The sequence below is a fragment of the Streptomyces sp. NPDC050164 genome (genome assembly GCF_044459945.1).
GTDB lineage: Bacteria > Actinomycetota > Actinomycetes > Streptomycetales > Streptomycetaceae > Streptomyces > Streptomyces coeruleorubidus_A.
Genome location: NZ_JBITJK010000020.1, coordinates 57,672 through 115,149, shown reverse-complemented (window position 1 = coordinate 115,149; position 57,478 = coordinate 57,672). Strand labels below are relative to the sequence as shown.

At 72.3% G+C, this 57,478-nt stretch carries 44 protein-coding genes and 1 pseudogene (2 of these 45 only partly in view); 15 read left to right on the top strand and 30 right to left on the bottom strand.

The genetic code is table 11. From position 1 onward, the window contains the following. The 4 genes from ACIBNA_RS25260 to ACIBNA_RS25245 all read right to left on the bottom strand — a co-directional run. Nucleotides 1-239 carry the start of an LLM class flavin-dependent oxidoreductase gene (locus ACIBNA_RS25260; RefSeq protein WP_399167394.1) on the bottom strand. 931 nt of this gene lie to the left of the window's left edge, so 239 of the gene's 1,170 nt are visible here — the first part of the coding sequence; the start codon lies at nt 237-239; its stop codon lies off the left edge, out of view. 51 nt (nt 240-290) lie between these two features. After that, nucleotides 291-845 carry an NADPH-dependent FMN reductase gene (ssuE, locus tag ACIBNA_RS25255; RefSeq protein WP_399167393.1) on the bottom strand — a complete coding sequence of 185 codons (555 nt, stop codon included), beginning with the start codon at nt 843-845 and terminating at the stop codon, nt 291-293. A 187-nt stretch (nt 846-1,032) separates the two neighbouring features. Next, nucleotides 1,033-1,110, bottom strand: coding sequence for a putative leader peptide (locus ACIBNA_RS25250; RefSeq protein WP_351405193.1), 78 nt, complete (start codon nt 1,108-1,110; stop codon nt 1,033-1,035). Between the two features lie 145 nt (nt 1,111-1,255). Further along, a complete protein-coding gene (locus tag ACIBNA_RS25245) occupies nt 1,256-1,432 on the bottom strand; it encodes a hypothetical protein (RefSeq protein ID WP_167537249.1) in 177 nt (58 codons plus the stop codon). Nucleotides 1,433-1,657: 225 nt separating this feature from the next. Here ACIBNA_RS25245 and ACIBNA_RS25240 point away from each other — a divergent pair, with 225 nt between their 5' ends. After that, the gene (locus ACIBNA_RS25240; RefSeq protein ID WP_274813781.1) at nt 1,658-2,098 is read left to right on the top strand and encodes an SPW repeat protein; all 441 of its coding nucleotides are present in this window, start codon (nt 1,658-1,660) and stop codon (nt 2,096-2,098) included. A 125-nt stretch (nt 2,099-2,223) separates the two neighbouring features. Beyond that, the gene (locus ACIBNA_RS25235; RefSeq protein ID WP_399167392.1) at nt 2,224-2,487 is read left to right on the top strand and encodes a GlsB/YeaQ/YmgE family stress response membrane protein; all 264 of its coding nucleotides are present in this window, start codon (nt 2,224-2,226) and stop codon (nt 2,485-2,487) included. Nucleotides 2,488-2,624: 137 nt separating this feature from the next. On the opposite strand, the gene ACIBNA_RS25230 is transcribed toward ACIBNA_RS25235, so the two are convergent. Continuing rightward, nucleotides 2,625-3,548, bottom strand: coding sequence for an NAD-dependent epimerase/dehydratase family protein (locus ACIBNA_RS25230; RefSeq protein WP_399167436.1), 924 nt, complete (start codon nt 3,546-3,548; stop codon nt 2,625-2,627). 82 nt (nt 3,549-3,630) lie between these two features. Further along, nucleotides 3,631-4,407, bottom strand: coding sequence for a GNAT family N-acetyltransferase (locus tag ACIBNA_RS25225; RefSeq protein ID WP_399167435.1), 777 nt, complete (start codon nt 4,405-4,407; stop codon nt 3,631-3,633). A 123-nt stretch (nt 4,408-4,530) separates the two neighbouring features. Between ACIBNA_RS25225 and ACIBNA_RS25220 the strand changes: the two genes are divergently transcribed. The 3 genes from ACIBNA_RS25220 to ACIBNA_RS25210 all read left to right on the top strand — a co-directional run bounded on the left by ACIBNA_RS25220 (nt 4,531) and on the right by ACIBNA_RS25210 (nt 10,212). Next, nucleotides 4,531-5,016, top strand: a complete 486-nt coding sequence (locus ACIBNA_RS25220; RefSeq protein WP_399167391.1) for a nucleoside deaminase — start codon at nt 4,531-4,533, stop codon at nt 5,014-5,016. A gap of 177 nt (nt 5,017-5,193) precedes the next feature. Continuing rightward, entirely contained in the window at nt 5,194-9,471 is a 4,278-nt protein-coding gene (locus ACIBNA_RS25215; RefSeq protein WP_399167434.1) for an aminotransferase class I/II-fold pyridoxal phosphate-dependent enzyme, read from the top strand. A gap of 6 nt (nt 9,472-9,477) precedes the next feature. Then, nucleotides 9,478-10,212 (top strand): class I SAM-dependent methyltransferase, encoded by a 735-nt coding sequence (locus tag ACIBNA_RS25210; protein ID WP_399167390.1) that lies wholly within the window; start codon nt 9,478-9,480, stop codon nt 10,210-10,212. Between the two features lie 661 nt (nt 10,213-10,873). Here the strand turns inward: ACIBNA_RS25210 and ACIBNA_RS25205 are convergent. Next, entirely contained in the window at nt 10,874-11,530 is a 657-nt protein-coding gene (locus ACIBNA_RS25205) for a chaplin (RefSeq protein WP_399167389.1), read from the bottom strand. 271 nt (nt 11,531-11,801) lie between these two features. Here ACIBNA_RS25205 and ACIBNA_RS25200 point away from each other — a divergent pair, with 271 nt between their 5' ends. Further along, on the top strand, nt 11,802-13,373 hold the full coding sequence (locus ACIBNA_RS25200) for an alpha/beta hydrolase (protein WP_399167388.1): 1,572 nt from the start codon (nt 11,802-11,804) through the stop codon (nt 13,371-13,373). A gap of 25 nt (nt 13,374-13,398) precedes the next feature. Here the strand turns inward: ACIBNA_RS25200 and ACIBNA_RS25195 are convergent. Continuing rightward, nucleotides 13,399-13,710, bottom strand: a pseudogene (locus tag ACIBNA_RS25195) (asparagine synthase-related protein); the annotation flags it as partial. A gap of 71 nt (nt 13,711-13,781) precedes the next feature. Further along, nucleotides 13,782-14,138, bottom strand: coding sequence for a hypothetical protein (locus ACIBNA_RS25190; RefSeq protein ID WP_399167387.1), 357 nt, complete (start codon nt 14,136-14,138; stop codon nt 13,782-13,784). A 121-nt stretch (nt 14,139-14,259) separates the two neighbouring features. Between ACIBNA_RS25190 and ACIBNA_RS25185 the strand changes: the two genes are divergently transcribed. Both ACIBNA_RS25185 and ACIBNA_RS25180 read left to right on the top strand, forming a co-directional pair. Beyond that, on the top strand, nt 14,260-15,354 hold the full coding sequence (locus ACIBNA_RS25185; protein ID WP_399167386.1) for a chemotaxis protein: 1,095 nt from the start codon (nt 14,260-14,262) through the stop codon (nt 15,352-15,354). Between the two features lie 273 nt (nt 15,355-15,627). Further along, complete coding sequence (locus tag ACIBNA_RS25180; RefSeq protein ID WP_399167385.1) at nt 15,628-17,034, top strand: PP2C family protein-serine/threonine phosphatase; 1,407 nt, start codon at nt 15,628-15,630, stop codon at nt 17,032-17,034. Between the two features lie 5 nt (nt 17,035-17,039). Here the strand turns inward: ACIBNA_RS25180 and ACIBNA_RS25175 are convergent, their stop codons facing one another. Next, a complete protein-coding gene (locus tag ACIBNA_RS25175; protein ID WP_399167384.1) occupies nt 17,040-18,533 on the bottom strand; it encodes a hypothetical protein in 1,494 nt (497 codons plus the stop codon). A gap of 234 nt (nt 18,534-18,767) precedes the next feature. On the opposite strand from ACIBNA_RS25175, the gene ACIBNA_RS25170 reads away from it, so the two are divergent. Next, complete coding sequence (locus ACIBNA_RS25170) at nt 18,768-19,907, top strand: aminoglycoside phosphotransferase family protein (RefSeq protein WP_399167383.1); 1,140 nt, start codon at nt 18,768-18,770, stop codon at nt 19,905-19,907. Between the two features lie 129 nt (nt 19,908-20,036). On the opposite strand, the gene ACIBNA_RS25165 is transcribed toward ACIBNA_RS25170, so the two are convergent. The 8 genes from ACIBNA_RS25165 to ACIBNA_RS25130 form a co-directional block, all read right to left on the bottom strand. After that, nucleotides 20,037-20,534 (bottom strand): hypothetical protein, encoded by a 498-nt coding sequence (locus tag ACIBNA_RS25165; protein ID WP_010033043.1) that lies wholly within the window; start codon nt 20,532-20,534, stop codon nt 20,037-20,039. A gap of 59 nt (nt 20,535-20,593) precedes the next feature. Continuing rightward, a complete protein-coding gene (locus tag ACIBNA_RS25160; RefSeq protein ID WP_399167382.1) occupies nt 20,594-21,193 on the bottom strand; it encodes a CGNR zinc finger domain-containing protein in 600 nt (199 codons plus the stop codon). Between the two features lie 40 nt (nt 21,194-21,233). Further along, nucleotides 21,234-22,136 (bottom strand): universal stress protein, encoded by a 903-nt coding sequence (locus tag ACIBNA_RS25155; protein WP_399167381.1) that lies wholly within the window; start codon nt 22,134-22,136, stop codon nt 21,234-21,236. 187 nt (nt 22,137-22,323) lie between these two features. Continuing rightward, on the bottom strand, nt 22,324-22,566 hold the full coding sequence (locus tag ACIBNA_RS25150) for a DUF397 domain-containing protein (protein ID WP_010033039.1): 243 nt from the start codon (nt 22,564-22,566) through the stop codon (nt 22,324-22,326). 82 nt (nt 22,567-22,648) lie between these two features. Then, nucleotides 22,649-23,815 carry a thiolase domain-containing protein gene (locus tag ACIBNA_RS25145; protein ID WP_399167380.1) on the bottom strand — a complete coding sequence of 389 codons (1,167 nt, stop codon included), beginning with the start codon at nt 23,813-23,815 and terminating at the stop codon, nt 22,649-22,651. Further along, nucleotides 23,812-24,876: a thiolase domain-containing protein gene (locus ACIBNA_RS25140; RefSeq protein WP_399167379.1), complete on the bottom strand. Its 1,065-nt coding sequence runs from the start codon at nt 24,874-24,876 to the stop codon at nt 23,812-23,814. Before ACIBNA_RS25140 ends, ACIBNA_RS25145 begins: the two co-directional genes overlap by 4 nt. Then, complete coding sequence (locus ACIBNA_RS25135) at nt 24,873-25,814, bottom strand: Zn-ribbon domain-containing OB-fold protein (RefSeq protein ID WP_399167378.1); 942 nt, start codon at nt 25,812-25,814, stop codon at nt 24,873-24,875. The genes ACIBNA_RS25140 and ACIBNA_RS25135 overlap by 4 nt, the downstream gene beginning before the upstream one ends. A 19-nt stretch (nt 25,815-25,833) precedes the next feature. After that, nucleotides 25,834-26,634 (bottom strand): crotonase/enoyl-CoA hydratase family protein, encoded by an 801-nt coding sequence (locus ACIBNA_RS25130; RefSeq protein WP_399167377.1) that lies wholly within the window; start codon nt 26,632-26,634, stop codon nt 25,834-25,836. A 176-nt stretch (nt 26,635-26,810) separates the two neighbouring features. Here ACIBNA_RS25130 and ACIBNA_RS25125 point away from each other — a divergent pair, with 176 nt between their 5' ends. Then, nucleotides 26,811-28,430 carry an acyl-CoA synthetase gene (locus tag ACIBNA_RS25125; protein ID WP_399167376.1) on the top strand — a complete coding sequence of 540 codons (1,620 nt, stop codon included), beginning with the start codon at nt 26,811-26,813 and terminating at the stop codon, nt 28,428-28,430. Nucleotides 28,431-29,045: 615 nt separating this feature from the next. Continuing rightward, a complete protein-coding gene (locus ACIBNA_RS25120) occupies nt 29,046-30,944 on the top strand; it encodes a sulfatase (protein WP_399167433.1) in 1,899 nt (632 codons plus the stop codon). Here ACIBNA_RS25120 and ACIBNA_RS25115 read toward each other — a convergent pair. The 5 genes from ACIBNA_RS25115 to ACIBNA_RS25095 all read right to left on the bottom strand — a co-directional run bounded on the left by ACIBNA_RS25115 (nt 30,916) and on the right by ACIBNA_RS25095 (nt 39,746). After that, complete coding sequence (locus ACIBNA_RS25115; protein WP_399167375.1) at nt 30,916-31,629, bottom strand: alpha/beta fold hydrolase; 714 nt, start codon at nt 31,627-31,629, stop codon at nt 30,916-30,918. The genes ACIBNA_RS25120 and ACIBNA_RS25115 overlap by 29 nt on opposite strands. A 65-nt stretch (nt 31,630-31,694) precedes the next feature. Beyond that, on the bottom strand, nt 31,695-32,537 hold the full coding sequence (locus ACIBNA_RS25110; RefSeq protein WP_399167374.1) for an alpha/beta fold hydrolase: 843 nt from the start codon (nt 32,535-32,537) through the stop codon (nt 31,695-31,697). Between the two features lie 75 nt (nt 32,538-32,612). Further along, nucleotides 32,613-37,880: an aKG-HExxH-type peptide beta-hydroxylase gene (locus ACIBNA_RS25105; RefSeq protein WP_399167373.1), complete on the bottom strand. Its 5,268-nt coding sequence runs from the start codon at nt 37,878-37,880 to the stop codon at nt 32,613-32,615. 10 nt (nt 37,881-37,890) lie between these two features. Beyond that, entirely contained in the window at nt 37,891-38,202 is a 312-nt protein-coding gene (locus tag ACIBNA_RS25100) for a trypco2 family protein (protein ID WP_399167372.1), read from the bottom strand. Between the two features lie 20 nt (nt 38,203-38,222). Beyond that, a complete protein-coding gene (locus tag ACIBNA_RS25095) occupies nt 38,223-39,746 on the bottom strand; it encodes an acyl-CoA synthetase (RefSeq protein ID WP_399167371.1) in 1,524 nt (507 codons plus the stop codon). Between the two features lie 155 nt (nt 39,747-39,901). Between ACIBNA_RS25095 and ACIBNA_RS25090 the strand changes: the two genes are divergently transcribed. Continuing rightward, nucleotides 39,902-42,340 (top strand): penicillin acylase family protein, encoded by a 2,439-nt coding sequence (locus tag ACIBNA_RS25090; protein ID WP_399167370.1) that lies wholly within the window; start codon nt 39,902-39,904, stop codon nt 42,338-42,340. Nucleotides 42,341-42,390: 50 nt separating this feature from the next. Here ACIBNA_RS25090 and ACIBNA_RS25085 read toward each other — a convergent pair whose 3' ends face one another. From ACIBNA_RS25085 to ACIBNA_RS25075, 3 genes are all read right to left on the bottom strand, one after another. Next, entirely contained in the window at nt 42,391-43,656 is a 1,266-nt protein-coding gene (locus ACIBNA_RS25085) for a DUF418 domain-containing protein (protein ID WP_399167369.1), read from the bottom strand. Between the two features lie 112 nt (nt 43,657-43,768). Then, nucleotides 43,769-45,322, bottom strand: a complete 1,554-nt coding sequence (locus ACIBNA_RS25080) for an acyl-CoA synthetase (protein WP_399167368.1) — start codon at nt 45,320-45,322, stop codon at nt 43,769-43,771. After that, nucleotides 45,319-46,428 carry an NAD(P)H-dependent flavin oxidoreductase gene (locus tag ACIBNA_RS25075; RefSeq protein ID WP_399167367.1) on the bottom strand — a complete coding sequence of 370 codons (1,110 nt, stop codon included), beginning with the start codon at nt 46,426-46,428 and terminating at the stop codon, nt 45,319-45,321. The genes ACIBNA_RS25080 and ACIBNA_RS25075 overlap by 4 nt, the downstream gene beginning before the upstream one ends. A 150-nt stretch (nt 46,429-46,578) precedes the next feature. Between ACIBNA_RS25075 and ACIBNA_RS25070 the strand changes: the two genes are divergently transcribed. Further along, a complete protein-coding gene (locus ACIBNA_RS25070) occupies nt 46,579-48,360 on the top strand; it encodes a serine hydrolase (RefSeq protein ID WP_399167366.1) in 1,782 nt (593 codons plus the stop codon). Between the two features lie 75 nt (nt 48,361-48,435). On the opposite strand, the gene ACIBNA_RS25065 is transcribed toward ACIBNA_RS25070, so the two are convergent. The 3 genes from ACIBNA_RS25065 to ACIBNA_RS25055 all read right to left on the bottom strand — a co-directional run bounded on the left by ACIBNA_RS25065 (nt 48,436) and on the right by ACIBNA_RS25055 (nt 53,284). After that, nucleotides 48,436-50,013: a phytoene desaturase family protein gene (locus ACIBNA_RS25065; RefSeq protein WP_399167365.1), complete on the bottom strand. Its 1,578-nt coding sequence runs from the start codon at nt 50,011-50,013 to the stop codon at nt 48,436-48,438. Nucleotides 50,014-50,141: 128 nt separating this feature from the next. Further along, entirely contained in the window at nt 50,142-52,370 is a 2,229-nt protein-coding gene (locus ACIBNA_RS25060; RefSeq protein WP_399167364.1) for a tetratricopeptide repeat protein, read from the bottom strand. Next, nucleotides 52,352-53,284, bottom strand: coding sequence for an oxygenase MpaB family protein (locus ACIBNA_RS25055; RefSeq protein WP_399167363.1), 933 nt, complete (start codon nt 53,282-53,284; stop codon nt 52,352-52,354). Before ACIBNA_RS25055 ends, ACIBNA_RS25060 begins: the two co-directional genes overlap by 19 nt. Before the next feature lie 222 nt (nt 53,285-53,506). Here ACIBNA_RS25055 and ACIBNA_RS25050 point away from each other — a divergent pair, with 222 nt between their 5' ends. Both ACIBNA_RS25050 and ACIBNA_RS25045 read left to right on the top strand, forming a co-directional pair. Further along, entirely contained in the window at nt 53,507-55,030 is a 1,524-nt protein-coding gene (locus tag ACIBNA_RS25050) for an ABC transporter substrate-binding protein (protein ID WP_399167362.1), read from the top strand. Between the two features lie 3 nt (nt 55,031-55,033). Then, nucleotides 55,034-56,788, top strand: coding sequence for an ABC transporter permease subunit (locus ACIBNA_RS25045; RefSeq protein WP_399167361.1), 1,755 nt, complete (start codon nt 55,034-55,036; stop codon nt 56,786-56,788). A 65-nt stretch (nt 56,789-56,853) separates the two neighbouring features. Here ACIBNA_RS25045 and ACIBNA_RS25040 read toward each other — a convergent pair whose 3' ends face one another. Next, nucleotides 56,854-57,478, bottom strand: partial view of a D-2-hydroxyacid dehydrogenase gene (locus ACIBNA_RS25040; protein WP_399167360.1) — the 3' portion only. It continues 359 nt past the right edge of the window; 625 of the gene's 984 nt are visible here — the last part of the coding sequence; the start codon falls outside the window, past its right edge — the gene reads right to left on this strand; the stop codon is at nt 56,854-56,856.

Here is a 57,478-nt window from a genome sequence, read left to right as displayed (position 1 = left end):
CGTTCGGTGTGCCGGCTGACCATCGCGGTGGTGAGCCACGCGTCCTCGCACCAGGCGCCGGTGGGCGTGAGGGCACCGGCGAAGCCCACCTCCTCGGCGGCGCGGGCGATCTGGCTCAGGTAGGCGACCGTCGGTGGCCGGTCCCGGCCGGATGCGGTGGCCGGGGTGCCGTGGCCGCCGCCGACGACATGGCGGCTGTCACCGTTGGTGGGCAGGAACCAGTGGAAGGTGAGGGACACGGGGATCTCCGATCGATGTGGAACGTTCGTCGGCGCGGCGGTTGACGGGTGTCAGCCCGCCACGGCCAGCAGCGGGGTGCGGCCGAGCGCCGCGGAGAACTGGTCGACGCCCTGGGTGAGCGCCTCGGTGGCGGCCGGCGTGACGGTCAGGGACCCGTCGTCGTGCACGGTGATGTCCTTGTCGAGGGTGAACCAGCCCTGCACTATGTGGGCCGCGCCCATGGAGGTGAGCACCGGGCGCAGGGCGTAGTCGATGGCCAGGACATGGGCGATGCTGCCGCCGGTGGCGAGCGGCAGCACGGTCTTGCCGGTGAGTGCGTACTGCGGGAGCAGGTCCAGCAGTGCTTTGAGGACACCGGAGTAGGACGCCTTGTAGACGGGGGTGCCGACGACGATCCCGTCGGCACGTGCGAACAGGTCGGTGGCCTCGACGATCGCGGGGTGCCGGAAGTCCGCGCCGAGCAGCGCCTCGGCGGGGATGGTGCGGACGTCGAGCGGGATCACGTCATGGCCCTGTGCGGCCAGCCGCTCGTCCAGGTGGCGCAGCAGTCGGCTGGTGCGGGAGGAGGCGAAGGGGCTGCCGGAGACGGACAGGACGGTGGCCATGGGGTCTCTTTCCGGGAGAGGGCGCGACTGCGCGTGGCAGCGCCGAATTCGGGGACGCCGCCTTCAACGGGCGTGACTGAGCGCCGAATTCAGGCGTGAGGGAAATGCACCGCGCATGACGTCCCGTCGGCGCGATGTTCGGCCGACGGCGAATACGGAGGTGGCAAGAAGCGGCGAGCCGGGAGACTCAGGCTGCGGCGCGACAGGAGGCGCTGGAGACGCGTGCGAGGTCGACGTGGCGTCGCCGCGTGAGGTCCAGTCGCATGATCATGCCATGGATCGTGGCAGTGGGAGACGACGGCCGTCAAGGAGATCGCGGCTCATCTCGCATCGCAGACCGGCGGAATTCGGGACCATGGATTTCCAGGCCGCGCATTTCGGGACCCTGGATTTCGGTCGTCGATGGCATTTCAGTCGTCGTCCGACGGAACCACCACGAGGAAGGCGTCCGACTCCAGGTCCATCACGACGGTGGCAGGCTCCCCCTCGGCACGACGGCGTGCCGCGTACTCCTCCGCCGGCCATGATCCGCGCGGAGCTCCCGCCGGGAACCGCTCCAACACCTTCGCGCCGATGGCCGCAGACACGTCCGCTGCCCTCCCCTGTCCCACGCCGCCTCCCGGCGACGCCGATCCGTCACTGTCGTACCCATCCGGTTGCCCCCGATCCCCCCGGACATGCGCGGCCCGGTAGGAGTTCACACGCCTACCACCTCTACACATAAAGGAGAAATAAGAGCAGAATGAACTTACGCGGCGCTTACCGCATATCCCACCAGACGCGGTCGCCCTGCAAGACGAAGGAGACGAATCATGGCCAACGTCTCACCCACCAGAGGTGACATAACCAGCCACCCTGATGCCTCCGAGATGCGGGATCGGTACGCCCGTGTGCTCGGTGATCGCGATGTGGCGCTCGTGGACGGACCGGTGTTCCTGCTCGGTCTGTACTGCGCGGCCTCCCCGTGGATACTCCACTACACGACCAGCCAGCCGCCGCTCGTGACACACAACCTGATCATGGGCATCGCGATCGGTCTGCTGGCGCTCGGGTTCACTCGCGCTCCGGAGCGTATGTACGGCCTGAGCTGGGCCATGTGCGCACTCGGGGTGTGGATGATCGTCTCGCCGTGGGTCGTCGGCGAAAGCCCGGACACCGGCGTCGTGTGGAACAACATCATCATCGGTGCACTGGCCGTGATTCTGGGTCTGGTGTGCGCCGGCACGGCGGCGAAAGCCTCCAAGAGGCCCTAGACCCACCGGAAGGAAACCGAAGGCCGGTCCGCGCCCCGGACCGGCCCCTTCATGTGCGCACCGGCGTGTCCCGGCCGTCAGGGGGCACACGCACTACAGCGGGGGTCCTGAAAGAAGGGGCGGAGATGGAGATCGACGGCATCATCAGTGCCATCGTGATCGGCATCGTCATCGGCGTCCTGGGCCGGCTCGTGGTCCCGGGCCGTCAGCGGATCGGAATCCTGTGGACGATCCTCGTCGGCATCATCGCCGCGTTGGTCGGCTCCGCGATCGCCACCGCGTTCGACGTCGCCGACACCAAGGGCGTCGACTGGGTGGAGTGGCTCATCCAGATCGGCCTCGCAGCGCTCGGCGTCGCCGCGCTGGACCGCTCGAAAGCACGCCGCTGACGGCGTAGGACGGCTGCAGCTTCACGACGGCGACAGCACGGCGTGGCAACAGCACGTGTGCGGTACAAGGAGACACCTGGCACCCGGCGCGCCGTGGCCCGGCGGCCCGGCACGCCGGAGCCGGACGTCTCCCGGCATCAGCGGCCCGCCGACCGCATGGCGGCGAGGCCCTCACGGCTGGACGGGTACAGCGGCGTCCAGCCCAGCTCTCCTTCCGCCTTGGCGCAGGACACCACCAGCCGTGACGACATCACCGTGTGCGCGTACGACATGGGCTTCATCAGCCACAGCGGTACGGTCATCGGCTTCGGCAGTGCGAACGCCCCGGCCACGCTCTCGACGTGGGCGCGGAAGCCGAGCGGGGTGCGGTCGGCGATGTTGTACGCCTGGCCGGGCCGGCCGCGTTCCACGGCGGCGACCACCGCGCGGGCCGCGTCGGTGAGCTCCACCCACGGCAGCACCCGGCCGCGGTCGGCGGGCATGGGCAGTTGCCGTCTGCGCAGCAGGGGCAGCAGGGCGTCGGTGCCGCCGGGGCCGTAGAACAGGCCGAAGCGGAGCGCGATGCCCTCCAGCGCCTCGGTCTCGAAGGCGAGCCGTTCCTTGGTCCGCATGGCCGCGATGTGCCGCTCCAGCTGCGGGGTCCTGCCGCGCGGGCCGAAGGGGTCGTCCTCGGTGAGCGGGCGGTCGCCGTGGTCCCCGTAGCCGTAGCCGAAGACCATCGACTCCACGACGAAGCGGCGGGCACCGGTGACGCGGGCGGCTTCGGCGAGGTGGGCCGTGCCCTCGGTGCGCAGCGCGTCGGTGGCGAACATGTCGCGGTCGCGCATGGGGGGCCTGCGCAGGGCGGTCGCGGCGTGGATCACGGTGTCGAAGTGGTGTCCGTCGACGGCGCGCAGCAGCGCGTCACGGTCCATGAGGTCCGCGCGGATGCCGTTGTCCGCGCTCCGGCCGAGTCCGGTGACCTTGTGGCCCGCCTCGGTCAGGGCGCGGGTGACGTGCCGGCCGAGGACGCCGCTCGCGCCGGCGAGGAGGATGCTCTGGTTCTTGCGGATCGTCGTCATGACCATGCGACGGATGGAACGGGCGTGGATGTGACATGCGGGCGGCCCTGGATGTGGCGTCCGGGCGGGGACGGCCGGCCGGCTAGGGCGTGTACACGTACGGCGTCGTCGTGGTCAGCGGGGTGAAGCCCAGGCGCTCCAGGATGGGGCGGCTCTGGCTGGAGGCGTCGACCTGGAGGTAGCGGCAGCCGCGTGCCGCGGCAGCGTGGGCGCGGTGGGCCACCAGGGCGCGGTAGATGCCGCGGCCGCGCCAGCCCTCGACGGTGCCTCCGCCCCACAGTCCGGCGAACTGCGTACCGGGCACGAATTCCATGCGGGCCGCGCTCACCGGCTCGCGGCCTGCCATCGCCACGACGGCGACTACCGAGTCCGGGTCGGCCGAGAGGCGGGCGAGGAGCTGGTCGCGCAGCCGGGAGCTGTCCGCGCCGAACGCCTTCTCGTGGACGTCGGCCACGAGATCCACGCCCGTCGGGTCGGTGACCGGCTCCACGCGGACGCCCTCCGGCAGTTCGGCGTCGAGAGCAAGCTCGCCGGCCTCGCCGATCATCAGCGTCTCCGCGGGCTCGGGCGTGAACCCGGCCGCGCGCAGCCGCTGCCCGAGGTCCGCCGGCCGGTCGTGTTCGTACAGCTTCCACTCGAAGTCCAGGCCGAGCCCGGTGTAGTGGGCGATCTGCTCGGCGATCGCCGCGTCCGCCGCCGTCTCGTCGAGGGCGGACCACAGGACGCCGTTCCAGCCCGGCGCGGCGGCGACCTGGCGCACCACCTCACCGGTCCGCTCGACGCGGGCGCCGGGACCGTCCGGCGGCGCCCCCTGGCGCAGCTCACGGTCGTACAAGGCGAGCAGCGCGGTGTGATCCACATGAGTCATGGGCACACTTCAGCACGCGCCGGGTGGCCGGGCAACGCGTTTCCGGTGCGGCCGTGCGCCCCGGCGGCCGTACAGTCCCGTCGATCACGTCGTCACCAGGAAGGGCCCGCCACCATGGTCGTGAAGGACACGGAATTGCCGTACCTGCGCCGCTGCGTGGAGCTCGCGGCCGAGGCGCTCGGGGCCGGGGACGAGCCGTTCGGTTCGGTCCTGGTCGGCGGGGACGGCACGGTCCTCGGCGAGGACCACAACCGGGTGGCCTCGGGCGATCGCACCCGGCACCCCGAGTTCGAGCTGGCGCGCTGGTCGACGGGCCGTCTCACGCCCGGGGAGCGGGCGGCGGCCACGGTCTACACCTCCGGCGAGCACTGCCCGATGTGTGCGGCCGCACACGCCTGGGTCGGTCTGGGACGCATCGTCTACGTCGCCTCGTCCGAACAACTCGCATCATGGCTGAGCGAGTTGGGGGTCCCCGCGCCACCGGTGCGGACACTCCCCGTCCACGAGGTCGCACCGGGTGTGGTTGTGGACGGTCCGGTGCCCGAACTGACGGAACGGGTGAGGGAGTTGCACGTGCGGTTCCATCGGGGACGCGACTGAGACACCCGGGCGGCCCCGGCCCGTCAGGCAGACCCTGTTCGCCCGGGCTCGCAGGGCCGGCCGCCCGAGATGCAGGGCCGCGCCGGCGAACCTACGATCGAATTCAACGAACCAGGCTCACGCCTCGGTCTCCCTGACGGGGGGAGGCGCATGTCCTTGCTGTCAGCACGTCGGCTGATGGCCGCCCACATCGCCCTCGTCACGGTCGCCACAATCGTGTACATGACGGCCCCGGCCGCGGCTCCCGCCCTGTGGGCCGCCATCGGGCTCGCCGGCGTCGTCGCCGTGGTGACCGGCATCCGTGTCCACCGGCCCGCCCATCAGTGGCCCTGGTGGTTCCTGGCCGGCGGACTGCTCACCTTCATCACGGGCGACACGTACTACAACGTGATGGAGGAGTACTTCGACGCCTCCAACCCGTTCCCCTCCCCCGCCGACGCCTGCTATCTCGCCACCTACCCGCTCTTCGCGATCGGACTGTCGGGGCTCGTCCGGCACCGGTGGGCCGACCGCGACCTGCCGAGCCTGCTCGACGCGCTGATCATCACCGCGGGCCTCGCGCTGCCCGTGTGGGTGTACCTGGTGCAGCCGCTGACGGTGGTGGAAGGACTGACCTGGCAGCAGCGCGCCATCAGCATCGCCTATCCCCTCGGCGACGTCCTCGTGCTGGCCCTGCTGGCCCGGCTGCTGACCCCGAGTCCCGTCGACGGGCCCAACCGTGCCGTGCGGCTGCTGGTCGTCGGCACGGTGACACTGCTCGGCTTCGACATCGCGTACGGGCTCCTGCAACTGAACGACCTGTGGCAGACGGGCACCCTGCTGGACCTCGGTTGGATCGCCTTCTACACCGCCTGGGGCCTGGCCGCTCTGCACCCCTCGATGCTCGCGCTGACCGCGTCCGTGCCGCAGCGCGAGTCCCTGCTGCCGCCGCCGCGCCGGCTGGTCGTGCTCGCCGTGGCCACGCTCATCGCGCCGGGGATCCTGCTGTACGAGGGGCTGAGCAACCAGACGCGGGACGCCGCCGTGATCGCGGCCTTCTCGAGCGTGCTGTTCCTGCTGGTGATCCTGCGGCTGGCGGGGATGGTCGTGGCCCACCGCCACGCGGTGACGCGGGAGCTCGCGCTGCGCGGGGCCGCCGCCTCGCTGGTCTCGGCCTTCCACCAGAAGGAGATCGACCAGTCCTGCCGTACGGCGGTCGACCGGCTGATGGGGCCGGACGTACCGCACGGGACCATGCTGCTGCCGAGGGAGGGCGCGGCGGACCTCGGCGCGCAGGGCACCCACCTGGTGAGCCCGGACGCCCTCGATCCGGCCGTCGCCGCCGAACTGGACGGCCTGCCCTCCGTCCTGGTCTGCCCCATGACCCAGCCCGACCGTCCGGCCGGGACCGTCCCGGGTGTCCTGCTGGTCGCCGCCCCCGAGCGGCAGCTCACCGAGACCTGGGGCTCGCTGGAGATCCTGGCGTCGCACGCGGGCCTGGCCATGGAACGGGTCACGCTGCGCCAGGAGGTCTTCCGGCGGGAGAGCGAGGAGTACTTCCGCACCCTCGTCCGCAACGCCTCGGACGTCATCCTGATCCTGGAGGACGACGACACGATCCGGTACGCCAGTCCGTCCGCGCGGAACGTGTTCGGCACCGACGACCTCGTCGGCGTCTCGCTGCCGCTGCTGGTGGATCCCGGGGACCGGGAGCGGGCCGCGCGGGAGCTGGCCGCCGTACGGGAGAGGGGGGCACGGGCCGGACACGACCACTGGTGGGTGCGGCGCCGTGAAGGGCGTGTCGAGGTGGAGGTGCGGTGCAGCGACTTCCGGGACGAGCGGACCGTGTCCGGCCTGGTGGTGACGCTGCGGGACGTGACCGAGCAGCGGCGGCTGGAGCAGGAGCTGACGCAGCGGGCCTTCCACGACTCGCTGACCGGTCTGCCCAACCGGACGCTGCTGCTGGAGCGGATCGAACGCGCCTTGCTGCGCGGCCGCCGCGAGTCGTCCCTGACCTGTCTGCTCTACATCGACCTGGACGACTTCAAGCTGGTCAACGACACGATGGGACACCGGGTCGGCGACCATCTGCTGATCGCCGTAGGCAACCGGCTGTCGCGGGCGCTGCGGCGCACCGACACCGCGGCCCGGCTCGGCGGGGACGAGTTCGCGGTGCTGATGGAGGACGCCAAGCAGCCGCTCGACGCCGAGCTGCTGGCGGCTCAGGTGATCCAGACGCTGGGCCGGACGTTCGACCTGGCCGACGAGTCGGTGACGGTGTCCGCCAGCGTGGGCGTGGCCACCGCGCGCGACAGCACGGACGCGGAGGACCTGCTGGGCCACGCCGACCTCGCGCTGTACGCCGCGAAGGCGGCGGGCAAGCGGCAGTGGCGCCGCTTCAAGCCCCTCCTGCGCAGCCGCATGGTGGAGCGGCACGACCTCCAGGCCCAGCTGGTCCAGGCGGTCGCCGACAAGACGTTCGCGCTGCGTTACCAGCCTGTCGTGGACATCACCGGAGGCGAGGTCGTCGGGTTCGAGGCCCTGGTCCGCTGGCCGCACGAGCAGCGGCCGCCCGTCACGCCGGACCAGTTCATCAGTCTGGCGGAGGAGACCGGGCAGATCGCCCCGCTGGGGTCGTGGGTGCTGGAGAACGCGGTCAGCGACATCGCGGGGCTGCAACGGCTGCCGGGCCCGGCCCGTCCGCCCTACGTCAGTGTGAACGTCTCCGCGCGCCAGTTCCGAGACGCCGGGTTCGTCGAGCAGGTCGGCCAGGCGCTGAGCACGCCGGGGCTGGAGCCCGGGTCGCTGCAACTGGAGCTGACGGAGACGGTGCTGCTGCACCGCGACGACCGCCTCCAGACGGTGCTGCACACGCTCAAGGAACTCGGGGTGAACATCGCGGTCGACGACTTCGGCACCGGCTTCTCCTCGCTGCGCCATCTGCGGGACTTCCCCATCGACGTACTGAAGATCGACAAGTCGTTCATCGACGACATCGCCCACGACGCCCAGCAGGTCGCCCTGGTCGAGGGCATCGTGCGGATCGCCGACACCCTTGGCCTCGAGGTCATCGCGGAGGGCATCGAGGACACCGCGCAGCGGGACCTGCTGGCCGCGATGGGCTGCCGGTTCGGACAGGGATACCTCTTCGCCCGGCCCCTGACGGTGGAGCAGAGCGCGCACGTGCTGCGGGAGCCGAGCACCCACCCCTTCGCGCCGCCCCGGGCGCGGCGGCCGCGTCTCGACGCCGCCCGGGGACGCCGGGAGGCGCGCTGGGCGGACCTGGAGCATCTGCGGCGCACCAGCCCCATGAGCGACGCGGTCCTCGACGAGGTGCGCGGTCGGCACATCCGCAGCGGCGACCACTGGCTGATCGACTTCGCGTCCTGCAACTACCTGGGTTTCGACTGGGACCCGGAGATCATGGATGCCGTCGATCCCGTGGTACGCCAGTGGGGCACGCACCCGAGCTGGTCGCGGCTGCTGGGCAGTCCGCGGCTGTACCCCGACATCGAGGAGCGGCTCGCCGCGCTGCTGGGTGCGCCGGACACGCTGCTGCTGCCCACGCTGACGCTGATACACGCCTCGGTGATCCCGGCGCTGGCCGAGGACGGGCACGTCTTCGTGGAGGCGACCGCGCACCGGACGGTCTACGACGGCTGCGTGGCGGCCCGTTCCCGGGGCGCCACCCTGCACCGTTTCCACGCCGAGCGCCTCGACGAGCTGCGTGCCCTGCTGTCGAGGGTGCCGCCGGGCACGCCCCGGCTGGTGTGCCTGGACGGCGTCAACAGCATGAGCGGCAACATCCCCGACCTGCCCGCGCTGGCCGCGGTGTGCCGGGCCGAAGGAGCGACGCTGTACGTCGACGACGCGCACGGCTTCGGCGTGATCGGGGAACGCGGGCCGGGCGAGTCCTGCCCGTACGGCATGCGGGGCAACTGCGTGGTGCGGCACACCGGGGAGTCGTACGACGGGATCGTGCTCGTGGCCGGTTTCTCCAAGGCGTACTCGTCGCTGCTCGCGTTCCTGGCGCTGCCGTCGGAGCTCAAGAACCGCCTCAAGACCGCCGCGGGCCCCTATCTCTACTCGGGGCCGTCCCCGACGGCGTCGCTGGCCACCGCGCTGGCCGGGCTGGACGTCAACGAGCGGCGGGGCGACGCCATCCGAGCCGACCTGTACCGCAAGGCGGTCCGGGTGCTTGATCACCTGGAGGGCCTCGGGGTGAGCACCCTCAACACGGACCGGCTGCCCATCGTGGAGGTTCCGCTGGCGAACCCCGCGGACCTGGACGCGGTCGCCGCGTACCTGTGGGAGGAGGGCATCTACGTGACGCTCGCCGGCTATCCGCTCGTGCCCCGCGACCGGGTGGGCTTTCGCATCCAGCTCACGGCGCTCAATTCCGACGACGACATCGACCGCCTGAACGGGACCCTGACCCGGCTGTCCGAGCGTTTCCCGCTGCGGCTGAAGGGCTAGACGGCCATGACGACGCACAACGACGACGTGGACTGGGACCGCTGGCCGGTCGCCGACTACCTCCGCGAGAACTACCGCGAGGTGCATCCCTCGGACGCGGCCGTCATCGCGCACCACAGCACCTTCTACCGCCGCTTCCGGCCGGGCGCCATCGCCCGCTCGGTGGAGTTCGGGGCGGGCCCCAACCTCTACCCGCTGATCCTCGCGTCCGCCGCGAGCCGCCGGATCGACGCCGTGGAGGCGGGTGCGAGCAACGTCGCCTACCTCCAGGAGCAGATCTGTCACCGCCTGGACGCGAGCTGGCTCCCCTTCCACGCGCTGTGCCGACGGCTCAACCCGGACGTGCCGGCGACCCTGGCCGGGGCGCTGGCGCATGTGAACGTCGTCCACGCCGACGTCCGGACCCTGCCACCCGGCTCGTACGAACTCGCCTCCATGCACTTCGTCGCCGAGGGCGCCACGGAGGACTTCGCCGAGTTCGCCGACTTCTGCCGCACCTTCGTCCGCAGCGTCGAGCCGGGCGGCCACCTGGTCGCCGCGTTCATGGAGAACATGCCGACGTACCGCATCGGCCCGGCCTCCCGCTGGCCGGGCTGCCCGGTCGACCCGGCAACCGTGACCGAGGTCTTCGCCCCTCTGACCCGCAACCTGGACGTGACCCACATCGACTCGGACCCGACCCTGCCGGACTACGGCGAGTCCGGGATGGTGCTGCTGACGGGGGTGGCGGAGGCGGTCTGAGGGCACCGGTCCGGCCGTCGCCGACGGTCACCGGCGACCGACCGGGGTCTGGTGCGGCTGCGGCTGCGGGACGAGGGGGCGGGGTTTCGCCGTCGACCGCGACCGTGCGGAGCCGAGGCTCCGCCACCCACGGGCTGCCGCTCAAGGGCGAACCGGAGCGCCGACGACGTCCGCTGCGATGCGGCACCCCTAGGGGGTGTCCGCAAAGTCCCGTCGTCCGCCCGGTGCGGCGAGAGGGCGTGCCGGGCGTCGCGGGGCAGGCGGGACTTGGCGGACACCCCCTAGGGCACCGGGGCGCTGCCCCGACCGACCGCAGCCCCACCAGCGGCGCCGTCCGGCGCGGGCACGGGGGACGGCGCGGCTTCCGGCACGGCCACGGTGTCACGTGGCGGCCGCCCGATGGGACACGCGGGCTCCGCTGCACCAATCGCAGCACGGTCGCCGTGGAATCCGGTGAGTGAGGCCGCGAGGGCTCCGTCCTTCGGGACCGGGCGGCAGGACCTCGGCGTCGGGGCCCTCCGGAGCCCCGCCGGCAGGCCGGTCGAGCCCTGGTCCGCAGGGCCGTCGGTACCCCGGCCGTGGTCGCCCTCCCCTGACGAGCCCGGCGAACACGGCGAGCCGGCTCCGGAAGCCGCTGAGCGGAACGCCGCAAGCCGCCTCCTCAGCCCTCCGCCCCCGGGCGGAACCGCCGGCGCAGGACCACTCCCCCGGCCACCAGCACCGCGCTCGCCGCGACCGCCTGGAGGGTGTGGTCCGTGCCCGTGTGGGCCAGGGCGCCGGTGGCGCGTGGGGCGGTGTGCGGGGCCGGTTCTGGGGCGGGCTGAGGCCGAGGCGGGGTGGGCGGCTTCGGGGCCGTCGGCTTGGGTGGGTGGTCGGGGCGGACCGGGCGGTCGCCCGGGGTGTTCGAGGACTCGTTGCCGGTCGACGCGTTGCCGATGCCGACCACGTTCACGGAGTTGCCGGTGACATTGACCGGCAGGTCGACGGGCAGCTGCACGCCATTGCCGGAGACCACGCCCGGTGAATCCTTTCCGCTGCCTTCCGCGACCGCGCCGCCGGGCTTGCCGGCCCGTCCGTCGTCCTTGTTCGCGCAGCTGTTGCCCGCGGCGGGATTGAGGAGCCCCACCACGTTCACGGTGTTCCCGCACACGTTCACCGGGACGTGCACCGGCAGCTGGACGGTGTTGCCGGAGACCACCCCGGGCGAACCGGCCGCCGAGCCGTCCGCCCCGGAACCGGCGTACGCGGGGACGGTCAGGGCCATCGCGCCGGAGGCGGCGGCGACGGCGATCACACCGTTTCGGGTAACCCGTTTCATAGGTTCCCTGCCTTCCAGACATCGTCGCGGGCACTCACCCGCACGAGATAAAACGCGGACGGCCGATCCGAGTTATGGCTTATCGGCCTTTCACTCCATCGAGCGGCCCGGTTGTCGAACTAGCGGTAAAGCCCTTTTACGCGACGCGGCCGCGCAGGATAGGGCACCGCGCCCCCGCCCGCTCGTCCGGAGGCGCGGCTTGCAGTGCCCGCTTATGGTGAGCGAGGGCGCCGGTCCCCGGTCCGCTGCGGGGCGCCCCCTGGAGGCATCGATGCTGGCCAAGCTGTCCACGCGCCCCACGGTGAGGCGCTGCGCGGTCCCCTGTGCGGCCGGGCTGGCCCTGCTGGGTGCGGGGCTGCCGGCCGCGGGCGACCCCGCGCCCGGCCTGGGGCGCTTTTACGACCAGAAGGTGAAGTGGTCGGCGTGCGTGGGCGAGGACATGCCGAAGGACCTCCAGTGCGGCAAGGTCACCGTCCCCCTCGACTACGCCCAACCCGGGAAAGCGACCCTCGATCTCGCCCTGGCCCGCTACCGGGCCACGGGCAAGTCCCGGGGCTCGGTGCTGCTGAACTTCGGCGGCCCGGGCGGTCAGGGCGTGGGCCAACTCGCCATGGCCGGCAAGGACTTCATGGGCCTGACGAACGGCTACGACGTGGTCGCCTTCGATCCCCGGGGCGTCGGCCGCTCCTCGCCGGTCAGTTGCGGCACCGCCTCGGACGACCCACTGGAGGCGACGGACGGCGACGCGGCCGTGGCCGATCCGCAGGCGGTGCTCGAAAAGCTGCGCGACGCGGCGGCCGAGTGCACCGAGCACTCGGGCCCCGTCCTGCCCCACATCGGCACGGTGAACGCCGCCCGCGACCTGGACGTCATGCGCGACGCACTCGGCGACGGCAAGCTCAACTACCTGGGCTTCTCCTACGGCAGCCGGCTCGGCGCGGTGTACGCGGCCCAGTTCCCCGACAAGGTCGGCAGGATGGTGCTGGACGGCGTCGACACGCTCACCGAGCCGCTGTCCGAGCAGGGTGTGGTGAACGCACAGGGGCAGCAGACCGCGCTGGAGAACTTCCTCGCCTGGTGCACGCAGGACATCGCCTGCCCGTTCGGGCGGAATCCGCGGGAGGCCAGGGAGCACGTCGTACAGGTGGTCGAGTCGCTCGACGAGAACCCGGTGCCGACCGACTTCGGCGAGGCGTTCTCCGGCCAGGACTTCGCGGGCGCCCTCGCGCAGGGGCTGTACAGCAGGGAGCTGTGGCCCTCGCTCCAGCGGGCCGTCGCGCAGCTGCTCGAGGACGGCGATACCAGCCGCCTGGAGGCCTTCGCGTCCGGGGGTGTGGCCCTCCCGCCGTGGGGGGCGGCCCGCGGCGGGCTCGTCGACCCGGAGGACGTGCCCCAGGACAACCTGCAGGCGGCGCTGATGGCGGTCAACTGCGCGGACGATCCCGACCGCCCCGCCGCCGAGCAGGTGCGCAGGGAGCTCGGACGGCTGCGCGCCCGGTACGAGCGGGCGTCGCCGGTCTTCGGCCGGTACCGGCTGACCCAGGTGCTGATGTGCTACGGCCGCCCCAAGGGCACCGACTTCATCCGTGACGAGGTCAAGGACCTCGACACCCCGAGGATCCTGCTCGTCGGCACCCGGGGCGACCCGGCCACGCCGTACCGCTGGACGGTGGAGACGGCCGAGCGGCTCGGGACCTCAGCCGTGGTGCTCGACAACCGGGGCGAGGGCCACACCGGCTACGGCTCCTCCAAGTGCGTGCACCGCAAGGTCGACGCGTTCCTGCTGTACGGCACTCTCCCGCCGGACGGCAGTTCCTGCGGCTCCGACCGCGACACCGAGTGAGCCGGCGCGGCCACGGACGGCACGGTCAGCCGAGTGAGACCTCGGGTGCGTAGAGGTCCAGCCACATCGCCAGGTCGAGGGCCCGCTCCAGGCCCCGCCGTACGGCCTGGCTGCTGACGGGCGTGTCGCGGTGTGCGGCCTGCCGGAGCCGTTCGGGGTCGACGAGGTCGAAGACCGGGTGGTCCGGCCGTGCCAGGAGGTCCTTCGCCTGGTTTTGGAGAGCGACGGCGTACTTCGGGTCCTGCGTGGACGGGTAGGGTCTCTTGACCCTGTCGTACACCGACCGGGGGATCAGGTCCGCGGTCGCCTCCCTGAGCAGGCTCTTCTCCCGGCCGTCGTGGGCGACACCTGTCGAAAATCGACCAGCGGCAAAAACTTCCCCAACTTCCGGGACGGTGCGCCCAGCCCTCACCTGCGCGAGCGCCGCCGAAGCGCCTCGGCGGCCTGCTCCGCGTCCGCGACGGAGACGGCCAGACGCGTGTACGGCACGGGTCGCCACAGATCCACGACCACGACGGGAACACCCGCCCGCACCGCGACGAAGTCCCGGCCGAGAGGATGGAGCCGTTCCCCCACGCACCACCGGCCGGGACGGCAGCGCCCGCCCAGCGGCATGCCGCGCAGACTCCGCCACCAGTCACCCTCGACACGCACGGCCCGCACATCGGCCAGCGGCACCCGCACCTCGCGGCGCCGGGCAGACAGCCCTTCCCGCAGCGCGAGCCGGACCACGACGTCCTCGCCGTCCACCACCAGGCGCGCCATCGACAGCCACCTCCTCTCCCAGCCCTCCCAGCCTGCACCCGCGAAGGCGGCCACGAGCACTCGAACCGGCAGACCGGCTGCCCCAAATGCCCCAATGGTGAATCGGCTCTATCGTTCTGTCATGGAGCACGTTCTGAGTCCCGCGACCCTTGCCGAGCTGCGGCGCCCGCGCCCCTACCCCGCGGTCTCCGTGCTGACGCCGACCCACCGGCGCGATCCCTACAAAACCCAGGACCAGGTCCGGCTGCGCAATATGGTGGCCGAGGCCAAGCGGCAACTGGAGGCCGATCCGGCGGTCAGCCGCGAACGACGGGCCGACGTCGCCCGGCACCTCGACCAGGCCCTGTCCGAGGTCGATCTGACGCACGCCGAGGACGGTCTGGCGATCTTCGCCGCATCGGGCGAGCACGAGGTGTGGTCGCTCGCCCGGTCCGTGCCCGAGCGGGTGGTGCTCTCGGACACCTTCCTCACCCGCAACCTGGTCTCCGCGCAGACGGCGGGGCGGCCGTTCTGGATACTGTCGCTCTCCGCCGACCGCGCCACCCTGTGGAACGGCGGCGTCGACCGTGTCGTCGAGGAACGCGCCGACGGCTTCCCGTTGGCCCGCCGAGTGGAGAACTTCGACCCGGAGCGGCAGCAGCGGGTCGGCGACCAGGCGAGCGCCTTCCGGGAGGAGCGCACCCGCCAGTTCCTGCGCGAGGCCGACACCATGATGAGCACCGTCCTGCGCGAACACCCGCGACCGCTGTACGTCACCGGCCCGCCGGCCGCCCTCGCCCTGCTGGACGAGGTCGGCAGCGCCACCAAGGGGGCGGTGCACGTCCCGCACGGCGGCCTGGCGCACGGGACGCCCGAGTCCGTGTGGCAGGCCATTCGTCCGGTGATCGAGACGGAGGCCCGCAGGAACACCGACGCCGTGACCCGCGCCCTCGAAACGGCCCGCGGACGACGGGAGTTCGCCGCCGGTGTCGACGAGCTCTGGCAGAGCGCCCGGGACGGCCGCGTCCGGCTGCTGGCCGTCGAGGAGAACTACCGCGTGACGGTCCGCGACGCCGGGGACCATCTGATCCTCGCCGAGAGCGAGGACCTCGAGTCACGTGAGGACATCGTGGACGAGATCGTCGAGCAGTGCCTGGAGACCGGAGCCGACGTCCGCTTCGTACCGGACGGCGCACTCGGTGAGGCGGAGGGCATCGCAGGCGTTCTGCGGTACTGAAACTCTCGAACACAGGGCCGTCGAACATTCGCGGCAACCGAGTGCCGGCTAACCCGACGGGTCGTCAAACCCCCTGTGTAATCTACGACTTGACCCTCCGGAGGGGTTACTCCGCACCTACCTCGGAGTAACCCCGTGAGACTGTGGCATATGCCAGAAGCACCACCGTATCGTGTGTTGCCAAATCCCTTACAGGGCGTGGCGGGCTGTGCAACAGTCGTAACGGTCCCTCCGTCCGCCTTTGGTCGAACCGTCCCCGCATCGGAGTGCGTCATGCCGTCCCACCTCTCCGCGGACCGCCCAGCCGCCCAGCCGCCCGGACGCGGCTCGGTCGACGCGCTGATATCGCAGACGCGGCGACTCAAGGGCGACGTGGACGCCGTGCGGCGCGACGCCGAGGGAGAAGGATCGGACCACCCCCGGGAACGCTGGCAGCGCGCCCTGTACGACCTGGCCCTGCACCAGCTCAACGACCTCGACGAGCACCTGGCCCAGCTACGGGACGGACCTCGGCCCACGGCGGCCGCCGAACCCGCCGCGCCCGCACCCGGCTCACTGCTCAGCCGGGTCGGCAGCGCCGAGTGGAACCTGCTGACGGACGAGGCCAGTTGGTCCGGGGAGCTCTACCAGATCCTGGGCCGCGACTCCGCCGCTCCCCCGCTCACCCTCGACGAACTGCCGTCCCTGGTGCTCGACGAGGACCGGCCGAAGCTGACGACGATGGTCACGCACTGCCTGGTCGACGCCCGGCCCATCGACGGCGAGTTCCGCATCGCACGCCGGGACGGCGACGTACGCACCGTGCACATGATGGGCGAACCGGTCCTCGACACTGACGGCAGCACCGCCTCGATGTGGGCCGTGCTGCGGGACGTCAGCGAACTGCGCCGCAGCCAGCGGGTGGTGAGCGAGACCCGTGACTCGCTCACCGGCCGGCGGCAGGACGCGCAGACCGAGCACCGGCTCGCGGTCGAGTTGCAGGAGGCCGTGCTGCCACCGTGGCGCGGCTCCCTGCGGCTCCCGCACCAGGGGCCCAGGACCCTCGACCTCGGGGCCCGGCGCCTGCCGGGGTCCACGAACACGCTGATCGGCGGCGACTGGTACGACGCGCTCGAACTGAGCGACGGCGAGACTCTCCTCAGCGTCGGCGACCTCACCGGACACGGCGTCGGCGTCACGTCGAACATGACGATGCTGCTCGGTGCCGTACGCGGCATGGCGATGGCCGGAGCCCCGCCCGGACAGCTGATGGCCTGGCTGAACCAGTTACTCGACGCCACCGTGCAGCCCGCCCTCGGCAGCGCCGTCTGCTGCCGCTACCGCCCCTCGACCCGCACCCTGACATGGGCCCAGGCCGGACACCCCGCCCCGCTGCTCTTCCGCGACGGGACGGGGCGTGTGCTGGGCGCACCGGACGGCGTCCTGCTCGGCGCCACCTCGGGCGCCGTCTACGGGCAGGCCGAAGAGACCCTGGAGGTGGGCGACCTGCTGCTCCTGCACACCGACGGACTGGTACCCGGGCACACCGGAACGGTGGCCGCGAACCTCCTCCTCGACCTGGCGCCGCGTCTGACCGGGACCTCCACCGCACAGGACTGCCTGCGGACGGTGGTCCAGGAGTTCGGCGAGAGCGAGCGCGCGGACAACGCCTGCGTGCTCGTCGCCAAGGTCACGGCATAGGAAACTCAGGCCTGTGCGTTGTTGCCGCCCCTGCCCTTCGTCTTCGGCAGGGCGAGCTTGATCTCCTCCCGCAGCTCCTGGATCTTCGGGTAGCCGGAGTACTGGGCGGTGAGCCGGTACATCTGGCGCAGCCGGTCCCAGGTGCGGTGGGAGGAGTTGGAGCCCATCGACACCAGGGCAAGGCGCGCGTACCGGTCCGCCTGTTCGGGGTCGTCCGCGATGAAGCACGCCGAGGCCATCGACAGATAGTCGAAGATCTTCGACCGCTGCCGGCCGTCGATCCGCAGGGCCAGCGCCTTCTCCGCGTAGTGCTGGGCATGCGCGGCCGCGCCCGGCTCGAACTCGGCGAGCGTGCGGTAGGCCAGGGCCTGCATGCCGTAGAGGTCCTCCTCCTTGAAGGTCTGCATCCAGTCGGGCGACGGGACGTCGGCCTTGTCGGAGACGAACAGGTCCTCCGCCTGGCCGAGCGTGCGCCGCATGGCCTGGCCCTTGCCCATGGAGGCCTGCGCCCAGGCCTCGATGGTGCAGAGCATCGCCCGGGTGCGGGGCAGCACCTCGTCGCCGGAGCCGGACGTGGCGAGCTTCATCAGGTCCAGGGCCTCGTCCGGCTTGCCCAGGTGCACCATCTGGCGGGCCGCGCGGGAGAGTGCCTCGCCCGCGCGGGGCCGGTCCCCGCCCTCTCTGGCCGCGTGCGCGGCGATGACGAAGTACTTCTGGGCCGTGGGCTCCAGGCCGACGTCGTGCGACATCCAGCCCGCGAGGACCGCCAGGTTGGCCGCGACGCCCCACAGGCGCCGCTGGAGATGGGGTGGGTGACGGTAGGCGAGCATGCCGCCCACCTCGTTGAGCTGGCCCACCACGGCCTTGCGCTGGAGCCCGCCGCCGCGGGCGGCGTCCCAGGCGCGGAACACCTCGACCGAGCGCTCCAGTTCCTCGATCTCCTGCGACCCGATGGGGGCGGCCTCGTAGCGGTCGAACCCAGCGGGGTCGGCGTGCAGGGGATGGTCGAGGTCGGGGGCGTCGGCAGCCAGGGCAGGGTCGGTGTGCAGCCAGTCGTACATGGCGCTGCTGAGTGCGGATCCCGCGGCGAGCGCGGCGCCCGCGCCCACCAAGCCGCGTCGGTTGAGCATGAGGTCCATTCCCGTGAATTCGGTGAGGACCGCGGCGGTCTGCTCGGGCGCCCACGGCACTCCGTCGGGAGACTCCGCACTCCCGCCGCGTGGCCGTTTCCCCGCACGCCCGTGCCGGACCAGACCGAGGTCCTCGATGGTCACGACACGGCCGAGACGCTCGGTGAACAGAACCGCCAGCACCCGCGGAACCGGATCGCGCGGGATCTCTCCCATGTCGATCCAACGCCGCACCCGGGAGGTGTCGGTCGCCAGCTGGGGATGGCCCATGGCCGCCGCCTGCCGGTTGACCAGCCTCGCGAGTTCGCCCTTGGACCAGCCGGCCAGGCCGAACAGGTCCGCGAGCCGGGTGTTGGGTTGTCCGCTCACGTCAAGCCCCCAGGTTCTCGGCTGAGTTGACAGTAGCCCGGGGAGACTTGCCGGGCGACTATTCGCCAGGGTTCGCCAGGGTGCGCCAGATGGTGTGCCACTGGTCATCGGGTGTCAGGTAGGAACGCGCCATCCCGACCCGGTCGCCGCAGGGACATTCCCCAGGGTGCTCCCGGGAGCCCGGGCCGGGTGGTGCGCTGTCGTCGCAGGCACACGAAGGGATCTGTTTCGCCCATGTACGCAGCATCGTCCTCCGTGTCCGCACCGCCCCGGTCGCTGCACCCCCGTCCCACGGACAGCGGCCCCTACCTCGCCCCCGCGCGGCCGGCGGCCCCCGTGCTCGGTGCGGGCAGGGCACGGCGCGGCGCGGTACTCGGCACCCAACCGCTCAGCGGGAGACTCGACTTGTCCGGCCCCCAGGGCGCCCAGCTGCGCACGGCGATCGCGTCGGTGCACCGCATCTGCCCGGAGTTCGCCCCGGTGCAGGTCCTGCGCCTGGGCGGGCGGTCCGTGCTTCTGGTCGGCACGACCGGTCGCAGCTCGGCCGTCGCCAAGTGTTTACTGGACCACTCCCCCGCCTGGTCCGAGCGGATCCGCCACGAGATAGCGGCGTACCGCTCGTTCGTCCGGCACCGTCCTCCCGTGCGGGTGCCGAGACTGATCGCGGCGGACCCGGACAACTGCACACTGGTGATCGAGCGGATGCCGGGGCGGGTGGCGGCGCTCCAGCGGCACCCGGCCGAGGCGCCGCCGCGGGCGGACATCAGGGTGGCACTCGGCGCGATCTGCCGGCTGAACGCCTGGCGGCCGCCGGCGGGCACGTTCAACGCCCCGCTGGACTACGCGGCCCGGATCTCGCGGTACCACGAGCTCGGCCTGCTCACCGACCGTGACCTGGGTGATCTCCAGAAGCTGCTGCACGGCATCGCTCAGGCGGCCGGGCGGCAGGGCATGGGCCAGTTCTGCCACGGCGACGCACTGTTGTCGAACATCCTCCTGTCACCGGCCGGTCCAGTGCTGGTGGACTGGGAGCACGCGGGCTGGTATCTGCCGGGCTACGACCTGGCGACGCTGTGGTCGGTGCTCGGGGACGCACCGGTCGCGCGTCGGCAGATCAGCCAGATCGCCCAGTCGGCGGGCCCGGCGTCCAGGGATGCCTTCCTGGTGAACCTGATGCTGGTGCTCACCCGGGAGATCCGTACGTATGAGACGGCCGTGCAGCGTTCGATGCACGACGCGACCCCGGCGGCACCGGGTACGGCCCACCCTGGTGCTGCGCCGTCCGGCGAGGAGCAGCGGCTGCTGCTGCGGCGGCTGCACGACGACTGCCAGATGGCCCGGCGGGCCGTGCGCGCGGCGGTCGGCACTCGCTGACGGGGACGAAGCGGGGGCGGGGGGGGGGGGGGGGGGGGGGGGGGCGCCGGCGGGGGGGGGGGGGGGGGGGGGGGGGGGCCGGGGCCCCCCCCCCCCCCCCCCGCTTCGTGTTTTTTGGCCTACTGCCGCTCAGCCCTGCTGGAACAACTCCGCGGGCAGCGGTTTGAGGAGGGCGTACAGGTCGTCCGTGATGGGGCGGTCCCAGGCGGCGATGGTCACCAGGACGTTGTCGCTGCGGTCGAACTGCACGCAGGAGATGCGGCCCTCGGAGAGCTTGACGCGGCGCACGATCAGGAGGTTGTCGCCCTGCATCACCGGCACGTCCTCGGTGCCGACGACGGTGACCTCCTCGTCGTTCTCCAGCGCCAGCAGCAGCTGCGCCACCTCGAAGGGGACCTGGCCCTCGGGGACCTCGCGGGCCGGGGAGCCCTCCGGCAGATTGCCGATGATCATCGCGGGACCGCGGCCGCCGAACAGGTCGTAACGCAGGAAGACGCCCTGGCAGGTGCCGTCGGGCGCGGGCAGCAGTCCCGCACCGAGGTTGCCGGGCCAGTCGCCCGGGTCCATGGCCAGTACGTCGAAGTCGGGCCCGGCGGGCGTGGCGCTGCGGCGGCGGAGGAACGACATGCCGCCATGGTACGTGGCCCGGCCTGCGAAGTGTCGGGAGGGCGGTGACCCGATCGGACCTACACCGGCGTTCGGTGCCGTTGGTGGTGGCGGGCCACCCGGGCGCGGTTGCCGCAGGACGGTTTGCACCACTCCTGGCGCGGGTGGTCCTTGAGGAAGTACCGCACGCAGCGGGGCGCGTGGCAGGCCCGCAGCCGGTCGCGGTCGGGGCCGGCGAGGAACGCGATCACGGCGCGCGCGAGGGCGGACGTCAGGTCGTCGCCGCCGCGCAGGGGCCGCTGACGGACGTCGGGTCCGGCACCCTCGGGCCAGTCCAGGACGGGCACGGTGGGGGTGCGGGCGGCGGCCTCGTTGAGGCGCCGCACGGCCTCGGGTACGAGCAGGAGCCGGGCAGCGTCGGCGGGGCTCGGCTCGCCGGGGCGCACGGCGCGGGCGAAGAGCGCGCGGACGGCGGCACGCAGGTCCCGGACGGCGGCGAGCTGCGCGGCGTCGGCGGTGAAACGGCCGGCGTCCGGCAGGACCTCGGGGTGTGCCCGGACCCAGGCGGTCAGGCCTGCCGGGTCGGTCAGGTCGTCGGCGACGCCGCCGTTGCCGTCGTGCCGGATGGTGAGGGCGAGGTCCAGGGCGAGCCGGGCGTCCCTGCTGATCGGTTCCCGCATGGGCCTAATGATAGGCCTGCCGACATCCATTACAGCGGGGTCAGTCCTCGGGCGGTGCCGGCGGGACCACCGCGACGGGGCTCGCGGCGTGCAGCAGGACGGCGTGGGTGACCGAGCCCAGCACGCGGGCGGGTGCCAGCAGGTGCCGCCGGTGGCGGCCCACGACGACGAGGTCGGCGCCCGGGGAGGCCGCCACGAGGTGTCCGGCCGCGTCGCCCGCCGCCGGGACCGGCTCGACCGGGACGTCGGGGTGCCGTTCGCGGTACGGGGCGAGGAAGCCTTCGGCGAGGATCCGGGTCTCGTCCTCGATGACGTTCTGGTCGACGATCGGCGGGGGCAGTTCGCCGGGCATCATCCAGGGCTGCGCGGGCCACGGGTAGGCGGCGACCGCCTGAAGCCGGGCACCGCGCCGGGCGGCCTCGGCGAAGGCGAACTCGAGTGTGGCCTCGTCGGGGCCGTCCACCTTCAGGCCGACCACCACGCGCGAGCCGGGACCGGTCTGCGCCTCGCCTTCGATGTCGCGTCCGGGCGGGTGCACCACCACGACGGGGCATTCGGCGTCGCGGGCGGCGGCGATGCCGTTGGAGCCGAGCAGCAGGCTGGCGAAGCCGCCGCGGCCCCGGGAGCCCAGGACCAGCAGCTGAGCGGAGGCGCCCTGTTCGGGCAGAACGGCGCTCGGCGCCCCCTCCAGGCCGAGGTACTCCGTGTCCGGCAGGCCGTCGATGCCCTCCAGGTGGGCGCGGACCCGGTCGAGCACCGGGTCGTCCTGCGGGTCCGGCGGTGCGGCGGCGAGCAGCTCGGGCTGCGCCCAGTGGGCGTACTGGCGTACGTGCACCACACGCAGGGGTGCCGAAAGCCGGCGGGCCGCGTCGAGGGCCCACTCCAGGGCGCGCAGGCTGTCGTCCGAACCGTCGACCGCCGCGATGACCGGCAGGTTGCTCATGGGTTCCTCGCCTTCCGGGATACGACCGTGCCTGAGGGCCCAGCCTGGCCCAGGGGCGGGCCCCGGGAGGGCGCCTCAGGTCGCGTGTCCGGCAAATGCGGGCGGAACACCCCCGGATCGGCCGTGGGGTCACGGCCGTTCCGGGACGGTTCGCATGGTGCCGCGGTCGAGGTCGCGCGGCGGCGCGTCAGGTGAGGTCGAACTCCCCTTCCCGCGCTCCCGACACGAACGCGCCCCACTCGGCGGGCGTGAAGATCAAAGAAGGGCTCTCGGGGCGGGCACTGTTCCGCATGGCGATGAAGCCCTCCACGAAGGCGATCTGGACATCCCCCCGCCCGCGGCTGCTGGACTGCCACTGTGCGTTGGTGAGGTCCAGCTCCGGCTTGTCCCAGCCCGTGAGCGGGCGCTGCTGGGTGGTGGTCTCGGCCACGTCCGTGCTCCTCCCGATTCGTCGTCCGCGGCCAGCCTAGCGATCGTGCCCCACGGCCAACAGGGCACGTGAGGGGGACCTTTCAGGAGTCCGGGGGTTCGGCTCCCACGAGCCACATCGAGAAGAACTGCGAACCGCCGCCGTAGGCGTGGCCGAGGACCCTGCGGGCGCCGTCCACCTGGTGTTCCCCAGCCTGTCCGCGCACCTGGAGCGCCGCCTCCGCGAAGCGGATCATGCCGGAGGCGCCGATGGGGTTGGTGGACAGCACGCCGCCCGACATGTTGACGGGCAGGTCCCCGTCCAGTTCGGTCACGCCCGCCTCGGTGAGCTTCCATCCCTCGCCCTCGCCGGCGAAGCCGAGGTTCTCCAGCCACATCGGCTCGTACCAGGAGAACGGGACGTAGATCTCGGCGCCGTCGATCTCGCGGCGCGGGTCGGTGATCCCGGCCTGCCGGTAGACGTCGGCCGCGCAGTCCTGGCCGGCCTGTGGGGAGACGAAGTCCTTGCCGGCGAAGAGGGTCGGTTCGCTGCGCATCGCGCCGCCGAGCATCCAGGCGGGCGGTCGCGGTGCCCGGGCGGCTCCGGCGCGGTCGGTGAGGATCATGGCGCAGGCGCCGTCGGAGGAGGGGCAGGTCTCCGAGTAGCGGATCGGGTCCCAGAGCATGGGCGAGGCCATCACCTTCTCCAGGGTGATGTCGTGCTCGTGCAGGTGGGCGCAGGGGTTCTTCAGCGCGTTGCGCCGGTCCTTGTAGGCGACCAGGGCGCCGATCGTCTCGGGCGCGCCGCTGCGTCGCATGTACGCGCGGATGTGCGGGGCGAAGAACCCGCCGGCTCCGGCGAGCAGGGGCTGCTGGAAGGGAATGGGCAAGGACAGGCCCCACATGGCGTTCGACTCGGACTGCTTTTCGAAGGCGAGGGTGAGGACGGTGCCGTGGACGCGGGCCGCGACGAGGTTGGCGGCGACAAGCGCGGTGGATCCGCCGACCGAGCCCGCGGTGTGCACCCGGAGCATGGGCTTGCCGACGGCGCCGAGCGCGTCGGCGAGGTAGAGCTCCGGCATCATGACGCCCTCGAAGAAGTCGGGCGCCTTGCCGATCACGACGGCGTCGATGTCGGCCCATGTCAGCTCGGCGTCGTCCAGGGCGCGTCGGGCCGCCTCCCGGACGAGTCCCGCGATGGACACGTCCCGGCGTGCCGCGACGTGTTTGGTCTGGCCGATGCCGACGACGGCCACGGGCTCCTTGCTCATCGGGGCTCCCCTTCGAGTACGGCGACGAGATTCTGCTGGAGGCAGGGGCCGGACGTGGCGTGGGCGAGGGCGCGGCCGGACTCGCCGCGGTGGATGCGGGCGGCGGCCTCTCCGATGCGGATGAGACCGGAGGCCATGATCGGGTTGGCCGCGAGGGCTCCGCCGGAGGGGTTGACGACGACGCCGTCGCCGAGGCGGAGGGCCTTGCGCAGGACGACCTCCTGCGCGGTGAAGGGCGCGTGCAGCTCGGCGGTGTCGACGGGTCGCTCGAAGGCACCCGCCCGATCGGCGGCCAGGCGGGTGGACGGCGAGTCGGTCAGGTCGCGCACACCGAGGCCGTGCGCCTCGATGCGGTGGTCGATGCCGCGGATCCAGGCGGGGCGGGCGCACAGTTCACGGGCCCGGTCGCCCGCCGCGAGGATGACGGCGGCGGCCCCGTCGCCGATGGGCGGGCAGTCGCCGATGTGCAGGGGCCGTACCAGGTACTCCCCCTGCGCCACGGGCTCCTTGAGTTGCGCGTGCGGGTTGGCGGACGCCGCCTCACGGTCGCGGGCGGCGACGGCCGCGAGGGCGGGTTCGTCGGTGTCGCCGGCGTCTATGAGGGCCTGCGCCTGGAGGGCGGCGAGTGCCACGGAGTCGGGCCACAGGGGTGCCACGTAGTACGGGTCGAGCTGGCGGGTGAGGACGTCGCGGACCGAGCCGGGCGAGGACTTGCCGTACGAGTAGACCAGGGCGGTGTCGGCGTCACCGGTGAGGAGTTTGGTCCAGGCCTCGTACAGGGCCCAGGCGCCGTCCATCTCGACGTGCGACTCGGAGATCGGCGGCCAGGCGCCGACACCGTCGAGGGCGAGGGTGAAGGAGAAGGCGCGGCCGGCGAGGTAGTCGCTGGAGCCGGAGCAGGTGAAGTCGATGTCGGCGGTCTTCAGGCCGGTCCGGTCGAGGACCTCGTGCAGCACCGGCATGAGCATCTCCACCTCGGAGAGCTCCTCGCTGCTGCGCCGGTGGACGGTCTGGGCGAAGGCGACGACGGCGATCTGGCGGTCCCCCGGTGCGCTCGTCACAGCAGCTCCTTGTAGGTGTCGTAGTCCGCGTCCGGTTCGCCGGTGGGCCGGTAGTGGTCGGGGTAGCGGGCGCCCTCCGTCCACACCGGTTCGACGCGCAGCCCCATGCGGACCTCGTCGTACGGGATGCCGCCGATACGGCCGTGCAGTGCGAGGTCGGCGCCGTCGAGGGCGATGTGGGCGTAGACGTAGGGCACCTCGATGTCGAGGTTCTTCGCCTTGATGTTGACGATGCAGAACGTGGTCACTGTGCCGCGCGGCCCTACCTCGACCTGTTCGGATGTGGCCACCCCACATGTGGGGCACGCACCCCTCGGCGGGACGTAGACCTTGCGGCAGGCGGGGCAGCGCTCGCCGACGGTCCTGCGGCCGGAGAGGGCGTTGATGTAGGCGGTCTGGGCGCGACCGGGCGAGTACGTGTAGTCGAGGCGGGCGGCGGCGACGATGCCGGTGACCGGGTCCGCGAACTCCCCCGTGTGCCCTGTTGTTCCGGCCCGGTTGCCGTCGTACGGCTCGAAGCAGGCGATGTCCGTGATGGCTCCGGTGCGTTCCTCCGCCCAGCGGATGCGGACGCGCATGCCGGTGTGCACGGTGTCGGGGCCCGGGGCGTCGAGGGCGTGCAGCAGGGCGGTGTCGGCGCCGTCGAGGCGGACCAGGGCCCAGGCGAAGGGGGTGGTGAGGGGCTGGCCGCGGCGGGGGGCGTGGTTCCAGGCCCAGGTGGTGACCGTGCCGGTGGGGGCGACCTCGATCAGGTCGCGGATCTCCTCGGCGGTGACGGGGTCGTACTCGACGGGCGGGACCAGGGTGCGGCCGTCGCCGGTGCGCACGCCGAGGACGACACGTTCGCGCAGGCCGGTCAGGAAGGCGCTCTGGACGGGTCCGAGGGAGCGGGTGAAGGGGAACTCGACGACGAGAGGGGCTTTGAGGACTTCGGGCATGCCGCAGGGCTCCTTCGGATCAGGCGCGCTTGTAGACGGGCGGTCGTTTCTCCGCGAAGGCGCGGGCGCCCTCCTTGGCGTCGGCGGTGTCGAAGACGGGCCAGCCGCGGGCGAGTTCGGCCGCGAGGCCCTCGGACTCGGTCATCTCGGCGGTCTCGTAGACGGAGGCCTTGACGGCCTCGACGGCCAGCGGGCCGCAGGAGTTGATCTGTTCGGCGATCTCCAGTGCCTTCGCGAGCGCCGTGCCGTCGGGTACGACATGGCCGACCAGGCCGATGGCGGCAGCCTCGCGGGCGCCGTAGGGGCGGCCGGTGAGGAGCATCTCCAGGGCGTGGGTGCGCGGGATCTGGCGTTGCAGCCGGACCGTGGAGCCGCCGATGGGGAACAGGCCGCGCTTCACCTCGAACAGGCCGAAGGTCGCGGACTCGCCTGCGACGCGGATGTCGGTGCCCTGGAGCATCTCGGTGCCGCCCGCGACGCAGTACCCCTCGACGGCCGCGATCACCGGCTTGCGCGGGCGGTGGTGGCGCAGCATCGCCTTCCAGTGCAGGTCGGGGTCGGCCTTGAGCCGGTCGCGGTACTCCTCGCCGGCCATGCCGTTGCCGGCGAGGGCCTTGAGGTCCATGCCCGAGCAGAACGAGCCGCCCGCGCCGGTGAAGACGATCGAGCGGACCGAGTCGTCCGCGTCGGCCTCCAGCCAGCCGTCGTAGAGGCCGACGAGCATCGGCAGCGAGAGCGCGTTCCTGGCTTCGGGCCTGTTGAGCGTGAGCACCAGTGTGGCGCCTTCGCGCCGCACGGTGAGGTGTTCCGTCCCACCCATGGCCAACTCCCCTCTCGTGGAACGAGAACAGGTTGCAGTAGCGCGGGAGGCACTTCAAGAGTTTTCTGACAGGCAGTCAGATTTCTTCGTGCGAGCCCTTCACAGTTGGACCGCCCTTTGCTCTGATGACCGGCGAACCGTCCGATGCCAGGCACGTCCCGGGGTCAGGAGGAGCGGTGGAGTACAACCTTGCCGACCTGTTCGAGTCGGTCGTCGACGTGGTCCCCGACCGTGAGGCGCTGGTGTACGTCGACCATCCGGGCACGGGTGCGGAGCGCCGCCTGACGTACGCGGAGCTGGACGCGGCGGCCAACCGCGTCGGCCACCATCTGCTCGACAGCGGGATCCGGCCTGGGGAGCACCTCGGGCTGCACCTCTACAACGGTGTGGAGTACCTCCAGACGGTGCTGGGCTGCCTGAAGGCGCGGATCGTCCCGGTCAACGTCAACTACCGGTACGTGGAAGAGGAGTTGGTGTACCTCTACCGAGACGCGGATCTGGTGGCGCTGGTCTTCGACGCGGAGTTCACGGACCGGGTGGCGGCCGCGCTGCCCCGGGCGGAGAGGCTGCGGCATCTGATCCGGGTGGGTGCTCCGGCTCCGGGGGCCGCCGCGGTGCCCTGTGTGGAGTTCGCACATGTGGAGGCCGCGGGGTCGCCCGAGCGCGGCTTCCCGGCCCGCTCTCCCGATGACCAGTTCATCATCTACACCGGCGGTACGACCGGGATGCCCAAGGGTGTGATGTGGCGGCAGGAGGATCTGTTCTTCGCGGGGCTCGGCGGGGGCGCGCCGACCGGTGAAGCGGTGAAGAAGCCGGAGGAGCTGGCCGACCGGGTCGCGGCCGGCGGGGAGGGAATCACCTTCTTCCCCACAGCCCCCCTGATGCACGGCACCTCCACTCTCACGGCGTTCATCGGCTTCAACTTCGGGCAACGGGTAGTGATCCACCGCAAGTTCGTGCCCGATGAGGTGCTGCGGACGGTGGAGAAGGAGAAGGTCAGCAGCATCTCGCTGGTCGGGGACGCGATGCTGCGGCCGCTGATCGACGCGCTGAGCGGTCCGCTGCGGGACATCGACCGCTCGTCGCTGTTCAGCGTGTCGTCGTCCGGCGCGATCATGTCGGACACGGTGCGCCGGCAGTTCCAGGAGCTGGTTCCGAACACCATGGTGCTGAACAACTTCGGCTCCTCGGAGTCCGGTTTCAACGGGACGGCTACGGAGGACTCCGGCCCCGAGCGGGGCTTCCGGGTGCGGGTCAACGCCCGCACGCAGGTGGTGGACCCGGCCACGTACGAACCGGTGACGGCCGGTGAGGTGGGCCGGATCGCCCAGTGCGGACATGTGCCGCTCGGCTACTACAACGACCCTGCCAAGACCGCCGGGACCTTCTTCGAGAAGGACGGCGAGCGGTGGGTGTTGCTCGGCGACATGGCCACCGTCGACGAGGAGGGTGTGGTCACCGTCCTCGGCCGCGGCTCGCAGTGCATCAACACCGGCGGCGAGAAGGTGTACCCGGAGGAGGTCGAGCAGGCCCTCAAGTCCCACCCGGACGTCTACGACGCGCTGGTGGCCGGGGTGCCGGACCCCCAGTGGGGCCACCATGTGGCGGCCGTGGTGCAGTTGCGGGAGGGGGCGGCGCGCCCGTCGCTGGAGGACATCCGAAGGCACTGCCGTGACCGGCTGGCCGGTTACAAGATCCCGCGCCAGCTGGTGATCACGGAGTCGCTCCAGCGGTCGCCGAGCGGCAAGGCGGACTATCGCTGGGCGCGGGAGGTCGCGATGGCGGCGGACGGGTGATTCTCCGGCCGGTCGATTGAACCCAAGGTGACGTGCGGACGTACTGGTGGTGGCAAGCTCGGTGACCGGGCTCTGTTTGCCATGCCTAGCAAGACCGCACGGAAGGACCACCGGGTGTCGCTCTTCACTCGCTCCCAACAGCAATCGGGCACGACCGGGAGCGGGGCGGAACCGGATGACGATACCGGCGCGACCGGGCCGGACGGTGGGACGGGGCCGGGCGGCGGGACGGCTGCGGTGGATTCCGACGGTGGCACGGCGACGGTGGATTCCGACGGCGACATGGCTGCGGTGGAGTCGGACGGGGGCGCGGGCCCGGCGGGAGTGGAGGGGAACGCCGGCGCGGCAGGCCCGAAAGGCGACGTCGGCACGGTGGAACCGAACGGCCGCGCGACCCCGACGGACGCCGCGGACGACTACACGGACACGGCGGGACCGGCCGGTGGTACGGCTGCGGCGGATTCCGGCAGCGGCACGGCCGCGGCGGAGTCGGACGGGGACGCGGGCGCGACGGGACCGGACGGCGACGCCGACGCGGCGGAACGGGACAGCGGCACGGACCCGGCGCAACCGGAGGGCGACGCCAGCACGGCAGGCCCGAAAGGCGACGCCGCCATGACGGAACCAGGCAGCTACACGACCCCGGCGGACGCAGACGGCAACACCGGCACGGCAAGCCCAGACGGCGACGCCTACACGGCGGAACCAACCAGCGACACAGCCCCGGCGGACGCGGACAGCGGCGCCGCCGCAGCGGACCCCGGCCGTGACACCGACACGACGCCCCCCGACCATGCCCCTGTCGCGCGAGAAGAAGGGGACGACGCCGTTGAGGGGGCGGCTGCGGTGTCGGACAGGGCGGGGCCCGGCTGGTTCGGGTGGCGGCGGCGTTATCCCCGGGCGGCACACGGGGTCAGCGTGGGGACGACCGTGCTGGCCGGTGCGCTCGTGGTGTTCGCGCTGTTGCTGCCGAACCGGATGGAGCGGATCGAGTTCGCCTCGTTCGTCCGTATCCCCGCCGAGGGCGTGCTGCTCGCGGGTCTGCTGCTCGCGCTGCCGCCGAGGCCCCGGCGGATCATGGCGGTCGTCTCGGGCGTGTTCCTCGGGCTGGTCACGGTCCTGAAGTTCGTCGACATGGGCTTCTACCAGGTGCTGGCCCGGCCCTTCGACCTGGTCCTGGACTGGATTCTCATCGAGCACGCCACGGACTTCCTCCGGGAGACGTTCGGCCGTACCGGACAGGTGCTGGCCGTGATCGGGGTGATCGTGCTGCTCGTCGCGGTGCTGGTCCTCACGACCCTCGCCGTGGTGCGGCTGACGAACCTGATGGTCCGGCACCGTCCCGTCGCCGCCCGTACGACGCTGATCCTCGGCACGGCGTGGATCACCTGCATGACCCTGGGCGTGCAGATCGGCACCGTACCGATCGCCACCAAGGGCAACGCGGAGTTCCTCGGCAACCGGGTGGACCAGGTGCGGGCTGGTCTGAGGGACGCGCGGGTCTTCGAGAAGCAGGCCGCCGTGGACGCCTTCGCGAAGACACCGCCGGACCAGTTGCTCACGGGGCTGCGCGGCAAGGACGTCCTGTTCACCTTCATCGAGAGCTACGGCCGGGTCGCGATCGACGACCCCGCGATGGCGAAGCAGACCGACGCGGTACTCAAGGAGGGCACCGCTTCGCTCAAGTCGGCCGGGTTCGAGTCGCGCAGCGGCTGGTTGCAGTCGCCGGTGACCGGCGCCGGCAGCTGGCTCGCCCACTCGACCTTCCTGTCCGGTCTGTGGATCAAGAACCAGCAGCGGTACCGCAGCCTGACCACCAGCGACCGTATGACGCTGACCAACTACTTCCGCAAGACCGGCGCCTGGCGGACCGTCGGCATCGTCCCGGGTGTGCGCCGGGCCTGGCCGGAGGGGAAGTACTTCGGTCTGGACCACATCTACGACTCGGAGCACCTCGGCTACCACGGCCCGTACTTCAGCTGGACGCCCGTGCCCGACCAGTTCAGCATGGAGGCCTTCCAGCGCCTGGAGCACGGCAAGAAGGACCGTGAGCCGATCATGGCGGAGATCATCCTGGCCTCCAGCCACAACCCCTGGTCGCCCATCGCCCGCATGATCGACTGGGAGGACCTCGGCGACGGTTCGGTGTTCCACCGGATCAAGAAGGAGGGCACCAACCCCACGGAGGTCTGGAAGGACCCGGAGAAGGTGCGCACCGAGTACCGGCGTGCCATCGAGTACTCGATCCGGAGCCTTACCGAGTGGGTCGAGCGCTACGGCGACGAGGACACGGTGCTCGTCTTCCTCGGTGACCACCAGCCGGTGCCGACGGTCACCGCCGGGGACACCGGCAAGGACGTGCCGATCACGATCGTCGCCCGGGACAAGAAGGTGCTGGACCGGGTCGCCGACTGGGGCTGGACCGACGGTCTCAAGCCGGCCCCGGACGCGCCCCGGTGGGGCATGGACAAGTTCCGCGACCGTTTCATGACGGCGTACGGTCCGCAGGGCTGAGGAACTCCGCCACGGCCGCGAGGAACTCCTCGGGCCGCGCCTCGTGGACGAGATGCCCGGCGTCGATGGTGACGCGCCGGGCATCGGGAAGCAGTTCGGCGAGGGCGGCGATCTGCTCCTGGGGGATCAGGCTCGTCGGCCCGCCACCGATCAGCAGCGTGGGCATGGTGATCCGCCCCATGTGGTCCCACCACATGGGATCCGGGGCGTTGCGCTGTTCGTCGGTGGCGAGGATCATCGCCCAGTCGAACGGCAGGTCCCCGCCGGGGTGTTCGGCGGGCGGGCGCGGCGGGTCCAGCGGGAAGGGCGCGGGTACGTCCTCCAGGACGAGCCCCCGTACGAGGCACGGGCTGTGCTGGGCGAGCAGGCAGGCGACGGCGCCGCCGAGCGAGTGGCCCACGACATCGGTGCGGGTGATGCCGAGCGCGCCGAGGAAGGCGTGCACGTCGTCGCGCATGACCTCGTAGGCGTATCCGCCGGGCCAGTCGCTGCGGCCGGGCCCGCGCAGGTCGGGGGCGTACACCCGGCGGGGCCCTGCGGCCAGGGCGGGGGCGGTCTCCGCCCAGTCGGCACCGTCGGTCCCGCGGGCGTGCAGGAGCACGACGGGCGGCGCGTCCTCCGGCCCCCAGACGCGGTAGGCCAGGGTGATGCCGTTCGCCTCTACGGTGCGCGGTTCGGTGTCCATGCCGGGCACCGTAGTGAGGGCTCCTCGTCAGGAGGGTCCGGCTCTGCCGAGAGCAGAAGGACGTCTCACTCCGGTCCGGAGAAGAAGGCGGCCACGCGCCGCACGAACCACTCCGGGTCGTCCAGCCACGGGTAGTGTCCCGCCCCCGGCTGCACCGTGAACTCGGCCACCGGGAACACCTCGGCCGCACGCCGGGCCAGGGCGGGACTCGGGCCGCCGTCCATCTCCCCGGCCAGGACGAGCACCGGGGCGGTGACACGGGCGAGCGCGGTCCGTGTCGCGTTCGGATCGTAGGCGCCGTCCGCCCCGTAACGGTCCGCCGCGTCGTCGTTGGTCTCGTCCTCCTCGCGATCGGCGTGGACCCGGGCGGTGTCGTCCCAACGGCCGTAGAAGAACGGCAGGAACACGGGATCGAAGTCACCGGTGCCGGACAGCCAGGACTCGAACGCCGGGAACGCGTCGGCGAACCAGGGTTCCGACGCGCGCAGCCGGGCCGCCGCAAGCCGGTCCTCGGCCGTCGCCGGCATGCCCAGCGCCCTCGGGGTGGCGGTGATGAGCGCCAGCCGCCGGAGTCGGTCCGGATACCGAGCCGCGTACAGCATGGCGAGACTGCCGCCCGCCGAGTGCGCGAGCACGTCCATCCGCTCCAGGCCCAGGTGGCGGCGCAGCGCCTCGACGTCGTCCACGAGCCGGTCGCAGCGGTACGTGGCCGGATCCGCAGGCACCTCGGACTCCCCCGTGCCGCGCAGGTCGAGGAGCGCCAACTGTCGGTGCTCGTGCAGTCCGCCCAGGTTTCCGAGGTACGCCGAGGCGCGCATGGGGCCTCCCGGAAGCACGACGAGCGGCCTGCCCTCGCCGCTCATGTGACAGGCGAGTCGGACACCGCCCGGAGCGCGGAAGATCGGCATGGCGCCGATCCTCGTCCCGAGAGGCACAGGGCCGCAACAGAGTTCTCGCCTCGGGCGCATCCATCGGCATCCGCGTCAGAAGGAGTGCATGGAGGGGAGGTCGGGCAGGCTCGCCGGAGCGCCGAGCCATGCGGCCAGTGACACGGGGTCCGGCTGCTCGCCCCGCTGTACGGCGATGCGGGCGAAGGTGGCGCGAACCACCTCCGGACAGTGGACCAGGGCTCGTGCCGCCACGGCGTCGGCGGTGTCCAAAGACGCCGTCCCGGCGTCCCGGCGCAAGGTGAGAGCGAGCCGGGCCCAGTGTTCAGGCTGCTGAGGTTGCCGTGTCACCTGGTCGGTGGCGAGGCGGCGGGACTCGTGCCGACGGCCCTGGATGCGGGCCAGGTCGGCGGGGTCGTGGACGGTGTCCTCGTCCGGGGCGGTCGCCCACTGGCACAGCATCTTCGTGTAGTGGTTCAAGGAGGGGACGGCAGTGTCGGGCAGTAGTACGCCGGCGACCCTCCTCCTGGGTTCTTCCGCACCGGAGCGCCACGCTTCGGCCAGCTGCGACACGGCGTGCGGGTCGGGGGTCACATGGTGCAGTCGCCAGCGGACGCGATGGGCGACGGCGGCTTCCGTTGCGAGCGCGGTGATTTCCTCCGGCACGGCCGCGGGGACGGTCCACCTGGCCCTGCGGTCGCCCAGTCCGGCGATGAGCTCCCGCCCGGAATCGGTGAGACGTGCTGTCGACAGGGTCTCGAAGGCGTGCCCCGTCTGTATGCGCCAGTACGCGTACTGGAACTGGGCCCGCCGCCGCAGGTGCCGGTCGCGGGCCCAGTGGGTGAGTTCCCGCCAGAAGTCGACCACCGCGAAGAAGGCGAAGACGCCGTGCAGGAATCCCGGCAGCGGGCGCGGGGTGTCGCGCCACGGCGCATAGTAGAGCTCCCCGTCGGGCCCCTCGCGCTCCGTTTCGTAGAGGTCGAGGGAGTCCAGGACGGTGTCCAGTTCCATGTGGCGGAACTCGTGGACCAGGGTGGCGGCGAGTTCCACCGCGTCGGGGGGCGTGCTGAGCACGACGCCGCCGAACGCATCGCTCGACGACACGGACGTCATCGTGCCGGCGGTCGGCTCCGCCTCCGTCCGGGGGGTGAGGGCCGTGAGGGTCACCGCGAGGGCGTCGGCCTGCCCGGGCGTGAGATCGGAGAGCAGCTTTCCCGCATCGCGGATCGTCCGCCGCCATCGGGTCAGCGCCACCGGCCCCAGCGGGTCGGGCGGCACAGGCTCGTCACTCTCGCGGTAGGGGTCCACGTCTTCCAGGACGAGGTCGAAGCCGCGCCGCCCGACGGGTGTGCGCACCCGGTGGACGGGGACCCAGCCCGGCGGGTTCGGATCGCTCCGGCTCGGCAGCCGCACCTCCACGCCCTCGCCTCTGACGACGGCGGCGCCCCCCAGGGAGACGACCTGGGCTACGGCGGTCCCGGACGCACGCAGATCGGCGGCTCCCAGGCCGGGCAGGTGGACGTGACCGGCGTGCACGGGGACGGGCAGGGTGAAGAAGAGTCGGGCCCGGACGCCGACCGCCGCCGCGACCGAGTGGAGACGGAGGAGGTCGGCCGGCGGTGCCCCGGCCCAGGTGCGCGGTCCGCCCGGGGGTGTGTGCAGGGCGCGTAGGGCCCGGCTCAGCCAGCGGCCCACGGACGGGTGGAGCAGCACGGCCGTCACCGCACTCGGGTCGGCCCCTTTCGCCCGCACAAGGAGCTCCCGTACGTCCGAGGCCTTGAGTGACTCGGTCTCGCCCGAGGGTGTGACCACGGCTGTCAGGTCGATGAGTTCGTCCAGAACCACCGCTCGGGCCTCGCGTTGCTGGGCTCGCAGCCGTTGGGCCAGGGCGCCGTCCTCGGCGCCCGCGGCCATCGTGCGTAGATCGGCGGATGTGGGAAACGGCGGCCCGAGCATGTCCTTGGCGAGGTCCCGTTGTGGGACACGGTCCGCGGGCACCGGTGTGTAGCTCACCGGCCGCTGGGCGGACCCTGAGTAGCTGCTCCCCGAGTAGCCACCCCCTCCGCCTCCCTCTCCGCTCCGGTTCACCCGGGGCCGGATGTACCGTCCGACGAGGCGTGCGGCGGCAGTGTGGGAGGGGCTGGCCAGGGCCTGTTCGAGGGGGAGGTTCGCCAGGTCAGGGGCGGCGGGTGCACGTAAGTCCTGGTCGGCGGGGTGGATGTCGTCCATCGGTTGGCCTCCTCGAAGTGCCGCGTCGTCGCCGTCGCCGTCCGTTTGCCTACCGGGGGCGACCGTGTGCTCCGCGAGTTCCGCTCGTACTCCGGCGAGGTTGCGGGCGCAGCACAGGACGTCGGGATGCTGGTCGCCCAGCCGCCGCCTGCCGGCTTCGAGGACGGCCTCGAAGTGCTCCACCGCCAGGTCCGGCCGACCGAGCAGGTGCCAGGTCGTGGCGAGTTCGTGCCGGGCGGCGAGGGTGTCGGGGTGGTCGGAGCCCAGGTGGCGTTCGTTGAATCGCCAGATGTCGTCGAACTCGTCCCGCGCCCGCTTCAGGCATTCGGGGTCCGACTCGTGGTCGCGGATGAGCCGGGCGCGTTCGTGGCGGGCCATCGGCACGTCGGGGTGCTCGGGCCCCAGCACCGTCAGATATCCGCGTACGGCGTTCTCGATGGCCTCTTCCGCTTCCCTGGCGTGACCGGCCTCGCGCAGGGCACGGGCGAGTGTCACCCAGTTGGCCAGGGTGTCCAGGTCGTTCTCACCGACGAGCTCTGTGAACTCCCTTGAGAGGCTGCGCAGTTCGGCGACGGCTTCCTCATGGCGGTCGCGTTTGTGGGCCAGGATCGCCAACTCGTGCCGGATGCGCAGAATGCCGCGCGGGTAGGTCGGGGTCTTCAGGCGCATGGCCAGGGCCGCGCGTAACTCCTCCTCGGCGGATTCGTACCGTCCCAGCTCCCGCAGTACCCGGGCCCGGCCCGTCTTCGCCGACTGAAGGTAGGCGTGTCCGTCCGGCAGGGCGCGTGCGCAGGCCCGGCCCACGTCCTGGTACAACTGGTCCGCCTCGACGAGGGCGCCGGTTTGGCGTACCGCCCAGGCGCGGTGGAGGGCGGCGGCGATGGTGGCCGGGTGGTCGTCGCCGAGCAGCCGGGCCCGGAGCGAGCCGAGTGCGTCGAGTTCGGCGCTGGCTTCGCGGTACATGCCGAGGTCGGTGCGGTACTGCGCGGTCCGCACAGCGGGCTCGGTGGTCGCCACGGCCAGGTCCGGGTCCACCCGGTCGTCCTCGGGCAGCAGGGACAGGACCGCGGCACAGTGCGGGGCGATGGCCTGCCAGCGGGGCCAGTCCTTGGTGTCGAAGGGGTCGAGGGGGCCCGTGTGCCTCTCCAGCAATGCGGTGACGAGGCGCAGCAGCAGGGGCTTCTGGACGGTGAAGTCGGCGTGGGCGCGGCAGGCGGCCCGGACCATCGGATGAATGGTGATCCAGCGCTGGGGGCGGCCCTTCGCTCCGGCGGACTCGCGGGTTGTCTCGATGGTGATCAACTGGAGTCCGGCGAGGCCCTTCACCGCCTCCTGGAGCCGCTCTTCCGTGGGCGCGGTGAACAGTTCGCTTTCGGCGAGGAGTTCCGATGCGATGAGTTCCCGGTACGGAACGGGTGCCGGGCCCAGGGCCGAGAGCAACCGCAGGAGAGGGCGAGCCAGGTCGGTGCCCTGCCGGTGCAACAGGTCGAGGGAGAGCTCCCAGGTGCTGACGATCGCGCGGCGGTTGCGCTCGTCGGGGCCCAGATCCGTGTCGGGGTCGAACGCCATGTCGGCCAGACGGGAGTCGAAGCTGGCGCGGTACTCGTCGAACGTCTCGGGTGTCGAGGGCATCGGCCAGGGGTCATCCAGCGCCCGTGCCAGATAGGAGCCGGCGAGATTGAGGGCGAGAGGCAGACCTCCGAGGTGTTCGGCGAGTTCCCGGGCCTCCTCCGGCTCACCGGCCCCCGGAGCGAGATCGTGGAGGACTTCGGCTCCGTCGGAACCGGAGAGGTTGCCGACGTCGACCATGTGCACCCAGTCGCCCCAGCGTTCACGGCGGGATTCCCGGCTGGTGAGCAGCACCGTCCCCCAAGGGTGCGCGGGTGGGCGCAGCCAGCCGACGCCCTCGGCCGTACGGGCCGGCTCCGCCGCCAGCACCGAGGGGTCGTCGACGTTGTCCAGGACCAGTAGCCAGGGCGTGGTGAGGGCGTTGAGGAACCTCCACAGCACGTCAGCGGGATGGGATGGTCCGGCGAAGTCGGCGACCCGGGCGCCCGCGTCGAAGGCGACCGCGCGCAACGCCAGGGAGAGGGCCTCGGCGTCCGCTGCCGACACCCACCACACTCCCGTCATGGTGGCGGCCAGCCGGTGTGCCGTCTCCAGGGCGAGGGTCGTCTTGCCGCAGCCCCCCATGCCGGACAACAGCCATACGCCCCGCTCGGAGCCGTCGCCGTGGGCCCGCCGGGTGATCGCGGCGGTCAGTTCGCCCACCTGCCCGTCGCGCCCGCGCAGCCGGTCCGATGCGATCCTGCGCTGCGGGACGGCCAGTGGCACGGCGGCCGGGCCGGACGCCGGCGGGGCGAACCGGCCGAGCGGTCCGCCGATCCGGTCCGCGGGTGTCATGCCGTGGACGGTCGTTTCGGTGACGTCGGGCAATTCCTCGGGCGTCAGCCTGCGGCCCAGCACATGCTCCAGGTCGACGAGTTCGCGCCTGCTCAGGGTCTCGGCCCAGCGGTCCACCCGGCATGCGGCGATCCGGCCCGGCCCGTCGCTGCGGTGGTGGCGGGAGACGACTCCCACGAGGTGGCCTTCACAGAAGACAGCCGCACCGGACATGCCTTCCCAGGAGTCTTTGCGAGGGTCCGGGTCGTCCGCCGGGGGCGAGGTCACCTTCAGGTCGAGCGTGCCCTCGCCCCGGTTGGACAGTGCCGCGCAGGTGGTGTCCGCGTGCTCGGCGTCCCGGAAGAGCGAACCGTCGCTGTCGGTGCGGAGCTTGAAGCGTGGAAAGCCCAGCGCGGTGCAGCGCAGGACGACGTCCCGCTCCCCGATCCGGCCGTAGGACGCGGAGGGCGCCGCGCCCGTCACCGTCTCGCTCAGCCGGACCGGAACCACCAGTACGGCGACATCGATGCCGGTGTGCCGCCACTCCACGGCCGCCGCCACGGTCAGCACGTCCGGACGGTCGGCCTGGAAGCGGATCTCGATCGACGCCGCGTCCTCGATGACGTGGGCAGCGGTGAGCACGCGCCCCGCAGAGACGAGGTAGCCCGAGCCACGTCGGCGCGCACCGCCATTCGTGGGCGTGACGATGATCTTGGCGACCCGCTGCGGCACCAGCCCACGATCGATCCGCATGCGCCCTCGATCAGCGCTCGTCGCAGGCCTCGTCGCCCGCGATCATGGCGGGTCGCGGCGGGCCTCCGCCGACCGGGACGGTGGCGGGCGTGAGAGTGAGCTTGACGCGCTGCGTCTGCGCGTTCGCGTAGGTACCCCGAGTGTTCGCATCGACGACCCAGAACCGGACCTTGGCGTCGGCGCCCGCCTCGCGGGTGACGGCGACGGTCGCCTCGATCTCGACGGGGCCGGCCTCGAACCGGATGGCCTCGCCTGCGCCGTCCGCCAGGGCAGTGGTCAGCTGACTCCTCAACTCGCGGATCATGTCGGACAGTTCGATCATTATGACCCCCTCGTGCCGCGCTACCCGGATGCTACCGGCCCCGCCCCGCCCCCGAGGCTCTTCCGAAGCTCCCGCTTGAGAATCTTCCCGCTGGCGTTGCGCGGCAGGCCCTCTACGAACACCACCCGCTTGGGCGCCTTGAAGGAGGCGAGCTTCTCGCGGGTGTGGGCGATGAGTTCCGCCTCGGTGACCTCGCCGCGTGGGACGACGACGGCTGTGACGGCCTCGATCCAGCGCTCGTCGGGCAGGCCCACGACCGCCGTCTCGGCGACCTGGGGATGGGTGTACAGGGCGTCCTCGACCTGGCGTGAAGCGACCAGTACGCCACCGGAGTTGATGACGTCCTTCACCCGGTCGACGATCGTGTAGTAGCCGTGCGCGTCCCGTACCGCGAGGTCGCCGGAGCGGAACCAGCCGTCGCGGAAGGCCTCGGCGGTCTCCTCGGGCTTGTCCCAGTAGCCCTCGCACAGTTGCGGGGAGCGGTAGACGATCTCACCCGGGGTGCCGTCCGGTACGTCCCTGCCGTCCTCGTCGACCACCCGCGCGTCGACGAACAGCACCGGTCGGCCGCAGGAGTCCATGCGCCCCTTGTGTTCCTCGGGGGCCAGGACCGTGGCCAGGGGGCCGATCTCGCTCTGCCCGAAGCAGTTGTAGAACGCCAGGTCCGGCAGGCGTTCCTTCAGCCGTTCCAGGACGGGGACCGGCATGATCGAGGCCCCGTAGTACGCCTTGCGCAGGCCGCTCAGGTCGCGGGTGGCGAAGTCGGGGCGGTTGGACAGGGCGATCCAGACGGTGGGCGGGGCGAACAGGCTGTCCACGCGGCCCGCTTCGACCAGGTCGAAGAGCCGGTCGCCGTCGGGTGCGTCGAGGATGATGTTCGTCGCGCCGACCGCGAGGTAGGGCAGCAGGAAGACGTGCATCTGCGCCGAGTGGTAGAGGGGCAGCGAGTGCGCGGGACGGTCGCCCGCACTGAGGTCGAGGGCGGTGATCGCACTCAGGTACTCGTGGACCAGGGCCCGGTGCGTCATCATCGCGCCCTTGGGCAGGGCGGTCGTACCGGACGTGTACAGCAGTTGCACGAGGTCCTCGGTGCGCGGCTCCGGGCCGTCGTACGCGGGCGCGCCGGTGAGCCGGGCGAGGAGTGAGTCCTCGGCGTGGCGCAGGGGCAACGACCGTACGCCGTCGGGGAGTTGCCCGGCGAGGTCCGGGTCGGCGAGGACCAGGGAGCTGCCGGACTGGCCGATGATGTAGGCGAGGTCGTCGCCGGTCAGGTTCTGGTTGACGGGTACGTGCACCAGGCCCGCGCGGGCGCAGGCCAGGAAGGCGATCAGGTAGGCGTCGGAGTTGTGGCCGTACGCGCCCACCCGGTCACCCGGGGACAGCCCCTGGCCGAGGAGGACGCTCGCCGCGCGGGAGACGGCGGTGTCCAGTTCGTCGTACGTCCACGTGCGGTCGCCGTACTCCACCGCGACGCGCGCCGGGGTGCGTCGGGCGCTGCGCCGCAGGACTGCGTCGACCGTGCTGCCGTGTCCGGGCGTCGTCATGACACATGATCCTCGGTTCACCGCCGGGCGAGGTCAAGAACCGTGGGGCTCAACCCTGCCGCCGTCAGAGGCGTCCGGTGTGATGGTACTGACGTGCGCATGCGGCACATCTGCACGCTCAAGTCTCTTTTCCCTCAATGACATTGGAGGGCACGATGCGTAGCCGCCTGAGACGACTCGTTCTCGGGGCCACGGCCCTGTTCACGGCCGCGTCCGCGTTACCCGCGGCCGCGGCCCCGAGCCAGGGACGAGCGGAGCAGCACCCGTCCCGCGACGGACTGTCCGCCGTCATCCGCTACACCGAGTACGGCATCCCGCACATCCTCGCGAAGAACTACGCCGACCTGGGCTTCGGTACGGGCTGGGCGCAGGCCGCCGACGAGGTCTGCACGCTGGCCGACGGGTTCGTGACCCTGCGGGGCGAGCGTTCCCGGCACTTCGGCGCCGGCACGGCCGCCGGCGGCGCCCTCTCCGGGGCCAGGACGAATCTCGCCAGTGACCTGTACTTCCGCGGAGTCCGTGAGACCCGCACGGTGGAGAAGCTGCTCGCCGAGCCCGCGCCCGTGGGCCCGAGCCGTGAGGCCCGGGACATGATGCGCGGCTGGGCGGCCGGTTACAACGCCTGGCTGAAGCAGAAGAAGATCACTGATCCGGCTTGCGCGGGCGCCTCCTGGGTCCGTCCGGTCACCGAGCTGGACGTGGCCGCCCGCGGCCTCGCCATCGCCTCGATCTCCGGCGAGGGGCGCTTCGTGGACACGATCACGGCCGCGCAGCCACCGACCGGAGCCGGCACCGCCTCCGGCTCCCCCTCCTCCCGGCCCGCCGCCCGCACGCCGGACGCGAAAGCCGTGGCGAAGGCGGCCGACGAGCTATGGGGCGACCCCGGCATGGGCTCCAACGCGGTCGCCTTCCGCGGCGACACGACGGCGAACGGCAGCGGTCTGCTGCTGGGCAACCCGCACTATCCGTGGCAGGGCGGGCGCCGGTTCTGGCAGTCACAGCAGACGATCCCCGGAGAGCTGAACGTCTCCGGTGGTGCTCTGCTCGGCACCCCGGCGATCTCCATCGGCTTCAACGCACATGTGGCGTGGAGCCACACCGTCTCGACCGGCATACCGGCCAACTTCCACCAGCTGACGCTGGATCCGGCCGATCCCACGACGTACCTGGTGGACGGCGAGCGGGAGCGTATGACGAAGCGGACCGTGACGGTCGCGGTGAAGGACGGCGAGCCGGTGACCCGCACCCAGTGGTGGACCCGCTACGGTCCTGTCGTCACCTCCCTCAGCTCCCAGGTCCCGCTGCCGTGGACGAGCACGACGGCCTACGCCCTGCACGACCCGAACGCCGCGAATCTCCGCTTCGCCGACACCTCGCTCGGCTTCGGCAAGGCGCGGAGCACGGACGACGTCCTCGGGTCCCTCGCCCGGCACCAGGGCATCCCCTGGGTGAACACGATCGCCGCCGACCGCGCGGGACATTCCCTCTTCACCCAGTCCCAGGTGCTTCCGCGCATCACCGACGAGTTGGCCGAGCGCTGCTCGACGGCGCTGGGCAGGACCATGTATCCGGCGTCCGGTATCGCGATCCTCGACGGCTCGCGCCGCGACTGCGCCCTGGGCAGCGATCCCGACGCGGTGGCGCCGGGCATCTTCGGGCCGGCGCGGATGCCGACGCTCCAGGACGCGCCGTACGTGGAGAACTCCAACGGCACCGCGTGGATGACCAACGCCGACCGGCCGATCACCGGATACGAGCGGGTCTTCGGCACCGTGGAGACGCAGCTCGGGCTGCGCACGCGCGGCGGGATCGAGGACGTGGCGGCGATGGCGGACCGGGGCCGCCTGACCGTACGCGACCTGCAACGGCAGCAGTTCGCCAACCGGGTGCCCGCGGGTGATCTCACCGCGACGGACGTGGCACGGGCGTGCGCCGCGCTGCCCGGCGGCACGGCGGCGGGCAGCGACGGCAAGGCCGTCGACGTGTCGGCGGCCTGTGGGGTGCTGACGGCGTGGGACCGCACCATGGACACCGGGAGCCGGGGCGCGCTGCTGTTCGACCGGTTCTGGCGGAAGCTGGAACAGGCGGTGCCGACGGCCGAGTTGTGGAAGGTGCCGTTCTCGGCGGCGGACCCGGTGCGTACGCCTAACACGCTGAACACGGACGCGCCCGGCTTCGCCGTCGCCCTCGCCGACGCGGTGGCGGAACTGCGCGCCGCGGGCATCGCGCTCGACGCGCCGCTCGGCGCGCACCAGTTCGTCGTCCGCGGCGGTGAGCGCCTTGCGATGCCCGGCGGCGCGGGACGGCTCGGCGTGTGGAACGTGCTCGAACCGACGTGGAACGCGGCTCAGGGCGGCTACACGGAGGTGCCGTTCGGCAGCAGTCACCTCCAGGCGGTGGGCTGGGACGGCAGCCGCTGCCCGGTGGCCCGCACCCTGCTGACGTACTCCCAGTCGTCGAACCCCGAGTCGCCTCACCACGCCGACCAGACCCGGCTGTTCTCCGGTGAGAAGTGGGTGACGTCGCGCTTCTGCGAGAAGGACGTCCTGTCCTCGCCGAAGCTGAAGGTCGTCCGGGTGCACGAGCGCCGCTGACCGTGGCCGCGGGGTGCCGCTCCGGTGGGGCGGCACCCCCGTTCATCTCGTCATCCCCGGTCGGCCCGGGGCCCGTACATCAGCCGGCGCAGCACCGCTTCGGCGGGGCCCCGGCGGCCGGTCCGTTCCAGTGCGTACGCTCCGGCCACGGTGACCAGCCAGACGGCGAACGCGAAGAGTGCCATGGTCGTGCTGCCCAGGTGCGCGCCGAGGCCGAGTCCCCAGGCGGCCAGCACCGGGGCGAAGAGCAGCGAATGGGCGAGGTAGCAGGACAGGGACCGTTTGCCGACGGAGGCCACCGCCGTCACCGCCGTCGTGCCGCGGCGGGTCCCGCGGGTGGTCCACCAGTGCGCGAAGAGAGCGACGGCGGCGACATAGCCGAGGCCCGCGGCGTTGCCGGTGATGTCGCGGAGGGCCGTGAGCGCCCCGGATTCGCTCTGCATGTCGTCCGGCACGTGCAGGACGCCGATGTGGGCGAGGGCGGCGGGCAGCGCGCCGAGCCAGCCGGCCGCGATGCCGATGACCGCCGTCCGGCGCAGCAGCGTGCGGTGGCGGCCCGGCTCCTCCAGGATGCGGCGGCGCGCGGCCCGGAAGCCGAGCAGGAAGAGGATGTACCCGCCGCCGACGAGGGTCAGCGGGGCGGCGGCGAAGGTGATGAACAGGCCTGTCCGGAGCCGGGTGCCCGCCGCGGTGAGCCAGTTCTCCTCGTCCGGCGCGTACGCCTTGAAGCCCGCGTCGGCGTCGGCGTCGCCCAACGTGCCCAGCTCGCCCTGGAGCAGCGCGGAGATGACGGGCCCGGCCGTGACGAGCACCATCAGGGCGACTCCGATCCAGATCCACCACGTCAGGGCGCGTTCGCCGCGCCGCAGGAAGGCCAGGCCCAGGATGAGGCTCAACACTCCGTAGAAGCCGATGATGTCGCCGGACATCAGCAAGGTGGCGTGCGCCAGGCCGATGACGATCAGCCAGAGGCTGCGCCTGCGCAGGACCTTCGCGGCGACGCGCCCGTCGGTGCCGGCGGCGGTCTGCCGGAGGTAGAGCTGCATCATGCCGTAGCCGAAGAGGAAGGCGAAGAGCGGGTAGATCCGCAGGTCAAGCACCATGATCATGGTGAACTGCACGGCGTGGTCCAGCCACGAGCCGTCCACGGGCTGCCATCCGGAGGGCCCGCGCCGGGCCGCCCACAGATGGAAGGCGGTGTTGGACAGCACGATGCCCAGCAGCATGACGCCGCGGGCGAGATCGGGGGCGAGTGCCCGTTCGCCGGGCCGTACGCCCCCACGCCGCAGCGGTGCCTCTTCGGTCGCGATCGTCATGGCTTCACGCTAGGAAGGCGGGGCCCGGCCGGACATCGGCCGGAGGGCGAGCGGGCGCCGACCAAAGGATGACTCCCGTGCCCGCCCGCGCGACCAAAGCCGCACCGCCGCCTCACACCGGCCGGGTCCGGCCCTCCCAGTACGGCTGCCGCAGCCGTCGCTTGTACAGCTTGCCGTTGGGGTCGCGGGGCATCTCGGTGATGAAGTCGACGCTCCTGGGCCGCTTGTAACCGGCGAGCAGGTGCGCGCAGTGGTCGAGGAGGTCGGCCGCGAGGGCGCGCCCGGGCCGGTGTCCGGGGGCCGGTTCGACGACGGCCTTGACCTCCTCGCCCCAGTCGTCGTGCGGGATGCCGAAGACGGCGGCGTCCGCGACGGCGGGGTGGGCGAGCAGGGCCGACTCGATCTCGGCCGGGTAGATGTTGACGCCGCCGGAGATGATCAGGTCGATCTTGCGGTCGCGCAGGAACAGGTAGCCGTCCTCGTCGAGGTGGCCGAGGTCGCCGACGGTGAAGAAGTCGCCGATGCGGTTCTTGCGGGTCTTGGCCTCGTCCTTGTGGTAGGAGAAGCCGCCGGTGTTCATCTTCATGTAGACGGTGCCCAGTTCGCCGGGCGGCAGCCGGTTGCCGTCGTCGTCGAAGATCGCGAGTTCGCTGATGGGCCAGGCCTTGCCGACGGTGCCGGGTTTCTTCAGCCAGTCCTCGGCGGTGGCGAAGGCGCCGCCGCCCTCGCTGGCCGCGTAGTACTCCTCCACACAGGGGCCCCACCAGTCGAGCATGGCCCGTTTCACGTGGTCGGGGCAGGGCGCGGCGCCGTGGATGGCGTGCCGCATGGAGGAGACGTCGTAGCGGTCCTTCACCTCGTCGGGCAGGGCCAGCAGGCGGTGGAACTGGGTGGGGACCATATGGGTGTGGGTGCAGCGGTGGGCGTCGATGAGGCGGAGCATCTCCTCGGGCGTCCACTTGTCCATCAGGACCAGCCGGTGGCCGATGTGCAGGGACGCGCCGGCGAACTGGAGCACGGCCGTGTGGTACAGCGGTGAGCACACCAGGTGCACGTTGTCGTCGAAGGGCCGGATGCCGAAGATGCCGAGGAAGCCGCCGAGGTAGGCCTCCTCCGGCGGTTTTCCGGGCAGCGGGCGCCGGATGCCGCGCGGGCGGCCGGTGGTGCCCGAGGTGTAGTTCATGACCCAGCCGAGCGTGCGGTCGGCGGGCACCGACTCGGGCTGACCGTAGAGGAGTTCGGCGTAGGGGCGGAAGTCCTCGACCGGGCCGACGGCGTAGCGGTGGGTGGCCGGGAGCCCGGCCTCGTCGGCGGCGTGGCGTGCGGCGTCGGCGAAGCGCTCGTGGGCGAGGAGGACCTTGGCGCCGGAGTCGGAGACGATCCACGCGATCTCCGGTCCGACGAGATGGTGGTTGACGGGGACGAGGTAGAACCCGGCCTGGCTGGCGGCCAGGTACGCGGTGAGGAACTCGACGCCGTTGGGCAGGACCACCGCGAAGGTGTCGCCGCGTTCCAGCCCGGCCGCGCGCAGGCCGTGGACGAGCCGGTTGGCGGCGGCGTGCAGGCGGCCGGCGGTCCACTCCTCGCCGTCGGGGGCGGCCAGGACCGCGCGGTCGGGGTCGGCGGTGGCCTGGGCCCAGAAGCCCGCGGGAACGCTGCTGGTCACTGGCCGCTCCTTCCGGCGATGCGGTTGATGCGGTCCACGGCCTGTTCGAAGCCGCGGGTGAGGTCGTCGAAGACGGCCTGGACGCTGCGTTCGCTGTTCATCCGGCCGACGATCTGCCCGACCGGGGTGCCGAGCAGGGGATCGACCTCGTACTTCTGGATGCGCGAGACGGCCTCGGCGACCAGCAGGCCCTGCAACGGCATGGGCAGCGGGCCGGGCCCGGCCGGGTCGTCCCAGGCGTCGGTCCACTCGGTGCGCAGCTGGCGTGCGGGCTTGCCGGTCAGCGCGCGGGAGCGGACGGTGTCGCCGGAGCCGGCCGCGAGCAGCTTGCGGGTGAGGGCTGGCGAGTGGAGGTCCGCTTCTGTGGTGGTCAGCCATATGGAGCCCAGCCACACACCTTGAGCGCCGAGGCTGAGTGCGGCAGCCACCTGCTGTCCGCTGCCGATGCCGCCGGCGGCCAGCACGGGCAGCGGGGCGACGGCGTCGACGACCTCGGGGGTGAGCACCATGGAGGCGATCTCGCCGGTGTGGCCGCCGGCCTCGTAGCCCTGCGCCACGACGATGTCGATCCCGGCGTCCTTGTGCTTGCGGGCGTGCCGGGCGCTGCCCGCGAGGGCGGCGACGAGGACGTCCTGGTCGTGGGCGCGGGCGACGACGTCGGCGGGCGGGGAGCCGAGGGCGTTGGCCAGGAGCCGGATCGGGTACTCGAAGGCGACGTCGAGCTGGGTGCGGGCGACCTGCTCCATCCATCCGGTGATGCGCCAGCCGGACGCCTCGCCCTCGGCGAGCTCGGGCACGCCGTGTTTGGCGAGGGTGTCCCGGACGAACTGCCGGTGGCCCTCGGGGATCATCGCCTCGACATCTGCTTCCGTGACGCCCTCGACCTTCTTCGCCGGCATCACGACGTCCAGGCCGTACGGCCGGCCGTCCACGTGCGCCTCGATCCAGTCCAGGTCCCGTTTGAGCTCGTCGGGGGCGGTGTAACGGACCGCGCCGAGCACGCCGAGGCCGCCGGCCCGGCTGATGGCCGCGGCGACGGCGGGGAACGGCGTGAAGCCGAAGACGGCGTGCTCGACTCCCAGTTTCTGGCTCAGCTCCGTCTGCATGGGCGCAGGATGCCGGAGTCCTCCGGAGGACGGAAGAGATTGTCTGATGCTGCGTCAGATTCCCGGTACGTTCTCCGCCAGATTCGTGGAGGCGTGCGGCGGACATACTTCCGGCGACACGCGAGACGGTTGAGGCGAAGGAGTTGCGCGGTGACCGACAGAGCGGCGAGCGGTGAACTGACCCGGCGTCAACTGGGCAGAGGGGGGCTGGCCCTCGGCGGTGCGCTCGCCCTCGCCCCGCTGCCCGCCGGACCTGCCGAAGCCGCCCCGGCGGCTAGCGCTCACCGCCCCACGCTGCGACACGGCTCGGCCGCCCGCGCCGGACTGCTCACCTCCCATCTGCGGCAACTCGTCGCCGACGCCGAGGCGTTCCTCGGCCCCTCCCCCGAGCACCCCTGGTACGCGGGCGCCGTCCTGCTCGCGGGACGGGGCGGCACCGTCGCCCTGCACCGGCCCATCGGCACGGCGGTGCGCTACCGGGCCTACGACGAGAAGACCGACACCGGCATCGAGTTCCCGGCCGACGAGCAGATCCCCATGGCCGAGGACACCGTCTTCGACCTGGCGTCGGTGTCGAAGCTGTTCACCTCGCTCCTCGCCGTGCAGCAGATGGAGCGGGGCAGGCTGGAGCTGGAGGGGAAGGTCGCCTCGTACCTGCCGGACTTCGGCCGCGCGGGCAAGCAGGACATCACGATCCGTCAGCTCCTCACGCACACCTCGGGCTTCCGCGCCTGGATCCCGCTGTACAGCGCTCCGACGTACGAGGAGAAGCTCCAGCTCATCTGGAACGAGGCGCCGGTCAGCACTCCGGGCACGGCGTATCTGTACTCGGACTTGAATCTCATCTCGCTCCAGCTCGTACTGGAGCGGATCACGGGCCGCTCTCTGGACGTCCTCCTCCGCGACGAGATCACCGCGCCGCTCGGCCTGCGCCGCACCCGCTACAACCCGCCCGCCTCCTGGCGGCCGAGGATCGCGGCCACGGAGGACGCGCGCCCACCGTGGTCCGGCCTCGACCGGGGCCTGGTCTGGGGCGAGGTGCACGACGAGAACGCCTTCGGCCTCGGCGGGGTCGCGGGCCACGCGGGCGTGTTCTCCGACGCGTGGGACCTCGCGGTCCTCGGCCGTACGCTGCTCAACGGCGGTGTCTACGGGCGGGCGCGGATCCTGACGCCGGAGTCGGTGGAGCTGATGTTCACCGACTTCAACACCGCGTTCCCCGGGGACGAACACGGCCTCGGCTTCGAGCTCTACCAGCACTGGTACATGGGCGCGATGGCCACGCCGCGCAGCGCCGGGCACACCGGCTTCACGGGCACCTCGCTGGTGCTCGACCCGACGACCGACTCGTTCCTCGTCGTCCTGGGCAACTCGGTGCATCCGGTGCGCAGTTGGCGGTCCGGGTCGGCTCCCCGGGTGGCCGCCGCGAACAATCTGGCGCGGGCCGTGCCGGTCCGGCCGGAGCGGGGACGCACGGCCTGGTTCTCCGGGATGGCGGTTTCCGCCACGGCTACGCTCACCCTCCCCACGCTCGACACGTCGTCCGGCCGGGCGCGGCTGCGCTGCGCGCTGTGGTGGGACACCGAGCCCGGAGCCGACGTGCTGGTCCTGGAGGCGACGGCCGACGGGGGCACGACCTGGCAGCCGGTGCCCTTCACGACGTCCCGCCGGGGTGAAGACCCCCGCCGGCACCCGTCGGGCTCGGTCACGGGCTGGTCCGGCCGCGTCTGGCACCGGGTCTCGGCCGGCCTCCCCGCCGCTCGCCGGCTGGTCCTGCGGTGGCGGTACGCGTCGGACCGGCGGTACGTCGGCCGCGGGGCCTATGTGGACGGGCTGCGTGTGGACGCGGCCGACGGCGTCCTCTTCGACGAGGCGCGCCCGGCGGACGCGGCGCGCGTCGAAGCGGTGGGGTGGACACCGTCGGCCGACTGAGCCGGTCCGGTCACTGGTTGAAGACGACCTTCTGCACCTTCGTGCTGTCGGAGTGCCCCACAGGACGGCAGTGATTCAGTCGTTCCCGGTTTCCAGTACCGCCATGGCCGCGTTGTGCCCGGGCACCCCGCTGACCCCGCCCCCGCGCACCGCGCCGGCCCCGCACAGCAGCACGTTCGCTTGCCGGGTCTCCACGCCCCAGCGGCCCGTGCCGTCCTGGGCGTGGGGCCAGCTCAGCTCGCGGTGGAAGATGTTGCCGCCGGGCAGCCCGAGATCCCGCTCCAGGTCGAGCGGGGTCCGGGCCTCGATGCAGGGCCGTCCGTCCGCGTCGGTGGCCAGACAGTCGGCGAGCGGTTCGGCCAGGTGGGCGTCGAGCTGGGCGAGTGTCGACTTCAGCAGCTCCTCGCGTACGGCGTCGTTGTCCCGCTCGAACAGGCGGGCCGGGGTGTGCAGGCCGAAGAGGGTGAGCGTCTGGCAACCCTGGCCGGCCAGGTCCGGGCCGAGGATGGTCGGGTCGGTGAGCGAGTGGCAGTAGATCTCGGAGGGCGGCGCGGCCGGCAGGTCACCGGCGGCGGCCTGCGCGTGGGCGGTGGCCAGCTGCTCGTAGCCCTCGGCGATGTGGAAGGTGCCGGCGAACGCCTCGCGCGGGTCGACGGCGCCGTCCCGCAGCCGCGGCAGCCGCGTGAGCAGCATGTTCACCTTGAGCTGGGCGCCCTCGGCGGGGGCCGGGGGCATGTCGCCGGTCAGTTCCGCCAGGGCCTGCGGGGAGGCGTTCACCAGGACGTGCCGGGCGGCGACGGTGCCCTCGCCGTCGGCGGTGCGGTAGGTGACCTCGGCCGTGCCGCCGTCCGTGGCGATGCGCAGCGCCTCGTGGCCGGTGGCGAGGACGGCTCCCGCGGCGATTGCCGCGTCGGCCAGGGCGTCGGTGAGGGCTCCCATGCCGCCCACCGGCACGTCCCAGTCGCCGGTGCCGCCGCCGATCACGTGGTAGAGGAAGCAGCGGTTCTGCTTCAGCGACGGGTCGTGGGCGTCGGCGAAGGTGCCGATGAGCGCGTCGGTGAGGACCACGCCGCGCACCAGGTCGTCCGCGAAGCGCTCCTCGACGGCGACCCCGATCGGCTCCTCGAACAGCGTCCGCCAGGCCTCCTCGTCGTCGAGGCGGCGGCGCAGTTCCTCGCGGGTGGGCAGCGGCTCGGTGAGGGTCGGGAAGACCCGCTGGGCGACGCGGCCGGTCATGCCGTAGAACTCCTGCCAGGCCCGGTACTCGCGGTCGGAGCCGGTGAGCCGGGCGAACGCCTTCCTGGTCCGCCGATCGCCGCCGCCGACGAGGAGCCCGGTGGGGCGGCCGTCGCGTTCGGCGGGCGTGTAGGAGGAGATGGTCCGGGTGCGGACCCGGAAGTCCAGGCCGAGGTCCCGCACGATCTTCTTCGGCAGCAGGCTGACCAGGTACGAGTAGCGCGACAGCCGGGCGTCGACCCCGGCGAACGGCCTGGTGGACACCGCCGCGCCACCGGTGTGGTCCAGCCGCTCCAGCACCAGCACGGAACGTCCGGCCCGGGCCAGGTAGGCGGCGGCGACCAGGCCGTTGTGGCCACCGCCGACGATGACGGCGTCGTACGTCCGGTGTGCGCGGGGTCCCAGGGGTGCGGTCATGGTTCTTCGTAACACGGGGTGATCCAGGTCGGCCAGACGAACGGCGACCGGGCGTCTCGACAGTGCGCTGACGGGCCAGGGCGGCGGTGCCGGTGGCCGGGGACAGCACGACCACCCGCCACCCCCCGTCACCCCCCGGCCGAAGCCCGCTGCCCGCGCAGGGCCGCCACCCTGCGGTACAGCGCCACGGCCTCGTCGCTGCGGCCCAACTGCTGGAGGCAGTGCGCTTCGTCGTTGCGGCCGGCGAGGGTGTCGGGGTGGTCCGGGCCGAGGACGCGTTCGCGGGTGGCGGCCACTCGGCGGTACTCGGTGAGCGCGTCGGCCCAGCGGCCCAGCCAGCCGAGGCCGACGGCGACCTCGCGGCGGCTGACCAGGGTGTCCGGGTGGTCGGGGCCGAGGACGCGCTCGCGGACGGCGCTCACGTCGCGGGACTCGGCGAGGGCCTCCTCCCAGCGGCCGAGCCGGCCGAGGTTGACGCAGCGGCCGTGGCGGGCGCGCAGGGTCTCGGGGTGCGCGGGGCCCTGGACCCGGGTGCGGTCCGAGGCCAGGGCGCTGTAGAGGTCGAGGGCCTCCGCGCTGTGGCCCAGGCGGCCCAGGCTGATGCCGACCTCGTGGCGGGCGGCGAGGGTGTCGGGGTGGTCGGGACCGAGGGCCCGGGACCGGGCATCGGCGACCTCGCGGTAGGTCTCCAGGGCTTCCGCCCAGCGGCCCAGCTGGCCGAGCGCGTAGGCGACCTCGTAGCGCGTGACCAGGGTGTCGGGGTGGTCCGGCCCGAGCACCCGGGCGCGGGCGGCGGCCACCTCGCGGGCCATGCGGTAGGAGTCCTCCAGGCGGCCGAGGCGGCTGAGGTTGAAGGCGAGGTTGTGCCGGCAGCGCAGGGTGTCCGGGTGGTCGGGCCCCATCGTGCGCTCCCGGGAAGTGAGTACCGAGGTGTACACCCGGTGGGCGTCGAAGGGACGGCCGAGCCGGCCGAGCACGTAGGCCATCTCCTGGCGGGCCGCCAGCGTGTCGGGGTGGTCGGCGCCGAGCGAGCGGATCCTGGCCTCGGCGACGTGCTTGTACTCACGCAGGGCGTCCGCGGCGCGGCCGGTGCGGCTGAGGGTGAAGGCGACCTCGTAGCGGCTGGCGAGGGTGTCCGGGTGGTCGGGGCCGAGGAGGTGCTCGCGTTCGGCGGCGACCGCCCGGTGCACCTCCCCCGCCTCCGCCCAGCGGCCGAGCCGGCCGAGGCTCAGGCCCGCGTTGTGCCGGCCGGCCAGGGCGGTCAGGACCTCCGGGGGCGGGGCGGGCCGCTGTTCGGGGGCGGGTTCCTCGACGGGACCGGTGGCGGGCCGCGCGATCCACTCGCCGGACAGTCCGGCGGCCGGGTCCGGCGGCGTGGTGCGCAGTCCGGCACCTGCCGCCTTGTGGCCGGTGGTCATGCCGTGGGTCCAGGACGGCAGCCGGCCCGCGTGCGCCATCGCGCCGGGAGCGGGGCGGGCCGCCACGACGGTCGGCACGTACGCGGGCGCGGCCCGGTGCGCGCTGATCCGGCGGGCCAGCTCGCGGGCGTCGCCGGGCCGTTCGTCGGGTTCCTTGGCGAGCAGGTCCAGGATGACCCGCTCGAGGTACGCGGGCAGTTCGGGGCGGTACTCGCACGGCGGGCGGGGCGGGGTGTCGCGGTGGCCGACGAGGATCGCCCAGGCGTCGTCGAGGTCGAACGGCGGTACGCCGGTGGCGATCTCGTACAGCACGCAGCCGAACGAGTACAGGTCGCTGCGCTGGTCGACCTCGGTGCCGCCGATCTGCTCCGGGGACATGTAGTGCGGGGTGCCCATGGCGATGCCGGTGCCGGTCAGCCGGGAGGTGAAGCCGATGTCGTGGCCGAGCCGGGCGATGCCGAAGTCGCAGATCTTCACCGTGCCGTCGCCGATCCGCACGATGTTGGCGGGCTTCAGATCGCGGTGGACGATGCCCTGTTCGTGGCAGTAGGCGAGGGCGGCGGCGACCTGCTCGGCGATCTCCACGACGTCCGCGACCGGCAGCGGGTGCTGCTTGTTGTCCTCCAGGAGCTGGCTGAGGTTACGGCCGTCCAGCAGTTCCATGACGAGGTAGAGGACGCCGTCGGACTCGCCGAAGTCGTGCACGACGGTGATGCCGCGGTGCTGGAGCGCGGCGGCCACCCGGGCCTCGCGGCGGAACCGCTCCCGCAGCACGCGCGTGAACGCGTGGTCGTGGTTCGGGCCCAGCGGTTTGAGGCACTTGACGGCGACGTGCCGGCCCAGGGACTCGTCCCGTGCCCGCCACACCTCCCCCATGCCGCCGCGCCCGATCAGGTCGAGCAGCCGGTACCGGCCGTGGATCAGCCTGGTCTCCCCCATCTCGCGCGACGCTCCCCCCGGTAGCTGTTCGCCCGCCCCTCCCCTGGCCCACCCAGTATGGCGGCCTGTCGTCCGAGTTTGTACGGCGCCGGACGCGCGTCCGGTCCGAGCCTCGCCATGGCGCGCAGGATGTGTTTGGGCGGGAGTTGCCACCGCACACGTGCGGGAACGCGGCGCAGCAGGAGACCGGTGAGACGCAGTTGCCGGGTGACGGTGGCGGGTGCGGGGGCCGGTCTGCCGTACAGCTCGTGGGCGTACGGAGGCAGGGAGGCGTACGCCAGTTGTGCCACGCGCCGCCACAGCACCTCGCGCAACGGTACGAGAAGGGGATGCGTCGGCGGGCGGAGCAGGAAGTCGTCCACCTCGCGCGCTTCGGGCCCGGCGGTCAGTTCGGGGCGCACCTTCTCGAAGTACGCCGCCAGTTGGGCCCTGTCGGCGGGTACGGACTCGGGGTCGAGACCCACCAGGCGTGCGCTCTCCCGGTGTTCGGCCACGTAGCGGTCGGCCTCGGCGTCGGTGAGCCGGAACCCGGATCTGCGCAGGACGTCCAGATAGGAGTCGATCTCGGCGCAGTGCACCCAGAGAAGCAGACCGGGTTCGTCGACGCCGTAGCGCTCGCCGGTGTCCGGGTCGGTCGCCGTCAGCATGCCGTGGATCTTCCGGACGCGGGCGCCCGCCCGCTCGGCGGCCTCGGTGGTGCCGTACGTCGCCGTGCCGACGAAGTTCGCGGTGCGCATCAGGCGGCCCCAGGCGTCACGCCGGAAGTCGGAGTTCTGCATGACGCCGCGTACCGCGCGGGGGTGCAGGGCCTGGAGGTACAGCGCCCGGACGCCGGCGATCCACATCATCGGGTCGCCGTGCAGCTGCCAGGTCACCGAACCGGGTCCGAACAGCCCGGGGTCCGCGCCGGTCATGCGACTCACCTCCGCCCGGCGCCCACGATGACACAGTTCGAACAATCGGTCGATGCTGCCGGGTTCGTCACCTCGCCCTGCGGTTCGCCTCTGCTGTCCGATTGTTGAGATTTAATCGACCCGGTTCAAGCTTTGGTAAGGCTCTCCTTATATGCTGACGTCGCCGATCAAGCCCTCACCGGGCCGCTGCGGCATGCCCGACCTCCGCACGACAGGACTGACATGCGCACCACCTCCCGCGGTCTCATAGCGGCGCTCACTCTCACCCCTCTGCTGGCCGGCTGCTTCGCGCCGAGCGACAGCGGCGACGGCACGGGGAACGGAGCGGGATCGGGCGGTCGGCTGCGGGTCGCGCTGGCCGTGCCGCCGGCGCAGGCGCTGTCCCCGTACAGCAACGACGCCACCGTGTTGAGCAAGCTGTCCGTCGCCGAAGGCCTCACCGCCCTCGACCGGAACGGCACGGCCAAGCCCGCGCTGGCGAAGTCCTGGAAGCAGGACGACGACACCACCTGGACCTTCGAGCTGCGCAAGGCCGAGTTCCAGGACGGCACCCGGCTCACCGCCCAGTCCGTCGTCGACGCCCTCGGCCACGCCGGGCAGGCCAAGCCCAAGCCCCGCGTGCTGAGCGACGTGGCCCTCACCGCCAAGGCCGACGACGCCGACACCGTCACCCTCACCACCAAGTCGCCCGACCCGGTGCTGCCGCTGCGGCTGGCCAGTCCCGCACTGGCGATCCTGTCGGCGAAGGCGTACGGCAAGGACGGCGCCGTCAGCCCGGTCGGCACCGGCACCGGCCCGTTCGAGATCACCCGGCTCAGCGGCAAGACCAAGGCGAAGCTCGACCGCTTCGACGGCTACTGGGGCGGCAAGGCGAAGGCGCCCGGCATCGACGTGAGCTGGATCGCGGACGGCACCGCCCGCGCCAACGCGCTGCGCGGCGGCGAGGCCGACATCGCCGAGTGGATCCCCACCGCCCAGGCGAAGCTACTCGACAAGGACACGCGGCACGAGGTGCCCTCCGTACGCACCGACAGCCTGATCCTCAACACCGGCAGCGGCCTGTTCACCGACGCCGGTCTGCGCGCGGCCGCCCGGAAGGCCGTCGACGGTTCCGCCTTGGTCGACTCCGTCTTCGGCGGGTACGCCGACCCCGCGCAGGGCCTGTTCGGGCCCGCCGTGCCGTGGGCCGCCGACAAGCGGGTGGCCGTGACCGGCCGCGCCGAGGCCGACACCGCCGCCCAGGTGAAGGCCGCGACCAAGGGCAGGACGCTGCGGCTGGCCACCTACACCAACCGGGCCGAGCTTCCCGAGGCCGCGACCGTGCTCCAGCAGCAGTTGGAAAAGGCCGGGTTCACCGTGAAGCAGGACGTGCGCGAGTACACGCAGATGGAGGGCGACCTCCTCGCCGGGAAGTACGACGCCCTCGTCTTCTCCCGGGTGACGCTCCTCGACACCGGTGACGCGGTCGACTACCTGGCCAGCGACTTCACCAGCGAGGGCGTCTACAACATCCCCGGGCTGAAGGACGGCGCGGTGGACAAGGCCATCCGGGCCGCCGCCGCGGAGCGCGACACGGAGCGCCGCCAGGAGAAGATCATGCGGGCGGAGGCGGAGATCCTGCGCACCGACGCCGTCGTTCCGCTGGTCCACGAGCAGGCGGTGCAGGGCATCGCCACCGGTGTCGAGGGCGTCATCCTCGACCCGCGCGAGCGCTCCCTCGTCGACGTCGACACGCACGCCGGGTAACGCATGAGCGTCGCCCACGCCCCCGCCGCCCGCCTGTCCCTCTGGCCGGCGGCGGCCGGCCGTGTGCTCGCCGGAGCCGCGCTGCTCGGTGCCGTGGCCCTGCTGCCGTGGCTGACCGGCGCGGACCCGGCCCGCACGGTGCTGCGAGCCCGCTCCGCCGACCAGAACCCGACAGCCGCGGAACTGGCAGCCGTACGGGAGCAGTTGGGGCTGGACGAGGGGCCGCTCGCGCATCTCGCGCACTGGCTGGGCGGCCTGCCGCGCGGGGACGCGGGCGTCTCGTGGGTCTCCGGCGAACCGGTCATGCCGCAGGTGGGGACCGCCCTGTCGGTCTCCCTGACGCTGATGCTGGGCGCGCTCGTGGTGACCGCCCTGGTGGCCACGCTGGTGTGTGCCCGCACCGTGTTCCTCGGCTCCCGGCGCCGGCTGCGGCAGGACCGGACGGGCACCACGGCCGCCGTGCTGGCCGCCCTGCCGAAGTTCCTGCTCGCCTCGGTGCTGGCCACCGTGTGCGGGGTCTGGTGGGGATGGTTCCCGTCCAGCGGCTGGGAGGGGCCGCAGTCGATGGTGCTGCCCTCGCTCGCCCTCGGCATCCCCTCGGGCGCGATGCTCGGCGGACTGCTCGACCAGGCGCTGCCCGCCGCCTTCCACGAACCGTGGGCGCGCACGGCGTACGCCGTCGGGCTCCCGCCCGGCAACATCGCCCGCAACGCGCTGCGCCGCACCCTGCCCGGCATGCTGCCGCAACTGCTGCCGACCGTCGTGGCCCTGGTCGGCGGTGCGGTCGCGGTGGAGAAGATCTTCAACATCCCCGGGCTCGGCCGGCTCGCCCTTGAGGCCGCCGTCGCGCAGGACCTCCCGGTGCTCCAGACCGCGACCCTGGCGCTGGTCCTGCTCGGCGTGAGCGCCGGCATCCTGATCCGGGCCATGCGCCACGCGCTCCTCGGCCGCCCCCTGCGCGACGGCGCCCTGCCGGCCCTGCACCGGCCTCCGCTCTTCCCGCCGCGATCCCTGCGCTGGATCACCGCGGCATGTTCGGTGGCCCTGCTCGCCCTTGTCACGGTGGGCCTCCTGCGCGACCCCTTGCAGGTCGACACGGCGGCGCGGCTGGTGGCCCCGTCCCTCGAACATCCCCTGGGCACGGACGCGCTGGGCCGGGATCTACTGGCCCGGCTGGGCCACGGGGCGCTGCGCACGGCCGGTGTCGCCTTCGCCGTGACGGCGGTCAGCGCGGTCACCGGGCTCCTGCTGGGCATGGCACCGCGGGCGAGCGCCGGTCCGACGGAGGTCGTGTCGACCCTGCCCGCGGTCCTCACCGGCCTGCTGATCGCGGGCGTCACCGGGCCTTCGGTGTGGGGAGCGGCGATCGCGGTCTGCGTGGTCGGCTGGAGTCCGTACGCCGCCCAGACCGCCGCGCTGCTCGAACAGGAACACGCGAGCGGTCACGTCGCCGCGTCCGTCGCGCTCGGCGCGGGACGGCTGCACCTGCTGCGCCGCCACCTGCTCCCCGCGGTCATGCCGGCCCTTCTCCGCAACGCCCTGCTGCGGCTGCCGACCACCGTCCTGGTCCTGGCCTCGCTCGGCTTCCTCGGCCTTGGCGAACAGCCGCCCACCCCCGAGTGGGGCCGGCTCCTGTCGGAGAACCAGCCGTACGCCGAACTCGCCCCCTGGACGGTGCTCGGCCCGGCCGCCGCGCTGGTGGTGCTCTCCGTGCTGGCGGTGACGGGCAGCGCGCTGGGACGCGAGAAGGGCGAGTAGCAGGCGCCCCGGCCGGTGGGCTCCACGGGCCGGGGCGCCTGCTACTCGCCCTTCAGACGAGGCCTTCAGACGGGGCGCGTCTCGTCGACCACGTAGCCCCGCCGCTTGTCCACGACGTTGCGCAGAGGGCGGCCTTCGATGTGCCGGGTGAGGTTGTCGAGGAACACCTCGACAAGTGCCTCCCGCTCGCTGGTGGTCTCGCCCGCCGTGTGCGGGGAGATCATCACGCCGGGCATGTCCCACAGCGGCGACCCGGCCGGCAGCGGCTCCTGGCCGAAGACGTCCAGGGCGGCGCCGGCGAGCCGGCCGGCGGCGAGGTGGTCGGTGAGCGCCTCCTCGTCGACGAGTCCGCCCCGGCCGACGTTGATCAGTCGGGCCCCCGGCTTCATGGCCGCCAGCACGGAGGCGTCGACCATGCCCCGGGTGCCCTCGGTGAGGGGCGCGGCCAGGACGACGTAGTCCGCCTCCGTCAGGGCGGAAGTCAGGGTCGCCGAGCCGTGGACCGTGCCGAAGTCGGGGTCGCCCGTGCGGGCCTTGCGGCCGGCGCCGCAGACCCGCATCCCGGTGGCACGCAGCAGCCGGGCGATGGCCCGGCCGATGGGCCCCGTGCCCCAGACCAGCACCGTGCGTCCGGTGATGCCGTCACTGGGCCGCGGACGCCACTCGCGACGCCGCTGGTGCTCCCAGGTG

Excerpts from the sequence above, each read along its gene's own strand:
- ACIBNA_RS25130 (WP_399167377.1), bottom strand. The coding sequence starts at position 26,634 with ATGGGTGGGACGGAACACCTCACCGTGCGGCGCGAAGGCGCCACACTG.
- ACIBNA_RS25210 (WP_399167390.1), top strand. The coding sequence starts at position 9,478 with ATGACGACGCACAACGACGACGTGGACTGGGACCGCTGGCCGGTCGCC.
- ACIBNA_RS25215 (WP_399167434.1), top strand. The coding sequence starts at position 5,194 with ATGGCCGCCCACATCGCCCTCGTCACGGTCGCCACAATCGTGTACATG.
- ACIBNA_RS25135 (WP_399167378.1), bottom strand. The coding sequence starts at position 25,814 with ATGCCCGAAGTCCTCAAAGCCCCTCTCGTCGTCGAGTTCCCCTTCACC.
- ACIBNA_RS25185 (WP_399167386.1), top strand. The coding sequence starts at position 14,260 with ATGGAGCACGTTCTGAGTCCCGCGACCCTTGCCGAGCTGCGGCGCCCG.
- ACIBNA_RS25110 (WP_399167374.1), bottom strand. The coding sequence starts at position 32,537 with ATGCCGATCTTCCGCGCTCCGGGCGGTGTCCGACTCGCCTGTCACATG.
- ACIBNA_RS25190 (WP_399167387.1), bottom strand. The coding sequence starts at position 14,138 with ATGGCGCGCCTGGTGGTGGACGGCGAGGACGTCGTGGTCCGGCTCGCG.
- ACIBNA_RS25250 (WP_351405193.1), bottom strand. The coding sequence starts at position 1,110 with ATGCGACTGGACCTCACGCGGCGACGCCACGTCGACCTCGCACGCGTC.
- ACIBNA_RS25145 (WP_399167380.1), bottom strand. The coding sequence starts at position 23,815 with ATGAGCAAGGAGCCCGTGGCCGTCGTCGGCATCGGCCAGACCAAACAC.
- ACIBNA_RS25095 (WP_399167371.1), bottom strand. The coding sequence starts at position 39,746 with ATGACGACGCCCGGACACGGCAGCACGGTCGACGCAGTCCTGCGGCGC.
- ACIBNA_RS25165 (WP_010033043.1), bottom strand. The coding sequence starts at position 20,534 with ATGTCGTTCCTCCGCCGCCGCAGCGCCACGCCCGCCGGGCCCGACTTC.
- ssuE (WP_399167393.1), bottom strand. The coding sequence starts at position 845 with ATGGCCACCGTCCTGTCCGTCTCCGGCAGCCCCTTCGCCTCCTCCCGC.
- ACIBNA_RS25090 (WP_399167370.1), top strand. The coding sequence starts at position 39,902 with ATGCGTAGCCGCCTGAGACGACTCGTTCTCGGGGCCACGGCCCTGTTC.
- ACIBNA_RS25240 (WP_274813781.1), top strand. The coding sequence starts at position 1,658 with ATGGCCAACGTCTCACCCACCAGAGGTGACATAACCAGCCACCCTGAT.
- ACIBNA_RS25105 (WP_399167373.1), bottom strand. The coding sequence starts at position 37,880 with ATGCGGATCGATCGTGGGCTGGTGCCGCAGCGGGTCGCCAAGATCATC.
- ACIBNA_RS25115 (WP_399167375.1), bottom strand. The coding sequence starts at position 31,629 with ATGGACACCGAACCGCGCACCGTAGAGGCGAACGGCATCACCCTGGCC.
- ACIBNA_RS25170 (WP_399167383.1), top strand. The coding sequence starts at position 18,768 with ATGTACGCAGCATCGTCCTCCGTGTCCGCACCGCCCCGGTCGCTGCAC.
- ACIBNA_RS25235 (WP_399167392.1), top strand. The coding sequence starts at position 2,224 with ATGGAGATCGACGGCATCATCAGTGCCATCGTGATCGGCATCGTCATC.
- ACIBNA_RS25155 (WP_399167381.1), bottom strand. The coding sequence starts at position 22,136 with ATGAGCAACCTGCCGGTCATCGCGGCGGTCGACGGTTCGGACGACAGC.
- ACIBNA_RS25075 (WP_399167367.1), bottom strand. The coding sequence starts at position 46,428 with ATGCAGACGGAGCTGAGCCAGAAACTGGGAGTCGAGCACGCCGTCTTC.
- ACIBNA_RS25060 (WP_399167364.1), bottom strand. The coding sequence starts at position 52,370 with ATGGGGGAGACCAGGCTGATCCACGGCCGGTACCGGCTGCTCGACCTG.
- ACIBNA_RS25045 (WP_399167361.1), top strand. The coding sequence starts at position 55,034 with ATGAGCGTCGCCCACGCCCCCGCCGCCCGCCTGTCCCTCTGGCCGGCG.
- ACIBNA_RS25100 (WP_399167372.1), bottom strand. The coding sequence starts at position 38,202 with ATGATCGAACTGTCCGACATGATCCGCGAGTTGAGGAGTCAGCTGACC.
- ACIBNA_RS25055 (WP_399167363.1), bottom strand. The coding sequence starts at position 53,284 with ATGACCGGCGCGGACCCCGGGCTGTTCGGACCCGGTTCGGTGACCTGG.
- ACIBNA_RS25085 (WP_399167369.1), bottom strand. The coding sequence starts at position 43,656 with ATGACGATCGCGACCGAAGAGGCACCGCTGCGGCGTGGGGGCGTACGG.
- ACIBNA_RS25200 (WP_399167388.1), top strand. The coding sequence starts at position 11,802 with ATGCTGGCCAAGCTGTCCACGCGCCCCACGGTGAGGCGCTGCGCGGTC.
- ACIBNA_RS25230 (WP_399167436.1), bottom strand. The coding sequence starts at position 3,548 with ATGACGACGATCCGCAAGAACCAGAGCATCCTCCTCGCCGGCGCGAGC.
- ACIBNA_RS25205 (WP_399167389.1), bottom strand. The coding sequence starts at position 11,530 with ATGAAACGGGTTACCCGAAACGGTGTGATCGCCGTCGCCGCCGCCTCC.
- ACIBNA_RS25220 (WP_399167391.1), top strand. The coding sequence starts at position 4,531 with ATGGTCGTGAAGGACACGGAATTGCCGTACCTGCGCCGCTGCGTGGAG.
- ACIBNA_RS25180 (WP_399167385.1), top strand. The coding sequence starts at position 15,628 with ATGCCGTCCCACCTCTCCGCGGACCGCCCAGCCGCCCAGCCGCCCGGA.
- ACIBNA_RS25050 (WP_399167362.1), top strand. The coding sequence starts at position 53,507 with ATGCGCACCACCTCCCGCGGTCTCATAGCGGCGCTCACTCTCACCCCT.
- ACIBNA_RS25065 (WP_399167365.1), bottom strand. The coding sequence starts at position 50,013 with ATGACCGCACCCCTGGGACCCCGCGCACACCGGACGTACGACGCCGTC.
- ACIBNA_RS25160 (WP_399167382.1), bottom strand. The coding sequence starts at position 21,193 with ATGCGGGAACCGATCAGCAGGGACGCCCGGCTCGCCCTGGACCTCGCC.
- ACIBNA_RS25120 (WP_399167433.1), top strand. The coding sequence starts at position 29,046 with ATGACGGAACCAGGCAGCTACACGACCCCGGCGGACGCAGACGGCAAC.